Below are 57,671 nucleotides of genomic sequence, written 5' to 3' on the forward strand. Positions count from 1 at the left end.
CAATTCAGCAGGTATTCCAATTGCAGCCATCGGCTTATTAGCACCTTGGGTAGCTGGAGCAGCAATGGCATTTAGCTCAGTATCAGTTGTGACAAACTCACTTCGTTTGAAGAGAGTAAAAATATAATGATGTTCAAAACGAGACTTTTTGAACATCACTAAAATATTATACTAGGAGTGGATATATATGGTTAAAACAACATTACAAGTATCTGGTATGACATGTGGTCATTGTGAAAAGGCAGTAAAGGGAGCATTATCAGAAGTTAAAGGTGTAGATAATGTGACGGTATTTCTTCAAGACGGTAAAGTTGACGTTGAATATGATGATGCTCAAGTGAAAGTAGCAGCATTGAAAGAAGCAGTTGAAGATCAAGGATACGACGTAGAATAAAGAGATTTATCTTTTGTAATATTTGATGAAAGCATGTTTTTGTATTAATATATACAATTATGAAAGGAGGGTATCATGTTCATTATATGAGCATTTTATCCTCCTTCTTTACTTATATTACTCAACATCTGCACAAAATCTCCTTATTTTCTATTTATAATAAGAAAAGGCTTTTCGCGTACTATTGGTTGTTTAATTATAAAGGCTGTTTTTTTGCATTAATTGTTGCTTTCCGTAATAAGAGAGCTAAACACGTTGGGGTGTTTTTATTCAAAAGACTTTGAATGTCATATAAAACACATCAGTTACTATAACGTAAGTGAAAAAAGACAAAGTTCACGAAAAGACCATTTATAACATGGTGACATACCTTCATCAATTGTGCAACATAACATTTACCTTGTTAATTTTTGTAACGATGGCTGCGAAGTTTCCGATAGGGACCAAGAGAAAATATTGTATTTATAGGAGTGACAATGTATATGAAAAGGAAACTACAAACAATAGCACTGTTAACAGTTACTTCATTATTATTTGGGTGTGGACAGAATGAGAATGAAGCACTACCTAATGACTCAGCACAAAATAATACTGAAATTGCAACAGATAATGATTCGACTGAAGAGAACGAGAAAGATCAGCAAACTGACAAAGCTGAAACATCAAAAAACAAAATAACAGATAACAATTTTTTCGAGCCGTTTAACGGAACATTAGAGCATGTTCACGGTTTAGGATATGCTGGGAATCAAAATGCGATCTATTTTGCAGCACATGATGGGTTGAAAGTGTATGAAGATGGCCAATGGTATAAAACAGTAGCTGAAAATCATGATTATATGGGCTTTAACGCAGTAGATGGAGGTTTTTTCGCTAGTGGACATCCAGCTGGAAATTCAAATCTTGTTAATCCTTTTGGTATTAAGCGTAGCTTAGATAATGGTCAAACATTAGAAACATTAGCTTTAGAAGGAGTTGTTGATTTTCATGTGATGGGTGTAGGATACGAAAGTCAAACAATTTTTGTTGCTAACCCAAAAGCAAACGATTTATTAGAAGAAGCTGGTGAGTTATATGTAAGCGATGACCTAACGGAAAACTGGGAGAAGATAGACGCAGAAGGTTTAAGTAAAGATATTATAAATATTGCTGTCCATCCAACCGATTCAAATAAAGTGGCTATAGCAGCTAAAGAAGGAATCTACCTCTCAACGAATAAAGGTCAGTCATTTGAATTAATTTCAGATAATATGCAAGGTACATCCATCTACATGTCGAAGAAAGCGTTATGGTATGGTGGATATAATGGTGAGCCTCATCTTATTAAGAAATCTTACGATAATGATACGGAAGAAATTATTACGTTGCCTTCCATGGATGAGGATGCAGTCATGTATTTTACTACCAACCCTCAAAATGACAACGAGTTAGCCTTTATAACCTACAACGGGAATGTATTTTATTCCAACGATGGGGCAGAGAATTGGGAGATGTTAGTAAATGAAGGGAAGATTCAATAGCTAATTAATCGGATGAATTGTAACTTTACATACGTGGGCATAAACAGCTTGGCATCTTTTCTTCTGTAACACGATGACAACTGTATATATTTGATTATTGTGGTTCTAGTTTGGTAACAATAGCAACAAAGTTTTGACAAGAGCCAAAATAAAACAGACTGTTATAAGTTCTATGTAAATTTTGTGACGATGCTGAACATTTTACAACGAAATCGTATAAGGGTATTCTATGTTGCGAATGAACTCAAAAATAACAGTCTGTTTCTATTTTCCTGTAAAGGAGCTGGTTTCATCAATAAATTAGCTATAAAATTAGGAGCTCTTTTTTTTATTTTTATATTACTTATAGAGTCTATGATTTTTTTCTTACTATATTTCGGTATAGTGAATGAGCGAATTCAGAGTGAGACAGATGATTTATTTCGCAGAGGTATAAGTCATAGAGATGTGTTAGAAAAAAATATGGATGAGTTAACGATAAAACATGTTGCATTAATGGAGTCGGAGGCTGTTAGTGCAGTAGTCATCACAAATGCTCAGTTTCAAATCTTAGAGCAGTCTGACACAATTAACCCTAAACTAGAAGAGTTGATAAAAAAAAGTAAAGAGCAAATAGTACCTGACGATGGTGAGTTGCTAGAAGAAAAGTGGAAAACAGAAGAGTATCTAGCAACGATTCATCCAGTAGTATTTGACGGACAACGTCAAGGGTATGTATTTATGTTTTCACCTACACAGCCTATAAGGAGTATGATTAACGGTTTAACTTATCAATTTCTCTTTATTGGTATGTTGTCTTTGTTATTATCCATTGCTACAATCTTTTTTCTGTCACGTTTTATAACGAAACCACTAATAGATATGAAGGAAGTGACTGAAAAGATTAGTACTGGACAAAATAACGTATTTTTAAAAACGAATCGAGATGATGAACTAGGTGAATTAGCTAAAGCAATACATGTTCTGTCTAATAGGCTAGAGCGTTTAAAAAAAGAACGAAATGAATTTCTATCAAGTATTTCACATGAACTAAGGACTCCGTTAGCCTATCTTAAAGGCTATGCTGATATTTTACAGCGAACTAATCTCACTTCAAAAGAGCGAAATGATTATTTGAAAATTATTGAGGAGGAAGCCACGCATGTGGTTAGCTTAGTAAAAGATTTATTCGACTTAGCACAAATTGATGAAAATGTATTTAAGATTCAACAACAAGCTGTTCACATTCATCAATTTTTATTGTCTATCGTAGAGAAGTTTAGGCCGGCATACAGTGAAAAAGAAATTCATTTAAAACTTGTTTGCCCAGAAAAAATTACTAATAGCATTGATCCAAACAGATTTGATCAAGTGATAAGCAATTTATTAGATAATGCTTTAAAGCATTCGGCATCTCACTCTACTGTAGAAATTAATGCTAAAAAACAAGACGGCAAACTTACTATTATAGTAAAGGATGAAGGTGAAGGTATACCAGCGAATGAACTGCCTTTCATTTGGGATCGGCTGTATCGAGTAGAGAAATCTAGATCTAGATCAACTGGTGGTACAGGTTTAGGATTGTCGATAGTCAAAGGTATTGTCAATAGTCACGGTGGAGAAATAGACGTACAGAGCAAGATAGGTGAGGGGACTATATTTAAGATTGTGTTATAAGGAGGATGTTTTGACTAATGCCTGTCATTTTACTAGTAGATGATGAACCGAGAATGTTACAGCTACTTAAGTTATACTTGGAGCCAACTGGTTATAGCTGTAAAACCGTTCGCTCAGGCGAAGATGCGATCAACTATTTGGTGCAGCAAAAAGTAGATTTAGTTATCTTAGATATTATGATGCCAGAAATGAATGGGTGGGAAACTGCTGAAGAGATTCGAAGCTTTTCTGATGTGCCTATTATTATGCTCACAGCAAAGGAGCAAAGCTCTGATATTGTAAAAGGGTTAAGAATTGGAGCAGATGACTATATAACAAAGCCATTCGAGGAAACGGTTTTGCTAGCAAGGATCGAAGCCATTTTGCGTAGAACCAGTCCTAATAGCAAGATTGAAGTTGATGGCCTTACATGGGACAAAAGTAATCATCAGTTGACATACGGTAATGAGAGTATTGTGCTTACACCGAAAGAGTTTGATCTGGTTGGGATATTGTTAGTTAACAAAAATGCAGTATTAACACGAGAAAGCCTTTTAGAGCAAGTATGGGAATTTGATTCTGAGACTGAAGATAGGACAGTTGATTCACACATTAGAAACATTAGAGAAAAATGCAAAAAAGCTGGCTTTCCAATCAATGATCATTTACAAACAGTCTGGGGAATCGGCTATAAATGGATGTAAGCTTCACCTTTTTGGTTGCCTCTTTTAATTCATGACTGTTTTCACATTAATGATTATTTTAATACTAATACTTCGCGGTATCTATTCTTCTATATTATGATGCTAATCATATAAGACTTCTTTTTACAGTCGTAATTTCGTAAAAACATTTACAAAGTTTATTTGAAGGACCTAATTCAATGATGTTTACTGCAATTGATAAAAAAATCAAGTGCAGATGATAAATTTGTAACAATAATAGTTAATTTATAAAGTTCATGTTTTCTTCGTGTTGTTAGGAACGATTATTATTTCTTAAGAAATCCTTCATATTTATCTAATCAAAAAGTTAAGATTTGGGTTGTATAGTATGAATCAGAAGAATTATTGTACTTAATGATTCCTTTGAACAAATAATGCTATAAACTATGGAGGAGTAAAACATGAATACATCATCATTGTCTAAGATGTCTTTAATACTTCTAGCAACACTATTATTATGGATTAAAACGTATATTGTCTATAAAACTAGTTTTGATATAAAAATTGAATCCTGGTTACAAGAATTTATTCTTTTTATTAACCCATTAAGCTTTTTACTCGTTCTGTTTGGGATTGCTATGTTTATTAAAGAAAAACATCGTAATAGGTACCTGATCATAACGAGTCTCTTAGTTTCTTTTATTTTATTTGCAAATGTGTTGTATTATCGAGAGTTTACCGATTTTATTACAATACCTTTACTTTTTCAAACTAATAATTTAGCAGATTTAGATAATAGTATTTTTGAGCTACTACATTTTACAGATATATTGATGTTTGTTGATATTGTTGTATTGTATTTCATGATGCGAAATCGTCATAAACTTTCATCACGAACAACTTTTACAAACAGAGAACGTAGAGGCTATTTTTTAGTTGTCACGGTAGTGGTATTTTTTAACTTAGGACTTGCAGAGTCAGAACGTCCGCAGTTGTTAACTCGTACATTTGATCGTGAAATGCTTGTGAAAAATATAGGGTCATACAATTACCACTTATATGATCTTGTGTTAACGTCTAAAACATCAGCCCAAAGAGCACTTGCGGATAGTAGTGAATTTGTTGAAATAGAGAATTTTCTAAATGCGAATTACACAATGCCGGATGAAGACCTTTTCGGTATTGCAAAGAATCGTAATGTCATTATGGTTTCAATGGAATCTTTGCAAAGCTTTGTGATTGATGAAACGATTAATGGGGAAGAAATTACACCGTTTTTGAATGACATCATTGGAGAAAGTTATTATTTTAATAATTTTTATCATCAAACAGGTCAAGGAAAAACATCTGATTCTGAATTTGTAGTTGAAAACTCGTTATACCCTTTAGGTAGAGGTGCTGTGTTTTTCACAAATGCGGAAAATGAGTACCGTGCTACCCCAGAAATCTTAAAAGAAAAAGATTATTATTCTGCAGTGTTTCATGCAAATAATAAGAGCTTTTGGAATCGTGATGTCATGTATCCTAATCTTGGATATGACCGTTACTTTTCATTGGTAGATTACGATGTGAACGAAGATAATTCAATTGGTTGGGGATTAAAAGATATTGAGTTTTTTGATCAATCTGTTGAGAAGCTAAAATCATTACCTCAACCGTTTTATACAAAATTTATTACGTTAACAAATCATTTCCCATTTGAGCTAGATGAAGAAGATAAAATGGTAGATGAATTTACGTCAAACAGTCGCACTCTTAATCGTTATTTCCCAACGGTAAGATATATGGATGAAGCATTGAAAGGCTTTGTAGACCAATTAAAACAAGAAGGTTTATATGATAATTCAATTCTCGTGTTTTATGGTGACCACTATGGTATTTCAGAAAATCATAATAAAGCGATGGGAGAATTTTTACAGGAAGATATCACACCTTTTGATGTCGTACAATTACAAAAGGTTCCATTCATTATTCATATACCAGGTGTGACTGACAACAATCCAGAAGTCATTTCTAAAGTATCAGGTCAACTAGATGTGAAGCCGACACTTCTACATTTATTAGGTGTTGATACGAAGGATGATGTGCACTTCGGATCTGATATTTTCTCAGAAGATAAACTAGATTTTATTGTGCTTAGAGATGGAAGCTTTATCACTGAAGATTATGTATATACAAAATCTACATGCTATGATAAAGAGACAGGGGAAGAGACGGACAGCTCTAAGTGTGAGCCTTATGAAGAAAAAGCAAGGCAGGAGCTAGAGTACTCTGATAACATTGTCTACGGGGATTTATTACGGTTTTATGAAGGAACATCATTAACAAATGGTTTAACTGAGCAAGAGTGAATCAGTTTTATATAAGTTACTACCTATCAGAAATAATTTGTTAAGGACGTGTGCACATTAATTGTTGCTTTTCGAAATATAAGCTAACACGAATATAACTATCGTTCACGGTGTCTTTTCTTCTCTATAGACTATGAAAGTCATATTAAACATATCTGATACTCTAATATAAGTGAAAATAAAGTTTTACGAAAAGAGCCTTAGTTTAAGTCACGCCCTAATTCGACAATTTTTTTAAAAATCCTATCAATCGACCATATTTACAAGTATAATGAAACAGACGTAAAAATGTTGGGAAGTGAAGTTGATGAGAAAAATAAAAATAGTGACTGATTCCACAATTGATGTTTCAGATGAGGTTTTACAAAAGTATGGCATTGAAATGGTACCGTTAATGATCACAATAGAGGGGAAATCTTTTCTTGACAGAATTGACATTTCACCTAGTGAATTTCTAAATAAAATGAAACAAGCTGTCCATCTACCGAAAAGCTCACAGCCATCTACAGGACAATTTGTTGAATTATATGACAGATTAGATGAAGAAGGGTATGATGTGATTTCTATCCATATGACAGGTGGTATGAGTGGTACTGTTGCATCTGCAGAAACTGCTGCAGAAATATCAAAAGCCAATGTGACTGTCGTCGATTCGAGGTTCCTTTCTAAAGCTTTAAGTTTTCAAGTGTTAGAAGCTGCAAAGATGGCTTTAGACGGTAAAAGTGTAGATGATATTGTGAATAGGTTAGCAGAGATTCGTAACAATAGTTTTTTATATCTTACTGTTGATACACTTGAAAATTTAGTAAAGGGTGGCAGAATTGGCAAAGGGAAAGCGTTTATTGGCTCTTTACTGAACATAAAGCCGATATCTTCACTTGAAGGTGGAAGTATTACACCGGTAGGTAAAGTTAGGAGTCAATCGCAAATAGTGAAGTATTTAACTAAACAATTTGTTAAGGATGTTGAGGGCAAAGTCATAAAAGCAGTAGGTATAGCACATGCAGATGCACGTGATCTAGCAGGAAAATTAAAAGAAGCTATTAGTCATGCCTCCGGGTATGAAGAAATTGAAATTGTAGATACAACCCCTGTTATTTCACTCCACACTGGAGCAGGTGCTATGAGTATTATGTATTTTGCTGAGTAAATTAAATGCGTTGATGTAAAAAATTTAAACATTGATAATTCAACAGAGAAATATATTACGTTTTATTCATTGAGTGAATGACTAACAAAACATTGGAAAGACAAATGTGTTAGTACAATTAAGAGAAGTTTACATGAAATTTTATTTAGTTTTGAAATAACTGGGTAATATTTTTAAATAGATTAAACTAATAAGAGGATATGCTGTTCATTATTCGAGCAAATACCCTCTTTTTTTATGCATTTTAGAGCTATTAATCAGACGTTGTTAGTTCTTTTTTTATGTATATATTGGGCATAATGCCCACTATCCTCCAAGCACATAAGCAAATTTTCCGTCGAATGTGAAAGCAATAATAGAAGGGTTGTCTCCAACGAGAATCGTTGCAATGACACTATGGGTTTTCACATCAATGACTGAAATAGTGTTACCACCACCATCAACACCTGAGTTAGTCACATAGGCATGTTTTCCATCGGGTGTAAAAGCAATATTAGATGGCGAACAAATCAAGAATACATAAAATGTAATACACTGTGGCATGATGACATGGAAACGCCCCACTCTTTTGAATAGAGTAGGGCATTTCTTATGTTTGTTTACCCTTTTTGAAATGTAGTTACGTTGATGCATCTGCAATTGAAAGCAAGCGTTACTCCTTGTTGGAGTGGACTACTTGGGATGACATTTAATCTGTACTTATGGCATCCTGTTCCTGGCTCATCACAGACTGTATTATTAGGAGTTAATGTATATTGCTGATTAGCCCTATCATCAGTGACGTTATATATACAAAGAGTTTTTGTAGTACTTTCAGTAATACGTTCTACTATATAAAATAAGTTGGTAGGATTTGGTATATCCTCAACCACATCAACGAGTATATCAACCATTGAATCAACCTTTGCAATCCAATTCTTCTCACTGACCAATATAGTATCTGTTGTTAAAGTTACAAATGTGTAGGTACAGGTATTCCCACCCCATCACCACTAAAAGAGATAGATGTATTTTCACAACGACAAAATAATTCATTGTTTCCTTTTCCTTTACATGGACAATCAGACATCACTAAGTCATTCCTTTCATTAAACTTATTTAGTTTCTCTTATATTTCGTGAATGCTTGATGTCTTAATTGTGCAACTGCCAGTTGTCTACATCTTATCTACATCTTATTTTGGTAATATCAATCTTTATTTTTTATAGTGTCTTTCGGTTTAAGTATTGGTAATTATATTAATTAGGTAGTTTTTTTGTAAATAATAGTATGAAAAAGAGGAATTTATGAGGCAGAAGTTGAAAAAAACTCTATACAATAACTTGTAAAGGATGTCCTGATGATACATAAATTCCATCGATTGAGTTTTTTTAAAAAAACACTAATCTTTTCATCAGTTTTTGTCATTTTTTTAGGGATCGCAACAGCGGTAATCAGCTACCAAATACAGAAAAACGCAACGATACAATTGTTGTCTGAAAGTGCAATAAATTTAACTAATTTATGGAAGGAAATATTGGTACTAGAGGATGTTACTACAATTAAGAGTAACCAAGAGTTAAATTCCCCTTCAAGAACTCACATTATTGACCTCTTAAATCATATTCATGAAAACTATTCCATGTATTCAAGAGCTTATCTGTTAGATTTTGATCGTAACAATAACAATAGCTATCATGTCATTGTAGATTCAGAACATAATATACAGGGTGAACGAGAGCTCGAACATCATATACATAATAATAAGGAATATACGAATGCATTTACCTCAGCAATAGTCGAAAATAAAAGTGCTGCAACAGGCTTATATAAAGATCAAATGGGGTTATGGATCACTGCTTTTACACCAATTGTCGACGATGAGGGGAATATAATTGCTGTGTTAGCTATAGATATAGACGCTACAGAGATTCGAGAGGACTTGAGGAATTTACTTATATCTTTATTTATCAGTTTTGTTATTTTATTTAGTATCATCTTAAAGATTCAGCAGTGGGGTTTTTCAAAGATGATGGATCCTTTAAAACAGCTGTTTGAAGGGGTTTACCAAGTTAGTAGAGGTAATTTTGATGTGAAACTATCATATGTAGATACTTCTGAATTAGGATATTTAAAAGATGAATTTAATAGCATGGTTGGTTATTTACGAACTATATTTGAACGTGTTCAAGTAACAGCAGAGCATTTTGGGAAAAGAAATTATGCTAATCGACAGTTGCATGGGTTTGAAAAAGCGATAGGAGAAATTGATGAAATTATTCATCAAACGAAGCTCCAGAAGGAACTACAAAGAGCTGAAAAAATGAATGCAATTGGTCAAATGGCTGCATCAGTCGCTCATGAAATTAGAAACCCGATGACGGTAGTAAAAGGTTTTCTTCAGATTTTCCTCGCCAATGAAAATATTAAGAGTCAAGAAAGAGAGTTTATCCATTTAATGATAAATGAGTTAAACAGGGCAGAAACGATTATTAATGACTATTTGTCTCTTGCTAAACCAGATGTAGGTGAATGTGAAGAAGTGAATTGTAGTGACATTGTTAAAAATGTTACTGATATTGTGAACTCATATGCTCTAATGAAAAATAATATCTCGATTATAGAACATGTAGAAGAAGGGCTTTACGTAAAAGGAAATAAAGGAGAGCTGAAACAAGTGTTGCTAAATATTATGAAAAATGGCATCGAAGCAATGAAAGCAGAGGGAGAGTTATCAGTCACGTGTGTAAAAGATACTTCATATGTACGGATTGAGATTACCGACTCTGGCATTGGGATGACTCAGGATGAGCTTGATCGCTTAGGCACACCTTTTTATTCGTTGAAAGAAAAGGGCACAGGTATTGGTCTAATGGTATGTTATCAAATTATTGAACAAATGAAAGGGAAAATTATAGTGGAAAGTGTAAAGAATAAAGGGACTACGTTTAGCTTATTTTTACCGATTGTAAACTAATATCGAAAAGTGTAAAAGAATTGCTTCACATAAAAAAATAAAATGAAAGTTACTAGAGTTTATCGGTACGGTAATTTAGCAAACCCCGTCTTGCAATATAGAATGGGGTTATTTGCTGTAATAACAAGGGGTTAATAATACGTATGATTGCATGATGTAAATTATCCCGAATTTGTCTCAGAATGAAACCTCCATCATTTAAAATATATCTTCATAAATTCTTCATTTTTATGTAATCAAAAACTTAAGAATTACCTAGTAACATTAAACACGAAAATATGGAAAAACAGTGGTAGCTATTATATTTATTATGTAACTTTTTGTGCATAGATGTCGTTTAATATTTTGTAGGATTGAAAAAACTTTAGCTATGTACTTCACAAAGATAATGATATTAGATATAATATCACTGTACTATGAGTAGTAATACAGAAAATACAAAAAGAGAACTTAGATTTTGTTAAGGAGAGGGAAGCATTGAAGATGAAGCGATATATATTAGTATTACTATTATTGCTAGTAGGCAGTATCTTATTTACAGAAACAGCTTTAGCCGCTAACAATTTAAAGGTAGATGTTTCTTATGGTTTTGACAAGAAAATTCAAAGGGGACGAGGCTTTCCTGTAACCATTACGTTATCAAACGAAAATGATAAAACCATAAGCGGAGATTTAGTAATCGTATCAGGAACAAACCGTAAAGTCGGTAATACTGTTATCCATGTAGAGCTTGCGAAAGGTGAAACAAAAAAAATTCAAACTTCAGTTTCAGGACTTGAGGAAAATTTAGTACGTATGCAAACCTCAAATAAAGAATCATTAATTAAGTTTTATGAGGGAAGCTGGGAAGATAACAAAGAAATTGAGTTAATTGGTAATAAAAATCTTTCACCGATCAATTTAAATGAAAGTCGTTTAGTTTTAGGTGTGTTATCTGACTCTCCGGACTCACTGAATTTTTTAAAGCTTACAAAGTATAATGGTGAAGTTGTAGAGGTACTGAATATACAACAAGATGAACTACCTAATGAAGCGCTAGGCTTACAAGTGTTTGATGTACTCGTTATTAATGATTATCAAGTGACGTCTTTATCAACACAAAGGCAACAGGCTATAAAAGATTGGGTGAATAGTGGGGGACATTTAATTATTGGGAGTGGACCGAATATAGCCACCCAGCTAGGGGAAGTAGGTAATTTATTACCACTTCAAGTTACGAATGAACAATTTATTGATCAGTTTGCTTTTTTACAGCAATATAGTGGAGATGATTTGCCGACATTAACGAATATTCCTATTATGACTGGAGATTTAGTAGATAAAACGAAGGTAGTATTTTCTGATAACTCGTTACCTATCACTTTAAATAAAGATGTTGGTAGTGGTGAAATAACTCAATTTACTTTTAACATAGGAGCAGAAAGTTTAAGTAATTGGAGTGGATATGCAAATTGGTGGGATGATGTTTTTGCAAAGCTTGTAGAAAAGAATTATGATAAAAACTATTTCCATTATGATTTATCAGAAATTGCAGAAATATTCCATTCATCAGTTATACCGTTAAATCTATTGATACTTACTTTTGCAATCTACTTATTAGTAATCATCCCTGTTCTATATATTATTCTACGAAAAGTTGATCAACGGGAAAAAGCTTGGATTATCATTCCAACAATTTCTATTCTAGTGACTGTGTCAATATTTTTCGTCGGAGCGAAGGATCGTTTAGGTAGTGTAAAAGCAAATGAGGTAAGTATATTAGCTATCGATGAACAAGGTGTTGGTAATGGATTAGGAGTTGTTACATTCTTATCCAACAATGGTGGTGATTATACCCTTACTTCAAAGTCTGAATCGTATCAACCTATTCCAATATTAAACCGTTATTCTGACTCAATTGATGTAATTGAAAATTTTGCTATGGTTGAAAGTAGTCAAGGTAAGACAGCACTTACTTATAATGACGTTGAATATTGGTCTTTACGCTCAGCGACGGGAAATATCACAAATGAGCCTATAGGCAAAATTGATGTGAAGCTTCAAGTAGAAAATGGGAAATTAGTAGGGTCATTAAACAACCAATTAGATTTGGATTTGCAGGAAGTGTATTTAGTCGCTGGTAGCCATGCTTATGATCTAGGAAATATTAAGCGAGGTACCACAACGGATATATCACTGGATATAAAATCAAATAATTTGGCTAACATAGTAGCTGGTCCAACACATTCTGCTGCATTGTCTGCCTTTCCAGGAATGGACGTTTGGGGTGGGCAAATAGAAAAGAATGATTTAGAAAATTGGAGAAAATATCGTTTATTATCAACAGCCATAAGTGATAGATACTCTTTAGGAAAACATAATCAGCCTCTTCTAGTCGCTTTTACAAACGATTCAATTACTGATATATCAATAAAGGATAAAAAAACAGTTAATAATGCATTGAACCTATTAATGCAAAATGTAGAAATAAATACTGTAGGTGTAGGAGAATTTTTGCTACCTGAAGGAACTATTATACCAAGTGTCTCAGTTGAGGAGGGACAAAATGGTCGAGTAGTTGACAATGGCTTGGAGTACGGTGAAGACTGGATTTATATGGAGAAAGGTAAATATTTGATATCTTATCAAATTCCTTCATCCATAACAGCAAAAGATTCATCACTTTCCAATTTGAAAATTAGCTTAAATCGTGAAGCAGCTGGATCATATAGCTTATTGAATAACGTTACGGGTGAATCGGTTGAATTGTCGGGTAAACAGCTCTTTAACTTTAAAGAAAATGTCAATGAGTTTGTTAATGAAAATGGCATAATTACTATAAAATTAGAAGTATCGGACCATCAAGATATTCGTGTGCCTACTATTTCAGTTGAGGGGGAAATCAAATGATAGAAACAATTAACTTAACGAAAAGATATGGTTCCTTTACCGCACTTGATTCATTAAACCTCAATGTAAAAGAAGGTAGTGTGTTTGGCTTTGTAGGCCACAACGGTGCTGGTAAATCAACTACTTTTTCGATTTTGGCAACATTAATGGCACCAACGTCTGGAACAGCATATGTAAACGGTTATGACGTGACGAAGGAGCCAAAAAATGTTAGAAAGTCAATAGGGTATATGCCAGACTTTTTTGGGGTCTATGATCAATTCAAAACAATCGAATATTTACATTTTTATGGTGTTAGTTATGGTATTCCAGAACGTGAAAGAAACGTGCTCATACCACAGCTATTAGAACTGGTCAATTTATCACATAAAAAGGATTCGTATGTGGATGTGCTATCAAGAGGGATGAAACAAAGGCTTTGCCTCGCCCGAGCTTTAATTCATGATCCTAAATTGCTAATTTTGGATGAACCTGCATCAGGGTTAGACCCCCGTGCAAGAATTGAAATGCGTGAGATTTTAAAAGAGCTAAAGAACATGGGTAAAACGATTATTATTTCTTCTCACATTTTACCAGAGCTTGCTGAGATGTGTGATGAAATTGGAGTAATTGACAGTGGGAAGCTTGTAGCGACAGGGTCAGTGGCTGAAATACAAAAACAATTACAAGCAAATAAAGTAATCAATGTAAAATTAGTTGATGATATGGCAAAAGCTTATACGTTTTTTGAAGACCAACAGTTTGTTACAAATCTTCATAGGAACGAAAGGTTTGAAAATGTGTTATCATTTGCCTTTTCAGGGGATGATCAGGAACAAACGAACTTATTAAAAAAAGCGTTGTCTGAGAACCTTCTTATTCTTTCATTTAGTGAAGAAGATTCGAACCTGGAAGATATATTCCTAGAAATTACGAGAGAGGTAGAGTGACAATGAGAAGCCTATTAATCAATCCAGTGTTAAATAAGGAAATTAAACTCCGTTTCCGCTCATTTAAAAGCTTCCTTGGCATTTTATTCTATCTGTTAGTTTTAGGAGGGATTGCTCTAGGATATATTTATTTAGATAGTTCAAACTCTCCAGGCGGAATTGTTAAACCGAATGAAAGTCAAGAAATGTTTATGATCATCTCAGTTCTACAATTGGGGCTCATATTATTTATGACCCCCGGGTTAACGGCAGGTACCATTAGTGGTGAACGTGAAAGACAAACATTAAACATTCTGTTAACGACACAGCAATCTTCAACAAGCATTATCGTTAGTAAGCTAGTTTCTTCATTAGCATACTTGTTCTTAATCATATTTTCATCACTGCCATTATATAGTATCGTGTTCCTATTTGGTGGGGTGTCACCGAACACGTTACTATCAGTATTTGTCATTTATTTACTAACGATAGTAACTGTAGGGAGTATAGGTATTTTATGTTCTACACTTATTCGCAAAACAATCGTATCAATGATTGTTACGTATGGTGTTATGTTATTTCTTACAGCTGGTACAGCAGCGATTATGTTATTTTCTTTTCAAATGACTGGATATTCATATAATGCCAATCCTCAACCAACAAATGTTGTTGCATATATATGTGGAATGTTTAACCCATTTGCGGTGATCCTTGCTGAACTTGAACCGAACGCAGCGAATGAATTTGCTGATATGACAAATATTGATTTTTCATTATTTTTTAGTTTTACATTTTCCTATTTAATCATTACTGTTATATGTTTACTAATCAGCATTAAGAAGCTTCGCCCAAAAATGAAACCGAAGAGAGGGTGATAAAGTGGAAGAAAAACAGAAGTTCTTTTCTTTTCTCAAAGTTCTTAAAAAGAAATTGCTCAAGGAACATGTGAGTACCAACCTTCATTATATGTTTGTCGCGGTAGCTAGTATATTCTTTTTCCTAGCTATCGCATCGAGGTTTATCATAATACTTCACCCTATAATGATCGCTTTGGCCATAAGTGTTGTTGCTATCATAACATCAGTTATATTAACTGTTAAAAACAGACCTAAAGATCAAGTTGCAGCAGAACTTTATGATGAATATGTCGGTGAAGATCGTGTGCAAACAGCCTTGTCGTATATAAATGATGAATCGATTATTAGTCAATTGCAACGACGTGATACTTTATCACATATGAAAAAGGAACATCAACAAGTAGAAACGAGGAAACTGTCTTTATTTCATGGCAAGAAGATTGTTATTTCGGTAATGTTGGCGGTATGTACTACATTATCACTCATGTTTCCTAATGATGTCATGGAGAGTGCAAAGCTTGAACAGATCGATAAGCAAATAACTAAAGAAACAAAAAAAGAGATTGAAAAAATCAACAAGCCAGATGATAAAAAGTTAGCAAAAGACGTTGATGATCTAAAAAAACAACTGTCAACTCCGAAAGATAGTAAGGAATTGCTAGCTGATTTACAGGCCCAGGAAGCAAAGCTAGCGAATAAGAAAGAAAAAGCCTTAAAGCAACAGCAGTTATTACAAAAGATTCAACAAAATATAAATCAATCTAGCTTGAACCAATTGTCTGCTGCTATTTCTGAGCAAAATCAACAAAAATTACAAGAAGCGCTTGAAAAGTTAAAGAAGGACCTTAACGGGTTACCTAAAAATGATAGAGAAGCAATAGAATCTGTGCTTGCAGAAACTAGTGGGCAACAGCCAGACTTGGAACAGCTTTCGGCAGAACAACTAAATGAATTATTGGCAAACCTTGAACAGCAATTAAATGATGCATTTGCTGAAGCTAACTCACTGCAAGAGCTTGATGAGCTACAACAACACCTACAACAGACGTCAGCATCACTACAACAGCAAATGGCTAATGCTGGTTTAGGGACACCTTCACAACTGGCCTTACAACAAAATAACAGTGCTTCAACGACAGCAACAAATAGCCAAAGTGGAACGAACAGTAGCAACCAATCACAATCAGGTAATAATCAAGGGAACGGCTCGGGATCAGGTTCAGGCTCAGGCTCAGGTTCAGGCTCAGGTTCAGGCTCAGGTTCAGGCTCAGGTTCAGGCTCAGGCTCAGGTTCGGGATCAGGTTCAGGCTCAGGTTCAGGTTCAGGCTCAGGTGGAACAGGCTCAGGTGCAGGTGGATCTGGAGCTGGATTTGGTCAAGGATCTCGTGAACTAACAATACCTGAGTATTTGAACAGTACTAATACGATTGAGAATGACTTTAGCGAATTAGGTAAAGGTAGTAGTGAACAGTCTGAGGGTCAGGGCCCAATTTTAAATGGTACGTTACGTCCGTATGAGGAAGTGTATGGAGAATATGCACAAGCATATAGAGAGAGTATTGATCGCTCAGATTTACCATCGTATTTAGAAGAAGTTGTGAAGGATTATTTCACAGAAATAGATCCAGGGGGGGAGTAAAATCGTGGTAGAATTAGCACAAAAAGAGCAACAATTACAAGCAGTTGCAGATAAGATATCAAAATCTAAACTAGAGATTTCTAAATTTATAGTAGGGCAAGAGGACGTGGTTGACCAAGTATTATGGACGATTTTTGCGGGTGGACACGCATTGTTAGAGGGGTTACCCGGACTTGGAAAAACGATGCTTATTCGAACAATTTCTGAGGTGATGAACTTGGATTTTTCAAGAATACAGTTCACTCCAGATTTAATGCCTTCTGACATTACTGGGACAATGATGTTAGAGCCTAACGAGCAAGGAAAGCAAAACTTTGTTTTTCACGAAGGTCCAGTCTTTGCGAATATTGTCTTAGCTGATGAAATTAACCGTGCAACACCTAAGACTCAAAGCTCTCTGCTTGAGGCCATGGCTGAAAAAACAGTAACTGTTATGGGTGATACGAAAAAATTAGCAGAGCCCTTTTTTGTTCTTGCGACCCAAAACCCGTTGGATACTGAAGGTACGTATCCATTACCAGAAGCTCAAATGGATCGATTTTTATTGAAAATTAACGTCGATTACCCTACGAAAGAACAACTGAAGGAAATTATCAAAAAGACAACAACAACGACAACACCATCATTACAAAAAGTGATCAACCGTGATGATATAGTTGAAATCCAAAATCTTGCTAAAGAGATACTCGTTAGTGACGATGTGTTAGAATTCGCAACCAATATCATCGTTGCAAGCCATCCTACGAATGAATCTTCACCAGAGATGATAAGAAAGTTTGTTCGTTATGGCTCAGGGCCTCGTGGGTTACAAAGTATGATACAAATCGGCAAAGTGCATGCGTTAAGTAATAGTAGAGTTCATCTTTCAAAAGGAGATATTAAAAAGTGTGCGAAAGCTGTTTTACGGCATCGGTTATTTTTAAATTTTGAAGGTGAAGCTGCCGGCATTAGTACAGATACCATCATTGAAGAATTAATTACAACTGTTGAGCAAAGCGTGAATAAAAAATGACCAAAATTTTAGACAGTGCTTTATTAATTCGTCTTAATAAGTATCGAATTCAGTCAAAACGACAAAAGCGTGGCTTCCAACAAGGAGCAAGAAGATCAATGAAACAAGGGCAATCATTGGACTTTTCGGATTATCGTCAATATCAGCCAGGTGATGACTTGCGACAAATTGATTGGAATATATATGCACGTACAAACAAGCATTATATTAAGAGATTTTTAGATGAACAAGAATTAGTTATTTCTTTATATTTAGATTGTTCAAAATCAATGAATCTAATTGACGAAAAATGGCTTTTGGCTAAAAGGTTAGCAGCTACACTTGGATATATGTCATTAAGTCATGATGATAGAGTTGGGATTTTTCCAGTATGTTCTACGGACTCTCCGTTTTTTTATAAAAAAGGGAGAGCATATGCTAACAAGGCTGCTTTTTATATAAGTGAGTTAACAAATAGTGTATCAGAACAAACTACATTTTCGCAAAGTATTGCTAATAACATCGTTCCTAAATCAGGTGTGAGCATCATCATAAGTGACTTTTTAGAGCCACTAGATGATATAACGGCTGCTCTTAAAAAAATTCAGGCGAATAGACAGGAATTATATGTAATTCAATTATTAACGGAAGAAGAAACTAATCCAAACTATCAAGGTGATTTAAAATTAATAGATAGTGAGATGAATCTACAAATGAATGTTTCAATGTTACCTTCAATTAAAAGAAATTATGTGGACCGTGTAAACCAACATACTGAGGATCTAGAGCAATTTTGCTTTGATCGTGGAATTGGTTTTATAAGATGTTCTACAAACGAAACAATTGAAGAAATTATTTTTGAATCGTTGATGCCAAAAGGTTGGATTGTGTGAGGTGAGTAGATGGGATTAATAGCGCCAACATATTTGTTGTTAAGTATCTTTTTATTAGTAGTTATCGCTTTTTATTTATTTAGAAAAAAATATCAACAGCAAGTGATTCCATCGACACTGTTATGGCAACAAGTGATGCAAGAGTGGGAAGCATCTAAATGGTGGAGGAGGTTGCAGCGTCACATCCTGCTATACTTACAACTGCTAATCCTTTCCATGATTATTATCGCTTTAGCCCAACCGTATTTTAATGATTCAGCAATTGAAGGGGATCACATTGTTATCGTGGTAGACACATCAGCATCAATGAGTGCTAAAGAAAAAGAAGAAAGACGTATTGATATAGCAAAAAATGAGATTGCAAAAATGATAGATAAATTACAAGCTCAAAAAGTCACAATTATTGGGTCGGGTAAGAAGCCGGAAATATTATTATCACAAGATCCGAATAAGCAAAACATCCGTAAAGTGATCAGTGATTTACAATTGTCTTATGAGAATGCTAACATTGCTGAAGCAATTCAATATGGAGCTGCGTTATTAGCAGATGATACAGGTGAAATCCAAGTTTTTTCTGATTCGGTTATGGAGGAAGACATAGCTACAATGTTTGTTGACGAGAGGATTGTCGTAAATAACATCGGTACTTCAACAAATAATATTTCTTTAAGATCCTTCGGTGTCGGTGAAATTGGTGATGAGATAAGGGCAGTTGCGTCTGTAGCAAATGATTCAGCGAGCAAGGTAATATTTACAATAAATATTGAGTCGAATGGTAAGCAATTGCATACATCAAAGGAAGAAATTGAGCCTAAAACAATACGTGATATTCAAATTCCTCAACTGCCTGAATACGATTATTACAAAGCAACAATTCATGTAAATGATGATTATCAGCTCGATAATAGCAGTGTTGCTTTTATGAATATAAATGATGACCCAACCGTCAATCTAATAGGTAATGTGAGTCCATTTATATCTAAAGCACTCGTCAATATGAGTAAAGAAGTAGTTCAAGCAGACAGTGTTGATGACCTCACAGACAGTGACGAAGGAGTTTATATCGTAAGTAATTTACCTGAAGACAAATGGCCCGATGGTCCGTTAATGATTCTGTCACCTACCTTAGGTGGTTCTTATGAAGTAAAAGAAAAAGTACAACTTGAACAAGCAATTGAAGTGAAGAGTAATGATCCGTTATTTCAATTTGTTAACATGAATAATATTTACGTTCAAAATGCGTACCCACTTGAAGGTTTAGAACTATCTACAATTGCATCTAGTGGTAAAACGGATCTTATTAGTAAGGGCACATATGAAGGACATCCTATAATTTTCTTGTCCATGGATATCGAAGATTCAGATTGGCCTCTACATGCAAGTTTTCCGATCTTTTTATATAATGCGGTCACTTATTTAACTGAGCAGAATTCTCAACTAGGTTATTTTTCTCCTGGTGAGGTAAGAGACGTTTCTTTATCGACGGATGCGTCAAGTCGTTCTATTCTTAATGAAGATTATGAAGTAGTGAAGGAAATGACTATGGATGATGGGGTTTTAGCAGTTCCAAATGAACCTGGAATTTATAGGTTTATTGAACGCGGTGAAGATGGACAGAAGGAAAAGTTATTTGCAGTCATCTTAGAGGAAAGTGAAAAGAAGATGGTGTCTTCAGAAAGTTTTGTCTTAGCTGAATCTGACTCTAAAGCTGAAAACAATACAAGCAAACGGCATAATGTCGCTTCATACTGGTTTATATTAATTGCCACTATGATATTAATTGTGGAATGGGAGGTGTACCGACGTGGGATTAGAGCTTAAGTATCCTCTCCTGCTCTTACTATTTATACCTGCAATTATGACGATTGTGTTCTTTGCGAAAGACAAAACACAGCTAGGTAAGATTGAAAAAGTGTCTGTTATCACGCTTAGATCGATCATATATACATTATTAATCCTTGCATTGACGGTACCAACTATATTATACCCAATTAATGGAGTGACGACTGTATTTGTCGTCGACCGTTCGGCAAGTGTCGGCCAACAAGAAATCAAGATGGTTGGGGCTGTGGAAGATGCGGTAGATAAGAAGGAAGTAGAGGACCGCTATGGTATCGTATCTGTTGCTGATAATGCATCTGTAGTTCGTTCCATATCACCAAAACCGCTGAATACGACGCAGTTGCCTGTTATGGAAAAGACAAATTATACAAATCTAGCAGAAGGTATTCAACTCGCTTCGTCTATGCTGTCGAATGCAGGAGGTAGAGTTGTAGTATTAACAGATGGGAATGAAAACGTAGGTGATGCTTTGCAGGCTACAAAATTTGCAGCACAACAAGGTATAGAAATTGATGTAATGCCATTTGCACCTACAACTAAAACTGATGTAGCGATAGAAAGCCTTGAAGTACCATCTACATTATATGTAGGGGAACAAGCCAAGCTTAGTATAGATATTGAAAGTAATCAAGATATGAACGCTACTCTTCAAATCACAAAAAATAATGAACAAATTATTAGTGAAAAGATTGATGTAAAGCAAGGAAGAAACAGTTATTCCTTTTCTCATATTGTAGATTCTACTACATTACATTCATATAAAGCAGAAATCATTGCAGAAGGTGATGAAGTACAACAAAATAATGCTGCCCATGCTGTTGCTACAGTAAAAGGGACACCAACTATTTTGATCGTTGAAGGCAACGAAGGTGATGGGGATAATTTAGCAAACGCGATTAATTCAGCGAGCTTGAATATAGAAAAAATTAAACCAGAGTTATTGCCTACCAATATTGCTGCTCTGCTACAATATGACTCAATCGTCTTTGCTAATGTTTCAGCTACAAAGGTCAGCCAATCACAAATGGAAATGATTAAAACGGCTGTAAATGATTTCGGTGTAGGTTTCATCATGACAGGTGGTATGGAAAGCTTCGGTCTTGGTGGATATTTTAAAACACCGATTGAGGATATTCTTCCTGTGGATATGGAGCTTAAAGGTAAACAAGAAATGCCGTCCTTAGGAATGGTCATTGTGTTAGATCGTTCAGGAAGTATGGCAGGTTATAAAATGGACCTTGCTAAAGAAGCTGCTGCACGTACGGTTGAATTATTAAGAGATAAAGATACTCTTGGTTTTATCGCTTTTGACGACAAACCATGGCAAATTGTTGAAACTGCACCTCTAGATGATAAACAAGAGGTAGTAGATAGTATTCGTTCAATTCAGGAAGGTGGAGGGACAGCTATTTTTCCCGCTTTACAGCAAGCGTATGAACAATTAACTCCTCTAGAGTTAAAACGAAAACACATCATTTTATTAACAGACGGTCAATCTGCAACGAATGCTGACTATAACTCATTAATATCTGATGGATTAAATGACAATATTACGATTTCGACTGTTGCAATTGGCTCAGATGCAGACCGAAGATTACTTGAATCTCTAGCAATGGAAGGAAATGGGCGTTTCTACGATGTTGCTGATGCCTCAACAATTCCTAGTATATTGTCTAGAGAAACGGCTTTGACTACTAGAACATACATTGAAGATAATCCTTTTTATCCTACACCAATTGCAGGTACAAGTGTATCGCAATTGTTTGGCGAGGGCATTCCGAAAATGAATGCTTATATTGCGACGACAGAAAAGGGAAGGGCTGAAACAGTTCTTACATCTGAAAAGGGTGACCCAGTGCTAACTCGTTGGAAATCCGGTTTAGGTAAAACAATAGCTTGGACGTCTGATCTAAAAGGTGAATGGGCAGGAGCTTGGCCAGCATGGAATGAGTGGCCTGTTATGTGGAATGATCTAATTACGTGGACGTTACCTACATTTCAACAGGATGCGTATGATGTTGTTCAAACTACAAATGGCAAAGAAGTAGTACTAACGATTGAATCAGCCGACACAGATTTAATGCCATTAGAGAGCAAGCTTGTGGACGACCGTGGTTCAGAGGTTGATGCAGAGTTACGGAGTATAGCTCCAGGAAAGTATGAAATGAGCTTTGCTGCTGAACCTGGAATTCATTATTTGCAATTAATGAAGCGTGAAGGAGAAGAAATTAAGAGTACTTTTAACAAAGCTATAGTAGTTCCATATTCAAAAGAGTTTGAAGTAAAAAAAGAAAATGATCCATTACTTCAAGACATTGTAACGGTTGGGAATGGTAAGCTATTAGAGAGTCCTGAACAAGCATTTCGAGAGTTAACTAATAAAAATGTGAAAAAGCAAACAATTGAAGAACTATTACTGTTACTAGCCTTCTTCCTTTTTATATTAGAAATTGCTATAAGAAGATTTGGGATACAGCCGTTTATTGCCAAAGTAGCTACCATGCGCTCAAAACAACAACATGAAGCTGCTGTCCAAAATGAAAAAATAGAAAAAACGTTCGGAAGATTACAAGAAAAGAAAAAGGTATCTACACAACGTAGCCATCGAGTAGCGAATAAGAATATGACTAAAGATGGAACAGTAACAAAGAATGTTAGTAACAAGCCTATTTCTGCTGTTAAGCAAAAGGAAAATAAGATTCTCAAAAATAATGGTGATATTAAGTCGAACAGTAAAGTTGATCAAACCGATGATCATGAGGCTCGGCTAGAGCGATTATTAAAAGCAAAAAATAAACGACGACGTTAATTGTGACAATTTAATGTCTGTGACATTTCTTTCTTTACGATGAATAGTGCAATATACTATCTTTAATGTTGGAGTGTGGTGTATTTTTCTATTATAATCATTAATGGTTGAAAAAATTGACTGTATAAGATGGGTATCTTTGACAGTTAATGCGAAGAAAGGAATCGATCGTATGACAAAAAAATATCTTGTTTTTATCACAATGTCTTTATTATTTATCCTAGCTGGATGCGGAAATACTGAATCAGATAAGGCTGCAATTCCGAATCAGGTGCAATATCCTGTTGAAGACTTTACTTTTACTGACCAAAACAGTGAGCCATTTGGGCTTAACGACTTAGAAGGAAAAGTATGGGTAGCCGATTTTATTTTTACTAATTGTACGACAGTATGTTCTCCGATGACTGCAAATATGGCAAGATTACAACGTATGTTAGAAGAGGAAGGAATAGAAGGCATTGAATTCGTATCCTTTAGCGTAGACCCTGAAGTGGATGCCCCAGAAATACTAGAGGAATATGGGACGAAGTTTGATGCGAATTTTGACAACTGGCATTTTTTAACTGGATATGAGCAAGGTTTTATCGAGGAGTTTGCAACAAGTAACTTTAAGACAATTGTCCAAAAGCCGAAAAATGAAGATCAAGTTATACATGGTACCGACTTTTATTTAGTTGATCAAACCGGTACAATTATTAAGTATTATTCAGGAGTAACAGATACACCATATGACGAAATCGTTTCGCATATTAAATTGCTGCAATAGATTAATGGTGATTTAGTAAATATTAACACAACGTCGGTGGTTCATTTTATGAGTCATCGACGTTTTTGATTAACATACAATATAGGGATGAAAAATTTAGGTTATATTTAGAAAAAGAAGGAATTTATCTTGTCTATGTCAAAATAATTAAGACCTCACTGTGTTCCTAAATTACCAATAATTTTTCATATGAATGCTACATGTTACAAATTACAAGTCACAAACTAATGATACTTAACCTATATCGTAAAGCTTGAGGGTGTTGTCATGAAAATCAGGTTTTGGATAGTATGTATTAGTTGCTGCATCTTATTGGTAAATCATCATGCCTATGCAGAGATGAGTGAAGCAGATGTAATAAAACATGAAGCAAAACGAGTAAAAGACGCGTCAAGTGGCGTTGTTTCTCTCGTTGCACTTGGGGATTCTATAACAAAAGGTGTTGGAGATAGCTCTGGAATGGGTGGGTATCCTGGCTTTTTGAAGGAGTTATTGATAAAGGAAAGTTATGTACATAAAGTTACAATGAATAATTTCGGTAAACGAGGTTTGCGTAGTTCGCAATTATTAGAGCTCGTTAAACAAAATGAAATTATTCACTCCTTAAAGAATGCAGATATAGTCGTAGCTACGATAGGTGGCAATGATATTATGAAGGTGGTTCGTGATAACTATTTCGAGCTAACAATTCCAATGTTCGATAAGCAACAACAAAACTATGAAAAAAATATAGGCGAAATATTAGCAGCTATAAGAAGTGAAAACCCCTTTTGCATTATCGTTATCATTGGATTGTATAATCCATTTAGTGTTTGGTTTGATAATTTGGAAGAAATAAATATAATTATGCGAAAATGGGATGAAGTAAGCAAACAAATTGCTTTGAGCCACAAACAGACCCTTTTTGTGGAAATTGGAGATTTATTTGAAAAGAATACGAAAGCGTTACTAAATAACGATTATTTTCATCCCAATACATTGGGTTATCAACTAATTGCAGAAAGAGTGTATGATAGCTTGAAACAACGCTACCAACAATTTCAAAGGAGTTTTTAAGCTAAAATTTAATTAAGTAGGGATTATGATGAAAGAACAATATTGGAAGTGGCTTTTTTTAGGACTATTGACAATAAATATAATTGTTGTTTTTTATGTTAGTTATTTAATCATGCAGTCGGATGATCATGTCCGATTAGAAGAACGATCTACAACAGATAATGAATATTCAGAATTTTTGATAAGAACGAACAAACAAGAACTTAATGAATTAATCAATTATAATATTAAAAAACAATCGAAAGATCAACCAATTGAATACGAAGTGATTCTAGGAGAAACTGTTGAGCTTATAGGAACAGTTTCAATGTTTGGGAATAAAATAAATATGGTAATGGACTTTATTCCTGATCTGCAGGAAGATGGTACGATTGTTTTACAACAACAATCGATGTCAGTTGGGAACCTTCAAATACCAGTATCTGCTATATTAAAATATATTAGTAATCATTATCCTATACCAGATTGGATTACCATTCAGCCTTCACAGAAGCTTATAAATGTTAACTTTAACGAATTACAGATAGATGATGATGGAATGAAAATGAAATTTAATAAATTTGACTTAGCAAATGATCATATTGAGATGGTTTTATTATTTCCAGCTTTAAACTAAGTGTAGTATCGAGATTTACTGAACACACGTTACTAAAGGTTGTTTTCAAATTAGTACTATAAAAAGTGTTTTATATTGTTAGAAAAGACTACACGAAATTTAGTTGTGTAAGTGTATACCTCTTAATACTAATAACAACAATTAATGCGAAAGCAGACTTATTAAAGATTTCTTGGTGCTACCCCCACAAACTGCAAAATATTAGTCGAATCATATGTTAAACGGTAAATCGACCATATTTTTTTTGGAGGGAGCATGGAAGATGCAAGTAAAAGGACAATTCCACAATTATATGCAAGGGACGTTTAATGACATCATAGCAGAAATAGATAAGTTAGCGAATTTTGCGAAAAATCCCAATGTACTTAATGAGATAGAAATTGAAAAGTTAGAACTGAGCTTAAAGCAAAATGTGAAAGCGATTGAATATTTAACGACCGAACAACAATGAAATCTTTCTTCATATTCATGATTAAGAATAACAATAGGTGGGGAATTTACCCCACCTATATATAAAAGAACAATTATTTTGTTATCTTCATTTATAAAAGCCAAGAGGTTTTTGCTATTGTTGTATCGTTCTCTAAAAGTTAGTTTTCCGATCATAAACATAGAAAGAACGAGTGACACAAGAACCATTAGACAAATAGATTAAAAAAACTTAATTTAAAACCCCGTACATGTCCGTTCATTTCTTCCTTTACTTCTTCTATATGAGTATGAGAGTATGCCCAAACAAACTTGAAATATATATGTTAATTGTTTGAATCTTTTAAACGCCTTACTTCATCTTCCAATTGGTTTATCCGCCTATTTATACGATAAAAAATTGGAGCATATACAATAGCAATAAAGATAACAATACCCCAAGACAAGTATCATCACACCTTTGTTAATTTTTTTGTATAATTATAGCATTACTACCGAACAATTCCAATATGTGAAACTGCTAAGCAATCTTTAGCGTTATACTATATAGTTTTTAAGACTAACAATAATCATATATAATTTTATGATTCATCATAAGGGATTTTATGGTATATTAGTAAACCGCTATTTTCTAATAATACTTATATAAATTTTATTAACGTAGTAGTTATTGAATTGGCATGAGGAAAAGTGGCAATTTAACTAACCCAATTTTTTCTATGTCAATAAATATATAATTTAAGCTATCAATACTATCAGTAATAGCATCAGCGCAATTGTTATATTATGATGCAATTATCGTCGATGAGCTTGGTTTAGGGGGATATGAAATATCTTTTTATATGTTCTTTATAATATTAATATTTGGGTTTATTAACCCAATCATCTTTCTTGCAGGAGACAGTAAACAAATTGACAACTAATATAGCAATGAGCCATGCTTTCGGAACGTCTTAAAATAAAATAAGCTGATTTTTGAGTTATTGATAAATACCAAATAATAGTTAGTAACTATGATAAGAACTTCTAAGTTTGTTAGTTCAATCACTACATTAATTATATATTATTCAAATTCACCATGATTTAATGCATCAGGATAAACATCTGTTTTGAATATTTTTCCTGTGGAATCGTTTTTAATGAATACTAGAACCTTATTATCTTCTAATTTCACACTATTAAAGAGTTGATAATACATAGCTGCCCTCCCTATGTCTATTGAAGCAAAGCTATCATTACTGTTCTCATACTGTTCGCGGTCAACTAATAAAGTGAATTCAGAAAATGACTGATTATGGATGACGTCTTTTATCGATACAAAATTGCCAAATTTATTATGTTCAATCCATTCAATCGTCTCTAATAGACTATTGTACATTTCCTGCTTCATTTCCTTAAATTTTGATGTAGTCATAGTGCACGTAACAGAACCGTCACTGTTATAATTTACTTCAGTAATTCCATCAGAAGCTACCAACTCAATATCATTTCCTACGAATAATGCAATTGGTAATGTTATTTTTACATCTAGTGGTTCTTTGTTGAGATCAACCGGTTCCTTTTCAGCTCCTGTAATGACCACTTCAGTTTCATTGTATTTTTCAGGCTGTGATACATCAAATTGACTACTACAAGAAGATAAATAAATGGTAATTATAGCAAGATATAAAAGCTGTTTTCTCATGATTTTAAACACCTCCTTATAATTATTGTCTAAGAATTTTTATGGCATAGGTTGTAGTGTTATTTTTTCTATGAAAAACAACTATCAATGAGAAAACAGCTAATTAAATATACAAAACTGGGAAAATAATAATCCAGAACAGCGCTAAAAAAATTATTGACTTTTAGCTAATAACGATAAGTTACGCCACATTCTTGTGCAATCATTTAATTATCGTGGAGCTCGATATTCGCATAATTGTATTATAAGCTCAATCTTTTGCATTTTCTTATAAAAAAAATGTATCATCAATTACATACAATTGAAAGGTGTGTTTAGATGAGAAATAATGAATTAGCTACTTTTGCTGGGGGCTGTTTTTGGTGTATGGTTAAACCTTTTGACGAGCAACCAGGCATTAACAAATTAATATCTGGTTATACTGGTGGACATAAAGAAAATCCAACATACAAAGAAGTATGTTCTGAAACAACAGGTCATTACGAAGCTGTTCAAATCTCGTTTAATCCAGAGGTTTTTCCGTACGAGAAATTATTAGAATTATATTGGATGCAAATTGATCCGACAGATGCTGGTGGACAATTTCATGACAGAGGGGATTCATATAGAACGGCAATCTTCTATTATACAGAAGAACAAAAGAAATTAGCTGAACGATCGAAAGAAGATCTCGAAAGAAGTGGAAAGTTTAAACAACCTATTGTAACAAAAATTTTACCTGCAATGAGATTTTATCCAGCTGAAGAATATCATCAAGATTATTACAAAAAAAATCCGTTTCGCTATAAAATGTATCGACAAGGCTCAGGGAGAGATACATTTTTGAAAAAACATTGGCGAGACACAAAAAAAGATGAACAATTAAAGCAAAGGTTAACTCCAATTCAATATGAAGTTACACAAAACAATGGTACAGAACCACCATTTAAAAATGAGTATTGGGATAATAGGCAAGAAGGAATTTATGTGGATATTGTGTCAGGTGAACCGTTATTTAGCTCTCTCGAACAATTTGATTCAGGCTGTGGTTGGCCTAGCTTCACTAAACCAATATATGAAACAGGTGTCAAAGAAGAAATGGATGTAAGTCATAATATGGTAAGAACTGAAGTGAGAAGCAAACAAGCAGACTCTCATTTAGGTCATGTTTTTGAGGATGGTCCAGGGCCAAACGGTTTACGCTATTGCATTAATTCAGCTGCACTAAAATTTATTCCTAAGGATAAGCTAGAAGAACAGGGCTATGGTGATTTTAAAAGACTATTCAAAAAATAAAGTCTTTTGTTAACAATTCAGATTGCTTTTTTACTAAAATTTAGATTGTTTTCATCAATATATAATAAAAAAGACAAGATGACATGAATGCTAGCTGTCCAAGTGATAATTTTATTATTTCGTATAGTAACAAGCTATGCATTTACAGAGAATAAAAATATACCATCGCTTAACGGATAAAACCCCCTCTAAAAGATAGGGACTTATCCGTTAAGTTCATTTATATGAACTTTAACATAAGCTCTACATATCATTTTAATTTTTGTTAATAATGAAGATGACCGCAATAATTGCTTTACTCATCTTGACTATTGTGAGGTAAATACTATGACGATCGTTCGACTTGGATATGTTGCAATGAGCATGGAACTGGCAAATTCCTCTCCATCAAAAACAATGACCTTCTCACAATTTCAGAAAATACAGGACCGAGAGGCAGCATTGCATAAATTGGAACAAATATCACAGTTAAATTTAAACAACACTTTCAAGCATTTAAAACATAATGTCGCTTCTGATGTTCATTTTTATCGTTTCTCTTCACGACTAATTCCATTAGCAACCCACGAGGAGCTTGTTGATTGGAATTTTTTAAAGCCATTAAAATTGTTACTGCGTGATATTGGTAGTTTTGTCAACAAGCATCGAATGAGGATCGACTTTCACCCTGACCACTTTGTCATCATAAATTCTCCAAAAAAACACGTCTTACAAAACTCATTAAAAACTTTAAAGCTTCACTATATACTATTAAAGGCAATGGGAATTGATATAACCCACCGTTGTGTCATGCATGTTGGAGGTAACTATAAGGAAACAGAAAAATCACTTGAGCGATTTGTAGATAATTGGATGGTTGTACCAAGAGCAATTCAAAAAATGATCATGCTTGAAAATGATGATACTTCTTTTACAGTTGACGATACACTATATTTATGTGAAAAACTAAATATTCCACTCGTCTTCGATTATCACCATCATCTCGCACATCATCAGCAAGAAAATTGGCAAATGAACTGGCAACGTATTGTGAATACTTGGGAAACTTCTCCACTCCCAATTAAAATGCATATTTCAAGTCCGAAAAGCGAAAAAGCTTTTCGTCATCATGCAGATTATATTGACCTCCCTATGTTCATGCGTTTTTTGAGTGAGATAAAAGGTAGCATTTCACAAATTGATTGTATGATTGAAGCGAAAAGAAAGGACGAAGCATTGTTTACAATTATGGAACAGTTAAAGATGGTAGAACATATTGAAATAATTGATGGCTCTACATTTTACATGAAATAACAAAGCTCTTTCTTACACTTTGTTGTCTTTCTTACGTAAATTTGAATAATGGATGTGGATGATATAAATCTTTATAATCATTTCAGATGAAAAGATTACCCCGAAAGTTACCTATATGCGTATCTGGATCTTATTATGAAAAGCATCAATTAATTTTGAAATGAGCTAATAACAAATAGCTACAGCACTAGACCTACTGGATGTAATGATAGAGGTCCTTTTTTTACTTACAACTATTGAACAGATCCCTGCTAATTTAGAAAAGAAAATTAACAACTGTTATACTATACGATAAAAACATTATGTAAACAAGAGGTTAACCATCTTTATCCAAAAAATGATACATTGACGAACGATGGTAGCTTTGTATGTATTTCGGCGTATTTACTTCGTTATTCCCATATTGTGTAAAAACTCGTACGAAATTGTTTTCACTTTGAGTTTTTTTGTACTTTGAATAACGAGCAGCTATTGCAACATAGTTGAAAAATTGAAATAATGCGTAATCAGTGTCCAAACTAGGCTAGTGCATATCGAAACAGCTTTTCGGTCATGATAAGTATGGTAGGAGTTTGGTTTGTTTGGAGGTATATTTATGCTTAACAATGATTATGAAATAAAATTAATTTATGAAGCAAATGATGCAGAAATCGACAAAAGAAATAAAAGAGTTATTGAAAGTAAGAAACAAGTGCCTTTTAAATCGAGAAAGAACAACCGTCGACAGGTTTAAGACAGCTTGCTTTCAAACAAATAATTTGACTCAGATGAAGAAATGAAACATCTGAGTCCGTTTTTACTGTTTATTATTGATCTAAAAGGTTAGTTGTAATGATAAATAACTAAAAAAAATATTGTGAAGGGTGTGGAGAATGGTGGAAAATGATTGTCTCATTATTGGAGGAGGAATAGCAGGACTACAAGCAGCAATCCAACTAGGGAGATATAACCATCGTATTTTAGTCATTGACAATAACCAAGGGCGGTCTTCAATATGCCGTTGCTACCATAATATATTGGGCTGGCCTCATGGTGTAAGTGGAGAGAAGCTTCGTCAATTAGGAAGAGAGCATGCGATAGGCTTAGGAGTGTGTTTTATCAAAGACAAAATAGTAGATGTAAAGAAACAGGATGAGCTATTTGTGCTAATAGGAGAAAAGGGGGATACATATAAAGCAAAAAGAGTGTTGTTTGCAACAGGTATTGTTGAACGTTTCCCCAACATTCCTAAACTTGTACCATGCTTAGGGTTAACGGTTTATGTGTGTCCGGATTGTGATGGATACGAAGTGACTAATAAAAAGGTTATAGTCATAGGTTCGGGAGATGTTGGTGCATCTCTTGCGATAACACTTACATATTGGTCGGAAAATATTGTCTATGTAAACCATGGTAAAGAAACTATCAAACAATCACTATTGAACAAGCTTAGTGAGCATCATATCACATTAGCTAATGAAAGTATTACAGAGATTATAGTACAAGGGGAAGGTCAGTTTACAGGAGTCCTATTTGGTAACGGAGAAGTCATTAAGGCTGATCGAGGCTTTATTGGCTTTGGAGGCAATAAAGTAAACAGTGAATTAGCATACAAGCTAGGAGTAGAACGAATGGAGAATCATCATATTGTCACAAATCATCGAACAAAAGAAACAAGTGTAAAAAATATATGGGCTGCTGGTGACATCACTATACATTCAGAGCAAGTAACGCTAGCGATGGGGGAGGGTGCCCAAGCAGCTATTTGGATCCATAAACGTATTCTTGAAGAAAGGTGAATTTGATCTTATTCAAACATCATTTAATATAAGTTACTAAACTTCGAACATATCCCATCAAGTGTTATTTTAGCTTTTTATAAAACAAAATTTAGGATGATACTATAACTTGGTGGTCATCTCGTGTTAATTCAACAATAATTTCCTCATCTTATCAATTTAATTTATAGCAATCAATAGTAAAGACTCATTATATATTCAACTATCCTCATATGTCACAAAACTTCTCTCGAACAAAAAAAGTAAGGAGCCAGAAACAATAATACAACATTTCCTGTTACCTACCATACTAAAACCACTAATTATTGTACCTTATATGTTGAATAATAAATAAATTTTTCTGAGGTAGAAAAAAGTGAATCTTTCTTACATATGATGTGTAAAGAGGATAAGTCGATATCCTAACTGTAAAAAATTAACTAGGAAATTTATAATCACATATTCTCATCTAGCAACGCCACAAGTGAAAGCTAAGCCTTGTTTACGATCCATTATTTATTAAGCGAAGTTACGAAACAATAGTTGCATACTTGGTTAATCCCTAGTAGGTAAATCAACAATCATTGTAATGTTCTTTTCGTAAACAATGTTGTTATTTTTACAAAAAAAGGACAGTATGTAGTGTTTTATGAGAGCTCAATACATTTAACAGTAAATAAAATACCAAAAACGCAGCGATAGACGTGCTTATGTCTAAAAACGTAAAGCAATAATCGATGCGAAAACAACCTTGCAAAAACAGCCTTTGTTAATGAAAGGAGGTTATAGTTTGGAGGAAACTCATTTAATTAAACCAACATTAGACAAAGAATACCCTATTATTAGTCATGGTAAAGGTATTTATTTGTACGATACGAAAGGGAAAAGATATTTAGATGGATCATCTGGAGCGATTACTGCAAGTATTGGACATGGGGTTCAAGAAATTATTGACGTGATGGCAGAACAAGCGAAAAAAGTTTCCTTTGTTTATCGTTCACAATTTACAAATGAACCTGCTGAACAACTAGCTAAAAAAATGAGTGAGCTAGCTTCAGGTGATTTTCATTGGTCATTTTTTGTAAATAGTGGTTCAGAAGCAACCGAAACAGCAATGAAAATTGCCATTCAATATTGGCAGGAGCGCAATATGAAAGGAAAAAATAAAATTCTATCTAGATGGATGAGTTACCACGGCATAACTATAGGTGCATTATCTATGTCTGGTCACTTAAAACGGAGGGCTCGATTTATTTCTTTACTTGACGATTTACCTATTATTCCACCTCCTTATTGTTATCGCTGTCCATATCATTCAACTTACCCTTCGTGCGAGTTAATGTGTGCGACAGAGCTTGAAAGAGTGATAAAACGTATCGGCGCTGAGAACATAGCAGCCTTTATTGCAGAACCGATTATTGGAGCTGCTGCTGGTGCACTTATTCCTCCTTCAAATTATTATCAAACAATTAAAGATATTTGTGAAAGAAATAATATTTTATTTATCGCAGATGAAGTAATGACAGGATTAGGGCGTACTGGAAAAATGTTTGCAATCAACCATTGGGATGTTGAACCTGACATTATCACCTTAGGGAAAGGGTTAAGTGGGGGCTATACACCAATAGCATCAACTTTAGTAAGCGATCATGTTATGCAGCCATTTATTAAAGGATCAAAAACAATCATGAGTGGACATACGTTTAGTGCGAATCCACAATCAGCAGCAGTAGCATTAGCAGTAATTAACTATGTTGAAAAACATAATTTAGTAGTATCAGCTGAAAAAAAGGGACATAGCTTGATGGAGAAATTGGATAAACTACGACAAAACAATCCAATTATCGGTGATGTTAGAGGGAAAGGTCTGCTAATTGGTGTTGAGTTTGTATCGGACATATTTAGTAAACTACCGTTTAAAGAAGAGGTAAATGTGACTGATATTGTTGTGCACAAAGCACAGGAGAGAGGTTTGCTTGTTTATCCGGCCAACGCTGGAACTGAAGGGGTTGGTGGTGATGCTGTATTAATAGCTCCCCCCTTGACTATTTCTAATGAAGAAATTGATGAACTAGTTAAGCTTTTTGAAATATCATTACAAGAAGTGCAAAAAGAATTGCAAATTATAGGGATGTAAGATTACTAGTATCGAGAGGTGAAATAGTGGTGTCTCGTATCGAAAACTCATTTAATAAAATTATTACCGCATATGATGCTGTAAAACAAATAACAGATAATAGCACGCTAATGTTCGGTGGTTTCGGAGGAGTTGGTAGTCCCCCAACGTTAATTGATGAAATTTTAACGAAAAGACCGAATAATTTGACGTTAATTGGTAATGATGCTGGATTTCCGGAAATAGGTATCGGGAAAATTGTGTGTGAAGGATTAGCTAGCAAACTTATTGCATCACATATAGGTTCAAATCCAGTTGCAGGAAAGTTAATGTCAGACAATAGCTTAACAGTTGAGTTTTCACCACAAGGAACTTTAGTTGAAAGAATCCGAGCTGGTGGAGTCGGTCTTGGAGGAATATTAGTAGATATTGGTATAGATAATGAAACTGTTAACCATGAAAAAGAAAGAATAACAGTTGATGGTATAGATTATTTACTAGAATCGGCATTAACTGCAGATGTGGCTATTATATATGCTAAGAAAAGTGACCCGTTCGGGAATCTAATTTATGACAAAACGGCTCAAAATACCAACCCTCTCGTTGCGATGGCAGGAAATTATACGATTGCAGAGGTTGAAGAAATTGTACCGTTAGGTCAAATTCAACCTGAAGAAATCGTTACGCCTGGTATTTTCGTCAATAGCATTGTTCAAAGCAAAGGAGTGAACTGGTCATGGGTATGGGAATAGATGTACGTAATCGAATAGCCAAAAGAGCTGCAGAAGAAATAAAGAATGGGATGATTGTGAATTTAGGAATTGGTATACCATCTTTAGTTCCGAATCACCTTCCACATGACATTCATGTCATGTTTCATGCAGAAAACGGAGTGCTTGGAATTGGTCCAAGCCCAAAAAAAGGAAATGAAGATGAGAATCTTTGCAATGCAGCAGGATATCCAGTCACGGTTGTAAACGGTGCTTCTTATTGCGACAGCGCTATTTCCTTTGGAATGATTAGACGCGGTTATGTAGATTTAACGATTTTAGGTTCGTTACAAGTGAGTCAAAACGGAGATTTAGCGAATTGGATTATACCAGGTAAAAAGGTACCAGGTATGGGTGGGGCGATGGAGCTGGCACAAAAAGCGCAAAAAGTTATTGTCGTAATGAGTCATGCAGATAAAATGGGACAATCAAAAATACTTGAAAAATGTTCATTACCGCTCACTTCAAAAAACTGTGTTCACATGATCATTACAGATATGGCAGTGATCCATGTAACGAAAGATGGTTTGCTATTATCCGAGTTAATGGCACCGTTCTTAGTTCAAGATGTTATTGATAAAACAGGTGCACTGCTACATTTAAGTGACAATCTACAAGTAATTCCATAATTGACAAGAAAGGAGCTTCTAATAAATGCATCATCACAAAGAGAGCATACATGAATGGATTAGTAATAATCAAACAAAAGCAACACAGTTGTTACAAAAAGTAGTTCAAGAGGAAAGTACTCAAGGAAATGAAGGGTCAGCTCAAGCTGTAATTATTGAAAAATGCCGGGAATTAGGTTTACAGATCGATATATGGGAACCTTCTATAAGTGAATTAACGACTAGTGCATATTTTGTATCAACACGGAAGAACTTCATTAATAGCCCTAACGTTGTTGCTGTATTGAAAGGATGCGGTGATGGTCGATCGATTATTTTGAACGGACATATAGATGTTGTTCCAGAAGGTGATCATAACCAATGGGATGTTGACCCCTACAGTGGGGAAGTAAAAAATGGACGATTATATGGTCGAGGGTCTACTGATATGAAAGGTGGAAATATTGCTTTATTATTAGCCATAGATGCCATTAAGGGATTAGGTATTAAATTAAAAGGTGATGTGATCTTTCAAAGTGTCATTGAGGAAGAGAGTGGCGGTGCTGGGACGTTAGCTACATTATTAAGAGGGTATAAAGCAGATGCTGCAATTATACCAGAACCTACAAATATGAAAATATTTCCTAAACAACAAGGGTCTATGTGGTTTAGATTAATGGTAAAAGGTAGGGCCGCTCATGGTGGTACTAGGTATGAAGGTGTTAGTGCGATTGAAAAAAGCATGTCTGTTATTACCCATATTGAACAACTTGAAAAAAAACGCAACGAAAATATAAATGATCCTCTATATGCAAATATCCCAATCCCAATCCCAATAAATATCGGTAAAATTTCAGGAGGAACTTGGCCATCATCAGTGGCTGATACGGTGATTATAGAAGGAAGAATGGGTGTTGCGCCGAATGAATCATTACAAGCAGCACAAGCTGAAATGGAAAAATGGTTAACAACCCTTTCTTTAGAAGATAGTTGGTTTGAACATAACCCAGTTGAATTGGAATGGTTTGGTGCTAGGTGGGTACCTGGAACGCTAAACTTAGACCATGAGTTAATCAATGTATTAAGCTCTAAATATCGTTTAATTATGAATGAACAGGCTATAGTAGAAGCCTCACCTTGGGGAACAGATGGTGGGTTGCTTTCACAAGTTGGCGATATACCTACAGTTGTGTTTGGACCAGGAGTTACAGAGGTTGCTCATTATCCAAACGAGTTTGTTGAATTAGACAAAATATTTCAAACAGCTGAGATTATCGCTTTGACAGTTTTGGAATGGTGTGGTGTGATTGAAGAAAATATTGAATAGATATAGTAGCAAATAGGGGGGAGTATGATGAAAAAACACCTGCTTATTAACGGAGATTGGATAAAAGCGAGCGAATATAGAGATCTATATGCCCCGTACAACGGTGATAAGTTAGCTGAGGTAGCGTTTGCAAATGCACGAGAAATAAATCTCGCGATTGATGCAGCTGATCGTGCGATTAAATCAATGGCACAGCTAACAGCTTTTCAACGTGCAGAAATTTTGATGAAACTAGTTGAATTATTAAAGGGTCGCCGTCATGAATGTGCTACGATTATCGCTACAGAATCAGCAAAGCCTATTAAGGCAGCTATTGTTGAAGTTGACAGGACGATAATGACATATACATTTGCAGCTGAAGAGGCAAAACGGATTAATGGAGAAACAGTACCAATGGATGCCGCTCCAGGGGGAGAGAATCGAATTGCTTACACGTTGCGTCAACCACTTGGAATTATTGCTGCAATCACCCCTTTTAACTTCCCAATGAATTTAGTAGCTCATAAAATCGGTCCAGCAATTGCAGCTGGAAATACAATTATATTAAAACCGGCTAGCCAAACACCACTGTCTTCTATTTACTTAGGTGAACTGTTAATGGAATGTGGGCTACCACCTGGTGCACTCAATATAGTGACAGGAAGTGGGGCAAAAATCGGAGAAAAATTAGTGATCGACAATAGAATTAAAGCGATTACTTTTACTGGAAGCCCGCAGATAGGAAAAAAAATAAAAAACCAAGCTGGCTTAAAGCGGGTGACTTTGGAGCTTGGCTCGAACTCCGCATTATTAATCGATAAGAATGTTAATTTAACTGACTTCATTGGGAGATGTGTTAATGGCTCTTTCTCCTTTGCTGGTCAAGTATGTATTTCATTACAACGTATTTATGTTCATGAAGAAATATATGATCAATTTGTTACGAGTTTTCTAGAAGAAACGAAGAAATTAAAAATTGGTAATCCGTTAGATCATACTACGGACATCTCTTCATTAATTTCAGAGCAAGATGTTGAGCGCTCTCTTAAATGGATAAATGAAGCGGTTATTGCTGGTGCTGAGCTAGTGATTGGGGGCCAGAGAAGAGCTAATAATACGCTTGAACCGTCTGTATTGCTAAATGTTCCTTCAACTGAAAAAATTTCTTGTCAGGAAGTCTTTGCACCTGTTGTGATGATTAATAAAATATCTTCAATGGAAGAAGGGATAACAGAAATAAACGAATCTAAGTATGGTTTGCAAGCAGGGATTTTTACGAATGATCTTCAACTTGCCCTTAAGGCAGCTGAACGACTAGAGGTTGGAGGTGTTATGATAAACGACATCCCAACGTTTCGTGTTGATCATATGCCTTATGGTGGGGTTAAAGAGAGTGGAATCGGGAAAGAAGGAATCAAGTATGCAATTGATGAAATGTTAGAAACAAAATTGGTATGCTTTAGAAAAATATAAACTATTTAAAAGTAAAAAAATACAGTTGTTATTTTTTGAACAGTCAGCTTCAAAGGACTATAAGGTATTGTTAAAGACTAGCTTTTCACACCCGCTACGGTCATCTGAAAAATATAACAATAATACTACGATTCTTAAAAAATGTGCTAAAAAATTAGGCTTTTCAATAAAATAAATCTTCTATTGTTGAATATGATAAGCATAACAATGAAAAGAAGATTGGTGGGTTACGAATGGTCAGTCGAGGTCAGCAACTTGAAGTTATAGGTGCTTGGTTACAAGTAGCAGGTACAATTATTGCTGCGATTGGCCAATCTGAACAAATTCCAGAGGAAGCTGGAATAGCCGAGGAGTTAATTAGTATAGGAAATGGCTTAGAAGCGGTGGGTAATTCATTACAGGCTGTAGGGAGAGAACAAGACTTACCAGCAAGTGGAGCTGAAGAGGCTGAGACGTTATTGATAATTGGTAGCTGGCTGCAAGCAGGTGGGAATGTAACAAATGTAGTAGGTAATGAGATAGATATATTAGGTGAAGAAGAGGAAGGTTTTCAGGTCTACTTGCTTGGTAATATAGTACAATCAATAGGAGCGGCGTTTGAAGCAATAGGTGCTAGTATGGAGGAGTCAGAGTATCAAAGTTTTGGTGTTATTGGCAATGGTCTTCAGACTCTTGGAACTGCATTAGATGCTATTGGGATTGTTTACATTTTACAAGGGCAAGAGGACCTAGGTGAACAAATTGCTAGAGTTGGAAGCTGGCTACAAGTAATTGGAGCTTCATTAGCGGCTATAGGGTTGACGAAAGAAACAAAGATCTTAAATGATTAATAATGGTGCCATTCGTAAGCTTTGTATTGTTATTATTACTAAAAAAATGACATTTACCAGTGTATGCTCATGGACGAGACATCAAAAACGTCTGTTTTATAATCTTCGTTCAAAATTAACATAAATCGTCAATATATGTTTATAAGTAGGCCAGCTTACTTTCGTAAACTTTGTTGCCATAGCAAGAACATAAAGTTGTCTTGCTACTCAAAAGTCATCGTTTTATAGAAGACAAGATGACATTTAATTTAGTCGAAATCGTGTTTATTTATTATTATGACGATAAACATGAAAACAGCCTTCAGTAAAACAAAATCTGACAAACAACGTCAGACTTTGTATGTGGTAGTATGAAGTCTTTAAGAATTTGTTGGAGGCGAATGGCTATGGTCATTTTGAAAATGTTCTGCCATTTTTATGAATCGCTGCTCGTCTTCGATTAATCCACAGCTTGCGCATTGAAGCTTTCTTGCTGGCCCGTTATATTGCAGATGAAACGGCTCGAGGTTGTTTAGCTCTTCTACTTCTCCATTCTCTAAGTTGATTTTTACAGGCGTAACAACTTGATCTATCATATTGAAACGGCTTCTAGCTTGACATGATGGACAGCTATAGCTTGGCATATATGAAACCTCCTATTGTTAGTTATTGACGTATAGTTTTTTTCCCATCTTAATTAGTTCTTTTACCATCGTCCCACCTATTTGACCACCAATTTTACCTGCATCAGTAGATGTTATGTGACCATTGTAATCATGAGATAGGGGTATATTTTTGTCTTTTGCTATTTCATATTTAAGACTGTTAGCATCATTTGTCAATGTTCGATAACCTTGCTGTTCCATTACTTTAAGTTTAAAATGTGTAACGGCCTCCCTAGCTTCAGGAACGAGGAGCTTTTTCCGGGAACGTGACATATTTTATCCCTCCTTATGGTATATATTGACCACAAATGTAAAACTCATTCAGTAAAATCTTAATTTTTTCTCCAGTTATAATAATTGTAAACCTTTTCAGATTGGACTTAGTTGTTCCGACATTGTTCCTAATAGTTTAAACTCTAGCTTGTAACAATCACAACAAAAACTGCCCAAAAAGAGCATATAGGTACAAAGTATGTTAATACAATAAATGGTGAAAAAAAATGGTAAATTTGTTACCATTTATTATAAAAGGGGGAGAAGCCTTGGCTGTTAAAAAGTACTTCGATCATATTCAACTAAAGGAAAGGACTTTCACTGCAGAAGTAACATTAGATTATTTCAATAAACGACTAAAGATTGATGACTACCGAGGGGATGTTGGGTCATTACTTGTAGCCATTAATGAATTTATACAAACACATTCTTTTACCAAAGGTATTGTAAAGGTAAGAAATGAGCATATACATACTTTTTTGCAGCATGGATTTATGGTAGAGGCAGTTTTTCAAAAATTGTTTAATGGTAGTGATGCGTATTGTATGTGTAAGTATTATGATGATTCCCGATATACAAGTAATAATTGGATAGAAGAAGATAAAATACTTACAGCAGTTCAAAAACTAGAGGATAGTGATCTTCGAGCGCAACTACCAGACGGTTATATAGTGAGAAAAGCAACTCATGCTGATGCTAATCATTTAGCAAAGCTTTATGCCACTGTCTTCGAAATATATCCTACGCCATTAAACGATCCGAAATACATAACTAAGATCATAAATAACGGAACAATTTTCTTCGTGGTTGAGCATCAAGCTGAAATCGTGAGCGCGGCCTCAGCGGAAATCAATCAAGAGTACAATAATGCAGAATTAACTGACTGCGCAACTTTGACACAGCATCGTAAATTTGGTTTGATGAAAATCCTCCTATTACAATTAGAACAGGAACTAATAAATCACAATATTTATTGTGCTTATTCAATCGCTCGTGCACTTTCATACGGTATGAATGCTGTGCTAAAGCAATTAGGCTACTCGTATACAGGAAGGCTTAAAAATAATTGTTATATATTTGATAAGCTTGAAGATATGAATGTGTGGGTGAAAGATTTATCAAGTAATTAACAATATTAATAATGCCAATATTCTGGCACTTATTGCCGATATTTAAGCATCATTTTAGAAGGGGGCTACCATTTGTTTATCGAACAGGTAAACACAGAGGAAATGGTTAAAGCAATATTAGGAAGTATAGATGAAGCAATTCATGTAGTAGACAATAATGGAGTGACCATTTTCTATAATAATATAGCAGCCAAGCATGACGGAGTGTCGATAGAGGAAGTTTTAGGGAAACACTTACTTCATGCATTCCCATCACTTACAGCAAAAACAAGTACTTTGTTGAAGGTCATAGCATCAAAAAAACCTATTTTTCATTTACCACAAACGTATAAAAACATTCGAGGGGAGTTAATCGATACAGTCAACACAACGATACCGATTATTGTAAATGATAACATAGTTGGAGCGGTAGAAATCGCTAAAGATTATTCGAAAATGAAATTACTTTCACAGAAGCTCATGGATCTACAGTCTAAGTTGAATATTACTACAAAAAAACCTAAGAAAATAAATGGGGCAAAATACACGTTTGAAGATATTTTAACAGTAAATAAAGCTGTTGAGCATGTGAAGGAGCAAGCAAAAAAAATAGCTAAGAACGCTTCTACTGTTCTCGTATACGGAGAGACTGGTAGCGGAAAGGAATTGCTTGTTCATGCTATTCACAATGAATCTACACGTAAATCAGGGGCTTTTATCGTGCAAAACTGTGCAGCTTTACCAGAAAATTTACTAGAAGGGTTGTTATTTGGGACAGTAAAAGGAAGCTACACAGGTGCTGTTGATCGTCCTGGTTTATTCGAAATCGCACATGGAGGTACGCTTTTCTTAGATGAAATAAATTCAATGCCACTAGAACTTCAAGCTAAGCTTTTACGTGTATTAGAGGATGGCCTAGTTAGAAGAGTAGGGAGTGAGTATGCATATCAAGTAGATGTGAGGGTTATCGTAGCATTGAATGAAACTCCTGCTAATTGTTTAAAAAACAACCAACTTAGACCTGACTTGTACTATCGCTTAAACGTCTTATCTCTAGAAATACCTCCCTTGAGAGCAAGGAAAGATGATATAACTTTTTTGCTTAAGTATTTTGTAGCTAGTTATAATCAATCTTCTGCAATGGAGGCAATACATATTAACGAAGAGGTTTATGATTATATTAACAATTATTCATGGCCTGGTAACATAAGGGAATTAAAGCATAGCGTTGAGTATGCGATGACCTTACTTGAAGGTAGAGAATTAACATTAGAGCATATTCCACATAACATCATATCCAGCGTGAACAAGAACAATGAAGTTCTAATTGATCGACATCACACAATTAAGCCGCTAAGAGAAGTGCTAAGTCAAACTGAAAAAACGATGATTAAATCAGCAATACAAACAGCCCAAGGTAATATTCAACAAGCAGCGAAGATGCTACAAATCCCTAGGCAAACGCTTCAATATAAAATGAAAAAGTTTAACCTATAGGAAAACTGCCAAATTATTGGCAGTTTTTTGTTTGTCAATAAACAATAAATGCTATATCAAATTATTATGAATTTTTTTCATCCATCGGCAAAATGGGAAGAAATGAAGGATGAAACGTATCGGTTGCACGTCTTATTTGTATCGTTACGATACTAATAAGTATTGATTGGCATGAAAGTTGCAAGTTAAAAGTAAAAATGCGAAAAGAGGAGATTTTAAATGTTTGATTTATATAAACCTTCTAGACATTGGAAAGATATAGAACTATGGAAGGATACATCTGAGGAGGAATGGAACGACTGGATTTGGCAGCTTACGAATACCATTCGAACGTTAGATGATTTAAGGAAAGTTATTAATCTCACCCCTGAAGAAGAAGAAGGAGTTAAAATATCGACTAAAACTATTCCGTTAAATATAACGCCATACTATGCTTCATTAATGAATCCTGATGATCCGCGTTGCCCAATAAGAATGCAATCTGTTCCAGTTGCAAACGAAATTTATAAAACGCAATACGACCTAGAAGACCCATTGTATGAAGATGAAGATTCACCTGTACCAGGCTTAACACACCGATATCCTGACCGCGTATTATTTCTCGTAACAAATCAATGCTCAATGTATTGTAGATATTGCACAAGACGTCGTTTCTCAGGTCAAATTGGTATGGGCGTACCGAAAAAACAGCTTGATGATGCAATCGCATATATTAGGGATACAAAAGAAGTTCGTGATGTTTTAATATCAGGAGGAGATGGGCTTTTAATTAATGACAATATTTTGGAATATATTTTAAAAAACTTGAGAGCCATCCCACATGTAGAAATTATTCGTATAGGAACAAGAGCGCCTGTGGTGTTTCCACAAAGGATTACTGAAAATCTGTGCAATATCTTAAAAAAATACCATCCAATTTGGTTAAATACTCATTTTAATACATCAATAGAGATTACAGAAGAATCAAAAAGGGCATGTGAAATGCTTGCAAATGCTGGTGTTCCTTTAGGGAATCAATCAGTAATCTTAGCTGGTATTAATGATAGTGTTCCGATTATGAAGAAGCTCATGCATGATTTAGTAAAAATACGTGTTCGACCTTACTATATTTATCAGTGTGATCTCTCAGAAGGAATAAGCCATTTTAGGGCACCTGTTTCAAAAGGTATTGAAATTATAGAAGGGTTACGAGGGCACACATCAGGATATGCAGTACCGACTTTCGTAGTTGATGCACCTGGTGGAGGAGGTAAAATTGCTGTTCAACCTAATTATTTGATCTCCCAAAGTGCAGACAAAGTTGTTTTGCGTAATTTTGAAGGTGTTATTACGACATATCCTGAGCCGGAAAACTATGTAGCGGGTAGAGCTGATGGGTATTTTAAAGAAATTTATCCATCTATGGATGAGAAGAAATCATCAATTGGGATAGCGGGTTTAATGAATGAGGAACAATTTAACCTTATTCCTGAAGGGGTATCAAGACTAAACCGACGTCAAGACTATGACCAAAATCCTGATCATAGTTCATTAAAAGATAAAAGAGAAAAACGAGATGCATTAAAAGAAAAAAAATATCAATCACAAATACAAAAATTAGAAAAAAATAACGAATCAACAAAAGAGGCTTGATACAAATGGCTAATCAAATCAGTTGTCAATGGTGTGAATCGGATAAAATAAATCACGAACAAAATACTGTTTATTGGGAACTACCAGATGGTACGAAGGCTATACAGATTAAAGCTGTACCATGCATTACATGTTTAACGTGTGGTATCGAATATCAAGAAGAAGCAATAGTAGATACAATAGAAGAGCAACTGTTGTTAATAAATACTGAGCAAATTCAACAGTCAATTACTTATGAGGAACTGTTAGCAATACCACGTTTATTAAAGAAGAATTACTTCAAGTTTTAATTAAACTTGTTATAAACATGCTTGCTATAAGTAGCAAGTAATAACATTGATATATCAGTATGCCCAAATAACGACGTCATTGAATGTTTGAAAAATCTCTGCTACTTACTATATTAGAAGCAGAGTTTTTTTATTTTTTCAAAAATTTATATAGCGTTCGAAAATTGTTACTGTAGATGGTTTCCTTTTTCGTAAAAGTGTCAAGAACATTTTTTAATAATATAAATTCAAATCTTATAAAGAAAAATGAATGAACTCATTAATTACAGCAGCTCTACTGCATTCTGTATTTATAAAAATGAGCATTGTTAGGCAGTATAGTTTTTCTAAAAGAATAGCATCTTTCCCGTAATTTCAAACACTATATAATCCAATAAAGCCAAAAAAGAAGCTGCAAAAACAAATGCAATTATTGATAATACTATCCTATTCTTTAATTGAATAGCATTGAATAGTTTATAAGACCTATCAATTAACATAGCTATTAGTATAAAGAGCGGTAAGCTTATACTTATAGCTAATAAATCAATGCGAGTAAAGGGTTTACTTAAATATTTATCGGTATAAAAATTAATGACTATAAGTGTAATAAATAAGCTCAATTGATAAACAAAAAATTTTAAGAGGTACATGAATGGTTTACTCCAGATTATAAGTCGTCATTAATATAATACCTATACTTTGATGATTTAATTTGAAAAATTGTTCATAAAGTAGCCTTTTTCATTTCACTTATTCAATCCAGAAGGATCGTTTGTTTCTCACAGTACTAATGCGGGCAAGTATTAACAATATTTAACTTTGATATGTTACAACAACTTTAGCCATAATGGAATAGAAAAAATGTGTTAAAAGACAAGTATGATGGAGAAAAGAAATGTTTATATTGTATACAGGTTTATGGGTTGGATTGGCATTACCTATTAGTTTATCTATAGCTTTTTCGTTACTTAAGCCAATTGTGATAAAAGACACTACTGGGGTTAGTATGTTAGTGATTGCTATTATAGTAGGACTTGTAAATACATATTTAGGTATAAAGGTAATTGAAAAATATATTCAGCCTAGTTTAGAAAACAGAAAGGAAAAAAGGCATTTTCCTTAACACCCCAGCAAATCTAGGGATAGTGGGCTGTTTGTCATCGTAAAAAGTTTTTGTTACAAGTATATTAATGACTAGTGGTGAATTTTACATAAAAGGATTCATTAAATAGGTAATTTAAACTGGATTATTATTAATTTTACACCTCTAAATACCATTAAATTCTGAGTTTTTTATGGGGGAGTATAAACTTTGTGGCTTTTTCGATTAATGAATTACTCTTGGATTATCGGATTATTACTTTTTTTACAACAGCTATCTTACCAGAGGCTATATCATTTAAATCAATGAACATTGAGTTTCCAAAATGGTCGTTTGTTATCTTAACGTCACTTTTTTTAATAGTAATTAAAGATAGATGCTGAATACAAACATTATCAGTATTATTTAGTCTACTTGTATCAATTGCACGAATTGTTTTATTTATACCTTAAATTTAATTAATATTCGATAAGTCTAAATGGATTGTATTACTTATAGTTTGGAGGCATAAGAATGAAGCAACATTGCTGTGAAACAATGACACACTACGTTATTTTCAAATGTAAACAACATCCTAATATTTTTGATTGTCCTGATAGTCTAATACACTATACAGAGAACCTAGATGAGTATGGGTTAATCATTCATGATGGAGGTACTTCTGATTTAATAATTTATTACTGTCCATGGTGTGGGAACAAACTTTCGGAATCGAAAAGGGATTTATGGTTTGAAACACTTTATAAATTGGGATTTGATGACCCAACAGAACAGAGGATTCCTGATGAGTTCATGACAGACAAATGGTATAAAGGCAAAGATTAAGAATTTTAAATATATTGATAATACCTTACTTTAACAACTGGTCAATTAGTACACGGTCATAATCCACTATCTACTTATGAAAATTTTCATAATGTGGGCGTAAAGCTTCATGATTAGCTGCAATAATGTTATAAGCTTCGTCATCATAATAATAAAGCAAAGTAGGATGAGACAATAAATTTAACAGAGGTGTTTTTAGTCGTGTTAAATACTTATTTGTTTACAGCTATCTATATTCCAGAGACACCCTTTGTCAATGGTTTACTAAAGCCGAAAAGGGCGAAAAAATCTAAATTTAAAATATGTAAAACAGAAAAAATAGCAGAAACCTTATATCATTATTTGTATAAAAAAGAAGAAATGCTAATTCACTGCTATTATTTCATCGGAGATTTAGATGATAAGTCAGAAAGGTATCTATTTGTTGAAAATAATGCTTTATATGATGAGTTTATTTCTCAATTTAGGGTGGTGGACAAAGGTATTGGGAATGGGGCATGGACACCTATCTAGAAGTTACCAAGCCAAAAGAAATTCTCCATCAGCTTGAAAAGGTTTATAACAATCTTTTTTATGAGGAGGATGAATCTATGCCTACTTGTCATATATACGGGCAGCAATCGTGGCATGGAAATGCATTTTTAATTGCTAATCGTGCTGCTTTAACCGAACTACGAGAGGCAATCGATACTGCGTTAAATTACGAAGAGGCAAGATTAACTTTAGCTCCTTCCGATGATGAAGGGTATGATTTTTTTATAAAATGTACAGAAGAAGATTTCAAATGGGAAATGTTAGAGATGCCATATCATGATAGGGTATGCTACCAACCTGATGAAACGGTCAACCTTCCACCATATAAAACTTTTAAGAAATATAAACGTTTTTTTAGTAGAGGTAAGTAAATAGGTTAGCTATTTAAAATAAATGATCATAATCTTTCTAACAAATTCCATTAGCATAATGTAATTTGGTTTATATAAGGATTAAAAACTTATATTATATTTGAGTTGGGATACAATTCTATGATGTTATGTATCCCGTTAACAATATATAATATAAGTTTTCATTAACATGACGTCCTTGTTTTTAAGAGTGCTTACATATTACAAGTTACTAACCAATTTCTATCTAACTGTACTAAATTCTCGTTCATTTGGCTTATATGTTCCTTTATTGTTAATTTTTCATTGAATTTGGGTAATAAGTTTTTTATGTATGTGTGATCCACTTCTTTATTATTCCATAATGAAGCTATTAAATATGAATAATGATTATTACTAAACATCCATCCTAGCATATCTTTATATTCATTCATTTTTATATCACATAATGAATTTTGACTCTGTTCAAAATGGTTTTGCTTCTCTTTTGTACAGGGGTCTTTTTCGACGTGTAAAAATGTTGCTTTTTGTAAAACCTCACTTATATTAAAGTTCAATACGTTTAAATTGTTTTCAAAAATTTCAACTTTAATACTATCATACTCGTTCATTTGGTCATTACCTTCTATTATTGCATCATGCTTATTCTTCATGAATAACTTATATGAGGAATGATTCTTCCAAAAAGCGATTATACATGCTTTAGTAGGTGTATTTATATCCCATCCTCCAATTTGACCTAGAAAACCATCTATATTTTGGAGTGATCTCCATTGTTCTTGTGCAATTGAAAACTGTCTTTTCTTATGTAATGGTACATTACAAACGATCCATTTAATTAACATCCTATCACCTCATTACAGATTTTAAAAAATTTACAAGGACTGTACACTCCTTCAATCTTGTACTACTTTTACAATAATTACATCAATAGGATGAAGTAATTTATATACGACTTTTGATGTAGGTCCTTGAGTATAGCAATAGTAGCTCTTATTATGCATATTAGAGCAGGGTTGAAAAATATTTGCTGTAAAAAATAGTTATCTAGTTGGTTCGTGTGAGTTTCTGATTTTTTGGGTGCTAGTTTCTCTAAAATAATGGTTTTAAAATGTCTAATTATTGTTAACTTAAACAATGGTTGAAATAATAACAAAATATGTAAATGTTATGTTTTTGGCTAAATAAGTGTCTACGGACAAAGCTAGGTTTTTTTAATTCGCTAGTGAGGTAATAGAAAGGAGGAAAGAAATGAAATTACTTCAAAGTTTAATAGACCAAGCTAAAAACCCAAGAGGGAGGTTAGGTTCTTATATGCTGAAGATAATGAACGTTGCCCATCTTGGCATAAACAAATGGGCACTGGAGAACATACAAATGGTAGAAGAAGCTGTTATATTAGACATAGGCTGCGGTTGTGGTAAAACAGTGCAATTATTATTTAATATGAATGCAAACGGAACAGTTTATGACATAGATTGTGCCGAACAGGCAGTAAAAGAATCGATTTAAGCTAACAATGGAGATGTTGCTAAGGAGAAAGTGTGCATATATCATGCAACTGTAAATGACTTGTCACTTTCACATAAACACTCATTACTTTTGGTCTGATATAGAGATTAGAGTGAAGGAAGTTTTTAGGGTGTTGAAGTCGGGTGGGATCTTCTTAATCGTTGCAGAGAAATACAAAATCAACTATCACATGCAATTCTATAATACTAAAGAGAATATGGAACAATTACTAATATCAACAGGTTTTAGTTCGGTTACTTTTTATGAAAACACAGCAAGGGGCTGGCTTTGTATTGAGGGCAGGAAATTTACTTAAGTATGTATTTAAGTACTTAAATCATTGAGCTTCGGAGGGCCTGCAGAACTCTGTTCCTTACATAATTATCATGTTAGTAAAACAAAGTACCATGGGACAAGTAAGGTGAAAATAATTGACCAATAGTTATATAAAAAGTTAATATAAACACAATGAACACAATTAATTTCACGTATATAAGATTGAGAGGTAGTAGCTTTGAAATCATTTTATCATTATCTTATGACTTATAGGGAGCCTAAAGCTAAGACTGATATCGGGCGCTTTGCTAACAATGCTTATGAAGATCATGGATTTCCTAAAAATTCTTTTGAATATAATGAAATTAGTACGTATTTAGAAATGAATGGATCTTACTTAGCCAGTATGTCAATATTTGATACAGCTTGGGAGCTATATAGAGCTCATGAGGAACATTAGAAATAAAACTTAGAAATATCCTGTCATGAAGTTAAATTGATTTATCCCTCTTCTGATCTAGCTGCATATAATAATGTATTAGAATGTAGCTTACAGCAAGGGGGCTAATACATTTGAAGAATGAAAAAAACCCACAATTTAAAGTCGGTGATGTAGTTGTCATTTCAAAATATGGTACTGTTGGGATGATTACAAATGTCACTATGATAGATGGATTAATTTTATATGAAGTGAATTACAGTGATCAGTTATATGTTCAAAATGCGATTCAATTATTAGCTGATTATGAAAATAATGTTGAAATTGAAAAAATGGAAATTGATTATAAATTTTACTTTGGTGATATTGTGAAAGTGTTGGAATATGGAAACACCTTATTTAAAGTAATAGGTATTAGAACAGAAATATGGCATTATCAAGCTGAGGTTGCTGTAGATATCATTTATGAACTCGTAAGCATTAATGAGGGCGAGTGGCTTGAAGTCAGTGAAGAAGAGCTAGTTTTATTATCTGATAAAGATAGTAGTGAAGTATTAACAAAAAAGCATGTAACGTTAAAATATTTAAAACATCAGGAATTAGATCATTTTTCACCTTCCTATGTAGAAGAATCTGATCAAAGTAGGACGTATATTAAAAAAAAATATTTACAACTGATTGACTACTATTTAGATATTTATAACGACTACAAACGTCTATATGAAACATTCCAGGATGAGGAATATAAAAAAATAATGGATATTATTTTCTATCATTTAGAAAAACTATCACTTTATTTAAGTAGATAATAACTTTACAATTGAAAAAAATTAATTAAGATGTAGATCAAGTATGGCAAACCAACGTATTTTATGCATGTAAACATCCCATTTGTCACCTTTTCTAATAAACTGTCAAAAGCTTGTCCACTAACAACATTCATCTCCTCACTTTCCGCATGAGGCTTTACATAAGTTATTTGCTTTGCATACATACATAACCCTCCTAAAAAGCTTAACTTTTATTACACGATATGTAATGTCTTAACATAATATACATGATTTACAAAGATTCTTTTCATTTACTGTTCCACTCACATTTGAATAACTGATGTGTAGGATATGAATTTTATAGTGTTTAGAGAAGAAGATATGCCCCGAACATTAGGAATATCTTAATTAGCTCAAATTACAAGGCTCTTTTCGTAAGCTATATTCCTTTAGTTCCAAAAGTAGAAGATAAAGATGTTGTTTTAATCAACAGTCATCGTTTTATAGAAGAAAGATGCCAAGTCTTTTTAGTACGAAACCATCCTATTTTAAAAACCAACAATTAATGCGAATAAACCGTTTGCAAAAAATAATGTTTGTGTCATGATGTAAATCTTTTGGTATATCGTAAAAATATTACACATAAACCTGTAAAAAAGGAGGCGGTAAATGTAATGAGTGAAATCAATGTAGTGATTGATACAGAAGAAATTGCTGAGTTTTTCTTTAATGAATTACTAAAGAGAGGACATATTCCACAAGCAGAAGATCTCTTAGATATAGCAGATATCACTTTTGAATATTTACTGAAGAAGAACATCATTGACGAGGAATTTGATGCCGATTAAGACTCTAAAAAATTTATTGAAAATACTTCCTATTTGAACATGCTGTTTATAGTATAATATGATTAGTCAATGTATTTGCGAAAATGGGAGGATATGAATATGTCATTTTTTAATAAAATGTTTGCAAGTATTGGAATTGGATCGACGACAGTTGATACAAAACTGTATAATGACCGATTAGTAGCTGGTGAAGAAGTAAAAGGTGTTGTTGAACTAACTGGTGGTAATGTTGATCAGGACATCGATTCAATCTATTTGTCTGTCAAAACAACTTATATTAAAGAAGTTAATGATACAAAGGTTAATAGACAAGTTGATATTGGAAAGTTTAAAATTAATGAACCTTTTACAATAAAGGCTGGAGAAGCAAAAGAAATCCCGTTTTCATTTGAGCTACCTATTGACACTCCTGTAACAATGGGTAAAACAAAAGTATGGATTCAAACAGGATTAGACATTAAAAATGCTGTTGATCCTAGTGACAAGGATTACATTCAAGTAGAGCCGATGCCTTTAACAACTGCTATATTTAAATCAATTAACGAACTTGGTTTTCGTCTGCGCGAAGTTGAAAGTGAACAAGCTCCGTATAGTATGAAAGGGCGTTTACCATTTATTCAAGAGTTTGAGTTTTTTCCAACGAGTGGACCATTTCGAGGTAAGTTAGATGAGTTGGAGTTAGTATTCTTCCCTCAATCACATGACAGTGTTGAAGTACTTATGGAAGTAGACCGTAGAGCGAGAGGTTTAGGTGGCTTTTTAGCAGAAGCATTGGAAATGGACGAATCCAACATCCGTTTTACAGTTACAACTAATGATATGAATTATCTTACACAAAAGATGAAAGAACTAATCGAGAGATACTGCTAAATAGAATGGTAAGAAAGTCAAAAGGTTGATTTAAAGCTCAACCTTTTGACTTTTCTTCGTGTGAATTAAACTGTTCACTTGAGCTCCCTGATGGCATAACGCAAAAATTTTCGTATAGTATTAATTGTTTATTTGCCATATCATTCTTAGTCATTAGTCTATTACTAATGATTCCGTCAATCGGTTCGTTTATAGCAAGCCTGTTTGCAGTTTCAGAACGATCAATCGTCCAAGCAAAAATGCTGACATCAATAGAATGGGCTGTTTTTATTAGTACGTCTGTTACAAAATACTTATGAACTGATATGAAATCAAATATACCTGAATATTGTAGGATTTGATAAGGTGAGGTTGATTTATTTATAATGATTCCGGAAGAAATAGAAGGGAGCAGTGAATGGAATTTCACGATAGAGGCTTCGTTAAATGATTGTACTTTAATATGCTGGAGCATGTTTTGTTCGTTTTGGTATTGTTGAAGTAGTTGCACTATTTTTTCTTCTATACCTGGATAATGTGAAGGGTTTTTAATTTCAATCATAATGCCAATATATCGGCTATATTGTTCTATAACATCTGACAATATAGGTATTTGTTGATTTGCATATTTTGTATGAAACCAACTACCTGCATCCAACTGCTGTAATTCTGTTAGTGTTAAGTTTTTTACATAACCAGTTCCATTTGTCGTTCTGTCAACCGTTAGATCGTGAATAATGACTAAATGCGAGTCTTTTGTCATTTGCACATCAACTTCTATATAATCAGCATCCATTTTAACTGCCTTATCGAATGCTGCAAAAGTATTTTCTGGTGCATAAGCAGATGCACCACGGTGGGCTATAAATATGATAGAGTCATTTATTAACATTTGCCCATAGACAAATGCCGAGGAAAGAAAAAAATAAATACTGAACAACATTAACATTAGCTTATACATCGCGTCCTCCTTCCCTTATTAAAATTACATTATTATATGCAAGCTTAAACGAACATGTAAACATGCTTAGGAATATTTTTACTTAATAAGTTTGATGTTTTGTGCCCGCTATTCCGATGAACTTAATAATTCTTTTTATAAATCACGTTAGTTCAGATCCGTGCTACGCATAAGTCTAAAATGGAGCAGTACATAGAGCTAAAGGAGATAATAAACCTGGAAAGCACAATAATTGTTGAGTAAATCCATTAGTTTCAGTTCTTCAGATGAATAATTGGAACTTTTATTATGTTAAATAGACAAGCTAGATGAGACCAACATACGATAATATGGGCAACTATGGTATAATTGGAATACAATAGTTCGGTAGCTAAAGGTTGGTCGGCTTCATACTCCTTGCGAAGGGAGGTGATGCCTATGTTGACTACATTTGAAGGGATAATGCTCATGATTGCTTTTGCAACATTAATCGTAGCGATTCTTTCATTTCAACATAAAAAATAGACCGCCCTTAACGGAATAGGGTTGCGGTCTATCTTTTTAGATATATCAGCCGATCCTCTGAAGAATCGTCTATTGTAGGACCGTTAGTGTTGCGAGCACTTGCGGTCTTTCTTATTGTATGCAGTTACTGCTAGTCTATGATTAGAATATCATAATTGTTGGAAAATGTACAACCTAGGAAACTTCCTAACCCAAAAAGGGATATCCTTTTTTGAAGGGTATTCATCTTCATAACGTTTATTATTAGCTAAAAAATCTAATCCTTCCTCTGTAAGTTTTGCTCCACCTAAAAATATATCGGTAAAAGTAATAATTTCTCCCTTAATGTAATTATGCTCTTTAATGTAGTGAATTACTTTTCTAAATTCATAATATTTCATATTGTAGTCTTGTGCCTTAGGTAAATTTGATTGATGTATTTCCCTTAAAATACTTTAAATTAGATGCATTAATATCCCTCCCAAAATAAATATAGTAAAGTTTGAGTGAAGTTATTATATGTATACATTATTCAAGGCTAGTATATTTTATAGTGGTTATTGGAAAATATGGAGTATAAACATAGACTTAAGTACATTTTTGTTACTTTATTATGATAGTCCAGCCTTCTACAGCAAATATCCATACAAATAAAATAAATACTATTATAGAAGGTGAAAATTTCTAATGAATGATAAAAATTGTACATGTAGAGTAGTTCCACCACCACCACAAGGTCCACAAGGACAACCTGGGAAACAGGGTCCACAAGGACCAATGGGTAACCCAGGAACACCTGGTAGTGCACTAGGTATTTGCGGTCTTTTTAACACATCCGCTACGCCTGTTTCAGTAAATAATATAACACAAACAGTGCTGCTTACTGATTCAAATCAACCATGTACGGGTGGCTTTATAAATAATGATGCTAATAATCCCAACGCAATCATTCTTCCTGCTAATGGCTTTTATCAAATCACATACGGCATGATTTGTCTAGTAGAAGGCGGTAATCCTGATATTGGGAGAGATGGGCAACTACTTGGATTTAAAATCTATAATGGAACAAGCGTGTTTGATGAATCTAGTACAATTATAGACAATACACCTGACAACGCCTCTGATCTAGGTATACCTATATCGAAAACTTTTCTTTATCATGGGATGATGGGAGAACCCATTACTATACAGGTATCCAATCTTATCAATGAAATTCCTAATTTAACACCAACTTACTTTAGACCATATCTAACGATAATCAGGTACACATAAGTAACATAAAGGGCACTCTCCAATTACCAGAGTGTCTTTTTGTATGTATGATTTTCATTGAAGAACTGTATATGATGTTTAAATCTAGTTTGCATAATAGAAGCAAGAGGAACTTGTGGATAGCATAGACAATCGTACATTTTTGACAAATTATAGACGATCTGTTTTTGCAATAACCATTTTCATCAATCTCAATGATAATGATGATAACAATTGTCCTTTTCTACACAGGTAATGTTACAACCTGGTGCGTCTGATGAATTTGTCACCCGACAATATGGTACACCAACTCCCAAAATCAGAAAGTCAAGTTTCTATTTAGCTGAAGAATTAATACAATGATATTGTGCTCACCCCTTTATGGATGGGCTCCTTCTTTGACGATGTTTGTATATAAAAAAATATGGTATGCAAATCTAATTATCTTAATAGGAGTTATGCCATTTCTTTATTTCCCGAATTTCTTACATATTTGTTGTATATAAATCTTCTAATATAAATAGTAGGAAAATCACCTTTCTTGTCGAATTGGGATTGTATATCCAATAATGAAAGGTGATGTCTTTTATAATGAAGAAACAAGCTATTGAAGAAATGAAGTATATAAAAGGGGTTTTGCCATAGGATAAAATAACTGAGATACAAAATTTTTCTATACTGAATTATGGACAACCGATCATCTTTCAAAGATCAAAGCGAAAAATGGGGTTACTACTGTCCGATCGACTATCATATATATCAGATGTATGTGCAGTTGGAATATTGTAAGGAATCTAAACTACAACAACTATTCGTTACATTTTTATTGGAGATTTATTACATCAATAAACTTCAGGAGGTGAAATATATGAAGTACCATTCAAGCTCAAGAGGAGAAGTAAAAAAAGTTCATCATAGAGGAAGTATTAACAACGTTTGAAGATATCAAGAATCTTCGAGTCGCAATACAAGGAATGGGTAAACTTATCAGATCTGGTAGGCTGACTCAAATTGACTGGAGATAGCTTGATTTTATGTGTTGAAGCTAGTTTTTATTCTGTTAAATGATGGCTTATAGTAGATTGGAAAAGTAAAAATATAGTAGAAAAGATAGTAAACTTAATAGGGAGAGATTACATGAAGTATGATAGAAAAGACTTTTTAGTGTTAGCGGGATTTTTCTTTTTTCCATTACTTTTGTTAATAGTAGTGAGAAGAACAAACGTTATTAATATTGGAATTGGAAACCTAAATGTCAACCAGCCTGAAATAGATACAAACAAAGAGCGAACATCCAGAAAATTAGCAGCCCTCCCGTATGGTATGAATGAACCTACCAAGGAGGGGGAAAGTGATAATAAAGGGTGACTTTATGTTATGTAAGCACTTAATTTAGGCCTGTATTAATGTGATGGGTCTTATAAATCATTTTTTAAGACTCAAAAATTAGTGAATTGATTAGCCCAGTTCTTCATAAATGAAAAATTGGAACTTTGGTAATTATACATAACTTGCAAGGTGGGACCAACTTACGATAACATGGGCAACTATAGTATAATTGGAATACAATAGCGAATTTCTAAGGGTGGTCAGCTTCATTCCCTGAAAGGGGGTGAGGCGTATGACGGTATTTGAAGCGTTGATGTTGGCAATTGCATTTTGCGGGCTGATCATTTCAGTACTGTCTTTCAATAAAAACGGCAAAAAATAGACCACCCTTAACTCTTTAGCCGGAGCGATTGGTGGTCTATTTTGACTATTCAAGCCGACTCCTGAAGGAATCGTCTATTGTTAGACCGTTGGTGTTACAGCACCTTCGGTCTTTCTTATTGTATGCAGTTAATGCTTGTCTATGATTAGAATATCATAATTGTTGGAAAATGTACAATTAACTTAGGTTTTAGTCTAATTTAGTTACGTTATATATGATAGTCCAACCATCAATAGCAAGTAACTATAAATATAAAGTAAAAAACATTATAGAAGGTGAAACTAGTATATAAAGGTTGTAAACATAGAGTTGTCCCAACACCAGGTCAAAGCACAAAAGGGGCCACCAGGGATCATTCTGTATAATTGAAACATCAACCGTTGTTTCAATTAGAACCAGTTCTCGTTCACCTGTAAGTAAGTCTATTGAAGTACCTACATTTACATAACACACTTCCTCATCTGTGACAAATGTATAGCAACAATATAGATCGTTTAGGTGAAGGGTTTTTATTATAATGCAAAATTAATCAAGTGTATTCAATAATTAATTCGGTTTCACCGTGATTGTATAAGGGAGGTTTGAATGTTTGAAATGTTGGAACCTCTCACCAAGTATAGTAATTTCTAGTGGATGGATCGTTGCTGGACGCTCAGTTGGATACCAATGTCTACCTTCATTTACTAATACAAAAACACCAAATTCATCACCGTAAAATGCAAAATTATCACCATTTCCATGCATTTTGTCGTTAACATAAGGAGTCAATACTTCTTGCATTTGTCTAACTGAACTGGAAGGCATGCCGATTTCTCCAACGTCAAACCAGCCGAATGGTTCTTCTTCATCATCATT

At 34.0% G+C, this 57,671-nt stretch carries 55 protein-coding genes and 1 pseudogene (1 of these 56 running past the window's edge); 46 read left to right on the plus strand and 10 right to left on the minus strand.

Annotated features, from left to right (window positions below; genetic code table 11):
* The first annotated feature begins 187 nt into the window (after positions 1-187).
* The 6 genes from copZ to SLH52_RS13605 all read left to right on the plus strand — a co-directional run bounded on the left by copZ (position 188) and on the right by SLH52_RS13605 (position 7,715).
* Positions 188-394, plus strand: coding sequence for a copper chaperone CopZ (gene copZ / locus SLH52_RS13580; RefSeq protein ID WP_214484237.1), 207 nt, complete (start codon positions 188-190; stop codon positions 392-394).
* Between the two features lie 482 nt (positions 395-876).
* Positions 877-1,914 carry a F510_1955 family glycosylhydrolase gene (locus tag SLH52_RS13585; protein ID WP_320209821.1) on the plus strand — a complete coding sequence of 346 codons (1,038 nt, stop codon included), beginning with the start codon at positions 877-879 and terminating at the stop codon, positions 1,912-1,914.
* A 354-nt stretch (positions 1,915-2,268) separates the two neighbouring features.
* A complete protein-coding gene (locus tag SLH52_RS13590) occupies positions 2,269-3,570 on the plus strand; it encodes a HAMP domain-containing sensor histidine kinase (RefSeq protein WP_320209822.1) in 1,302 nt (433 codons plus the stop codon).
* 17 nt (positions 3,571-3,587) lie between these two features.
* Entirely contained in the window at positions 3,588-4,253 is a 666-nt protein-coding gene (locus tag SLH52_RS13595) for a response regulator transcription factor (protein ID WP_320209823.1), read from the plus strand.
* Positions 4,254-4,675: 422 nt separating this feature from the next.
* Complete coding sequence (locus SLH52_RS13600; RefSeq protein WP_320209824.1) at positions 4,676-6,565, plus strand: LTA synthase family protein; 1,890 nt, start codon at positions 4,676-4,678, stop codon at positions 6,563-6,565.
* Between the two features lie 307 nt (positions 6,566-6,872).
* Positions 6,873-7,715: a DegV family protein gene (locus SLH52_RS13605; RefSeq protein ID WP_320209825.1), complete on the plus strand. Its 843-nt coding sequence runs from the start codon at positions 6,873-6,875 to the stop codon at positions 7,713-7,715.
* 306 nt (positions 7,716-8,021) lie between these two features.
* Here the strand turns inward: SLH52_RS13605 and SLH52_RS13610 are convergent, their stop codons facing one another.
* Together SLH52_RS13610 and SLH52_RS13615 are read right to left on the minus strand one after the other, a co-directional pair.
* The gene (locus tag SLH52_RS13610; RefSeq protein ID WP_320209826.1) at positions 8,022-8,258 is read right to left on the minus strand and encodes a hypothetical protein; all 237 of its coding nucleotides are present in this window, start codon (positions 8,256-8,258) and stop codon (positions 8,022-8,024) included.
* 56 nt (positions 8,259-8,314) lie between these two features.
* Positions 8,315-8,647, minus strand: coding sequence for a hypothetical protein (locus SLH52_RS13615; RefSeq protein WP_320209827.1), 333 nt, complete (start codon positions 8,645-8,647; stop codon positions 8,315-8,317).
* A gap of 407 nt (positions 8,648-9,054) precedes the next feature.
* On the opposite strand from SLH52_RS13615, the gene SLH52_RS13620 reads away from it, so the two are divergent.
* The 13 genes from SLH52_RS13620 to SLH52_RS13680 all read left to right on the plus strand — a co-directional run bounded on the left by SLH52_RS13620 (position 9,055) and on the right by SLH52_RS13680 (position 26,388).
* Positions 9,055-10,671: an ATP-binding protein gene (locus tag SLH52_RS13620; protein ID WP_320209828.1), complete on the plus strand. Its 1,617-nt coding sequence runs from the start codon at positions 9,055-9,057 to the stop codon at positions 10,669-10,671.
* 477 nt (positions 10,672-11,148) lie between these two features.
* Positions 11,149-13,560: a hypothetical protein gene (locus SLH52_RS13625; protein ID WP_320209829.1), complete on the plus strand. Its 2,412-nt coding sequence runs from the start codon at positions 11,149-11,151 to the stop codon at positions 13,558-13,560.
* A complete protein-coding gene (locus tag SLH52_RS13630; protein ID WP_320209830.1) occupies positions 13,557-14,489 on the plus strand; it encodes an ABC transporter ATP-binding protein in 933 nt (310 codons plus the stop codon). Before SLH52_RS13625 ends, SLH52_RS13630 begins: the two co-directional genes overlap by 4 nt.
* 2 nt (positions 14,490-14,491) lie before the next feature.
* The gene (locus SLH52_RS13635; protein ID WP_320209831.1) at positions 14,492-15,343 is read left to right on the plus strand and encodes an ABC transporter permease; all 852 of its coding nucleotides are present in this window, start codon (positions 14,492-14,494) and stop codon (positions 15,341-15,343) included.
* A gap of 4 nt (positions 15,344-15,347) precedes the next feature.
* On the plus strand, positions 15,348-16,964 hold the full coding sequence (locus tag SLH52_RS13640; RefSeq protein ID WP_320209832.1) for a hypothetical protein: 1,617 nt from the start codon (positions 15,348-15,350) through the stop codon (positions 16,962-16,964).
* 4 nt (positions 16,965-16,968) lie between these two features.
* On the plus strand, positions 16,969-17,976 hold the full coding sequence (locus SLH52_RS13645) for an AAA family ATPase (RefSeq protein WP_320209833.1): 1,008 nt from the start codon (positions 16,969-16,971) through the stop codon (positions 17,974-17,976).
* A complete protein-coding gene (locus tag SLH52_RS13650; RefSeq protein WP_320209834.1) occupies positions 17,973-18,848 on the plus strand; it encodes a DUF58 domain-containing protein in 876 nt (291 codons plus the stop codon). The genes SLH52_RS13645 and SLH52_RS13650 overlap by 4 nt, the downstream gene beginning before the upstream one ends.
* 9 nt (positions 18,849-18,857) lie before the next feature.
* Positions 18,858-20,669: a BatA and WFA domain-containing protein gene (locus SLH52_RS13655; RefSeq protein ID WP_320209835.1), complete on the plus strand. Its 1,812-nt coding sequence runs from the start codon at positions 18,858-18,860 to the stop codon at positions 20,667-20,669.
* The gene (locus tag SLH52_RS13660) at positions 20,653-23,499 is read left to right on the plus strand and encodes a VWA domain-containing protein (RefSeq protein WP_320209836.1); all 2,847 of its coding nucleotides are present in this window, start codon (positions 20,653-20,655) and stop codon (positions 23,497-23,499) included. The genes SLH52_RS13655 and SLH52_RS13660 overlap by 17 nt, the downstream gene beginning before the upstream one ends.
* A 172-nt stretch (positions 23,500-23,671) precedes the next feature.
* A complete protein-coding gene (locus SLH52_RS13665; RefSeq protein ID WP_413785531.1) occupies positions 23,672-24,265 on the plus strand; it encodes an SCO family protein in 594 nt (197 codons plus the stop codon).
* A 267-nt stretch (positions 24,266-24,532) separates the two neighbouring features.
* Entirely contained in the window at positions 24,533-25,321 is a 789-nt protein-coding gene (locus tag SLH52_RS13670) for an SGNH/GDSL hydrolase family protein (RefSeq protein ID WP_320209837.1), read from the plus strand.
* Between the two features lie 28 nt (positions 25,322-25,349).
* Entirely contained in the window at positions 25,350-25,937 is a 588-nt protein-coding gene (locus SLH52_RS13675) for a YpmS family protein (protein WP_320209838.1), read from the plus strand.
* A gap of 262 nt (positions 25,938-26,199) precedes the next feature.
* Positions 26,200-26,388, plus strand: coding sequence for a hypothetical protein (locus SLH52_RS13680; RefSeq protein ID WP_214484256.1), 189 nt, complete (start codon positions 26,200-26,202; stop codon positions 26,386-26,388).
* A gap of 1,041 nt (positions 26,389-27,429) precedes the next feature.
* On the opposite strand, the gene SLH52_RS13685 is transcribed toward SLH52_RS13680, so the two are convergent.
* Positions 27,430-28,050: a hypothetical protein gene (locus SLH52_RS13685; protein WP_320209839.1), complete on the minus strand. Its 621-nt coding sequence runs from the start codon at positions 28,048-28,050 to the stop codon at positions 27,430-27,432.
* 318 nt (positions 28,051-28,368) lie between these two features.
* Here SLH52_RS13685 and msrB point away from each other — a divergent pair, with 318 nt between their 5' ends.
* The 10 genes from msrB (at position 28,369) to SLH52_RS13735 (ending at position 39,478) form a co-directional block, all read left to right on the plus strand.
* Entirely contained in the window at positions 28,369-29,325 is a 957-nt protein-coding gene (gene msrB, locus SLH52_RS13690; RefSeq protein WP_320209840.1) for a peptide-methionine (R)-S-oxide reductase MsrB, read from the plus strand.
* A gap of 327 nt (positions 29,326-29,652) precedes the next feature.
* Positions 29,653-30,618, plus strand: coding sequence for a UV DNA damage repair endonuclease UvsE (uvsE, locus tag SLH52_RS13695; protein ID WP_320209841.1), 966 nt, complete (start codon positions 29,653-29,655; stop codon positions 30,616-30,618).
* A gap of 595 nt (positions 30,619-31,213) precedes the next feature.
* Positions 31,214-31,351: a hypothetical protein gene (locus tag SLH52_RS13700; RefSeq protein ID WP_320209842.1), complete on the plus strand. Its 138-nt coding sequence runs from the start codon at positions 31,214-31,216 to the stop codon at positions 31,349-31,351.
* A 139-nt stretch (positions 31,352-31,490) separates the two neighbouring features.
* Positions 31,491-32,396, plus strand: coding sequence for an NAD(P)/FAD-dependent oxidoreductase (locus SLH52_RS13705; protein ID WP_320209843.1), 906 nt, complete (start codon positions 31,491-31,493; stop codon positions 32,394-32,396).
* A 769-nt stretch (positions 32,397-33,165) separates the two neighbouring features.
* Positions 33,166-34,512 carry an aspartate aminotransferase family protein gene (locus tag SLH52_RS13710; RefSeq protein WP_320209844.1) on the plus strand — a complete coding sequence of 449 codons (1,347 nt, stop codon included), beginning with the start codon at positions 33,166-33,168 and terminating at the stop codon, positions 34,510-34,512.
* 38 nt (positions 34,513-34,550) lie between these two features.
* Positions 34,551-35,243 carry a CoA transferase subunit A gene (locus tag SLH52_RS13715; protein WP_413785536.1) on the plus strand — a complete coding sequence of 231 codons (693 nt, stop codon included), beginning with the start codon at positions 34,551-34,553 and terminating at the stop codon, positions 35,241-35,243.
* A complete protein-coding gene (locus tag SLH52_RS13720; protein WP_320209846.1) occupies positions 35,228-35,890 on the plus strand; it encodes a 3-oxoacid CoA-transferase subunit B in 663 nt (220 codons plus the stop codon). The genes SLH52_RS13715 and SLH52_RS13720 overlap by 16 nt, the downstream gene beginning before the upstream one ends.
* Before the next feature lie 25 nt (positions 35,891-35,915).
* Entirely contained in the window at positions 35,916-37,196 is a 1,281-nt protein-coding gene (locus SLH52_RS13725) for a peptidase (RefSeq protein WP_320209847.1), read from the plus strand.
* Positions 37,197-37,223: 27 nt separating this feature from the next.
* Positions 37,224-38,648: an aldehyde dehydrogenase family protein gene (locus SLH52_RS13730; protein WP_320209848.1), complete on the plus strand. Its 1,425-nt coding sequence runs from the start codon at positions 37,224-37,226 to the stop codon at positions 38,646-38,648.
* Positions 38,649-38,881: 233 nt separating this feature from the next.
* Positions 38,882-39,478 (plus strand): DUF6944 family repetitive protein, encoded by a 597-nt coding sequence (locus SLH52_RS13735; RefSeq protein WP_320209849.1) that lies wholly within the window; start codon positions 38,882-38,884, stop codon positions 39,476-39,478.
* Between the two features lie 359 nt (positions 39,479-39,837).
* On the opposite strand, the gene SLH52_RS13740 is transcribed toward SLH52_RS13735, so the two are convergent.
* Together SLH52_RS13740 and SLH52_RS13745 are read right to left on the minus strand one after the other, a co-directional pair.
* A complete protein-coding gene (locus SLH52_RS13740; RefSeq protein ID WP_320209850.1) occupies positions 39,838-40,101 on the minus strand; it encodes a DNA alkylation repair protein in 264 nt (87 codons plus the stop codon).
* 18 nt (positions 40,102-40,119) lie between these two features.
* Entirely contained in the window at positions 40,120-40,395 is a 276-nt protein-coding gene (locus SLH52_RS13745) for an alpha/beta-type small acid-soluble spore protein (protein ID WP_320209851.1), read from the minus strand.
* 227 nt (positions 40,396-40,622) lie between these two features.
* On the opposite strand from SLH52_RS13745, the gene ablB reads away from it, so the two are divergent.
* The 8 genes from ablB (at position 40,623) to SLH52_RS13785 (ending at position 47,737) form a co-directional block, all read left to right on the plus strand.
* Entirely contained in the window at positions 40,623-41,525 is a 903-nt protein-coding gene (gene ablB / locus SLH52_RS13750) for a putative beta-lysine N-acetyltransferase (RefSeq protein WP_413785532.1), read from the plus strand.
* Between the two features lie 78 nt (positions 41,526-41,603).
* Entirely contained in the window at positions 41,604-43,001 is a 1,398-nt protein-coding gene (locus SLH52_RS13755) for a sigma-54 interaction domain-containing protein (RefSeq protein ID WP_320209979.1), read from the plus strand.
* 219 nt (positions 43,002-43,220) lie between these two features.
* Entirely contained in the window at positions 43,221-44,633 is a 1,413-nt protein-coding gene (ablA, locus tag SLH52_RS13760; RefSeq protein ID WP_320209853.1) for a lysine 2,3-aminomutase, read from the plus strand.
* A gap of 17 nt (positions 44,634-44,650) precedes the next feature.
* Complete coding sequence (locus tag SLH52_RS13765; protein ID WP_320209980.1) at positions 44,651-44,923, plus strand: YokU family protein; 273 nt, start codon at positions 44,651-44,653, stop codon at positions 44,921-44,923.
* A gap of 877 nt (positions 44,924-45,800) precedes the next feature.
* A complete protein-coding gene (locus tag SLH52_RS13770) occupies positions 45,801-46,028 on the plus strand; it encodes a hypothetical protein (RefSeq protein ID WP_320209854.1) in 228 nt (75 codons plus the stop codon).
* A gap of 492 nt (positions 46,029-46,520) precedes the next feature.
* Positions 46,521-46,832 carry a DUF6980 family protein gene (locus SLH52_RS13775; RefSeq protein ID WP_320209855.1) on the plus strand — a complete coding sequence of 104 codons (312 nt, stop codon included), beginning with the start codon at positions 46,521-46,523 and terminating at the stop codon, positions 46,830-46,832.
* A 201-nt stretch (positions 46,833-47,033) separates the two neighbouring features.
* Entirely contained in the window at positions 47,034-47,345 is a 312-nt protein-coding gene (locus tag SLH52_RS13780; RefSeq protein ID WP_320209856.1) for a hypothetical protein, read from the plus strand.
* A gap of 77 nt (positions 47,346-47,422) precedes the next feature.
* Entirely contained in the window at positions 47,423-47,737 is a 315-nt protein-coding gene (locus SLH52_RS13785; protein ID WP_320209857.1) for a hypothetical protein, read from the plus strand.
* Between the two features lie 194 nt (positions 47,738-47,931).
* Here SLH52_RS13785 and SLH52_RS13790 read toward each other — a convergent pair whose 3' ends face one another.
* The gene (locus tag SLH52_RS13790) at positions 47,932-48,561 is read right to left on the minus strand and encodes a YdbC family protein (RefSeq protein WP_320209858.1); all 630 of its coding nucleotides are present in this window, start codon (positions 48,559-48,561) and stop codon (positions 47,932-47,934) included.
* A gap of 406 nt (positions 48,562-48,967) precedes the next feature.
* On the opposite strand from SLH52_RS13790, the pseudogene SLH52_RS13795 reads away from it, so the two are divergent.
* From SLH52_RS13795 to SLH52_RS13805, 3 genes and pseudogenes are all read left to right on the plus strand, one after another.
* Positions 48,968-49,544, plus strand: a pseudogene (locus SLH52_RS13795) (methyltransferase domain-containing protein).
* 198 nt (positions 49,545-49,742) lie between these two features.
* Positions 49,743-49,964, plus strand: coding sequence for a YozE family protein (locus SLH52_RS13800; protein ID WP_320209859.1), 222 nt, complete (start codon positions 49,743-49,745; stop codon positions 49,962-49,964).
* A gap of 113 nt (positions 49,965-50,077) precedes the next feature.
* Positions 50,078-50,752: a hypothetical protein gene (locus tag SLH52_RS13805; RefSeq protein ID WP_320209860.1), complete on the plus strand. Its 675-nt coding sequence runs from the start codon at positions 50,078-50,080 to the stop codon at positions 50,750-50,752.
* Positions 50,753-50,757: 5 nt separating this feature from the next.
* Here the strand turns inward: SLH52_RS13805 and SLH52_RS13810 are convergent, their stop codons facing one another.
* Positions 50,758-50,937: a hypothetical protein gene (locus SLH52_RS13810; RefSeq protein WP_320209861.1), complete on the minus strand. Its 180-nt coding sequence runs from the start codon at positions 50,935-50,937 to the stop codon at positions 50,758-50,760.
* A 450-nt stretch (positions 50,938-51,387) separates the two neighbouring features.
* Between SLH52_RS13810 and SLH52_RS13815 the strand changes: the two genes are divergently transcribed.
* Together SLH52_RS13815 and SLH52_RS13820 are read left to right on the plus strand one after the other, a co-directional pair.
* Positions 51,388-51,561, plus strand: a complete 174-nt coding sequence (locus SLH52_RS13815; RefSeq protein WP_320209862.1) for a YozD family protein — start codon at positions 51,388-51,390, stop codon at positions 51,559-51,561.
* 99 nt (positions 51,562-51,660) lie between these two features.
* Entirely contained in the window at positions 51,661-52,431 is a 771-nt protein-coding gene (locus tag SLH52_RS13820; RefSeq protein WP_320209863.1) for a sporulation protein, read from the plus strand.
* Between the two features lie 37 nt (positions 52,432-52,468).
* Here SLH52_RS13820 and SLH52_RS13825 read toward each other — a convergent pair whose 3' ends face one another.
* The gene (locus SLH52_RS13825; RefSeq protein ID WP_320209864.1) at positions 52,469-53,371 is read right to left on the minus strand and encodes a glycerophosphodiester phosphodiesterase; all 903 of its coding nucleotides are present in this window, start codon (positions 53,369-53,371) and stop codon (positions 52,469-52,471) included.
* A 417-nt stretch (positions 53,372-53,788) separates the two neighbouring features.
* Here SLH52_RS13825 and SLH52_RS23405 point away from each other — a divergent pair, with 417 nt between their 5' ends.
* A complete protein-coding gene (locus SLH52_RS23405; protein ID WP_413785537.1) occupies positions 53,789-53,875 on the plus strand; it encodes a putative holin-like toxin in 87 nt (28 codons plus the stop codon).
* Positions 53,876-54,024: 149 nt separating this feature from the next.
* On the opposite strand, the gene SLH52_RS13830 is transcribed toward SLH52_RS23405, so the two are convergent.
* Entirely contained in the window at positions 54,025-54,306 is a 282-nt protein-coding gene (locus SLH52_RS13830; RefSeq protein WP_413785538.1) for a YjcQ family protein, read from the minus strand.
* Positions 54,307-54,541: 235 nt separating this feature from the next.
* Here SLH52_RS13830 and SLH52_RS13835 point away from each other — a divergent pair, with 235 nt between their 5' ends.
* From SLH52_RS13835 to SLH52_RS13845, 3 genes are all read left to right on the plus strand, one after another.
* Positions 54,542-55,126 carry a hypothetical protein gene (locus tag SLH52_RS13835; RefSeq protein WP_320209866.1) on the plus strand — a complete coding sequence of 195 codons (585 nt, stop codon included), beginning with the start codon at positions 54,542-54,544 and terminating at the stop codon, positions 55,124-55,126.
* 1,116 nt (positions 55,127-56,242) lie between these two features.
* Positions 56,243-56,473 (plus strand): hypothetical protein, encoded by a 231-nt coding sequence (locus SLH52_RS13840; RefSeq protein WP_320209867.1) that lies wholly within the window; start codon positions 56,243-56,245, stop codon positions 56,471-56,473.
* 253 nt (positions 56,474-56,726) lie between these two features.
* On the plus strand, positions 56,727-56,816 hold the full coding sequence (locus tag SLH52_RS13845; protein WP_320209868.1) for a putative holin-like toxin: 90 nt from the start codon (positions 56,727-56,729) through the stop codon (positions 56,814-56,816).
* A 546-nt stretch (positions 56,817-57,362) separates the two neighbouring features.
* Here SLH52_RS13845 and SLH52_RS13850 read toward each other — a convergent pair.
* Positions 57,363-57,671: the 3' portion of a VOC family protein gene (locus tag SLH52_RS13850; RefSeq protein ID WP_320209869.1), read on the minus strand. Its footprint extends 342 nt past the window's final position; only the last 309 of its 651 coding nucleotides appear in the window; the start codon falls outside the window, past its right edge; its stop codon occupies positions 57,363-57,365.

Origin of the sequence: Cytobacillus sp. IB215665, assembly GCF_033963835.1 — a bacterium.
In the GTDB taxonomy this organism is placed as follows: domain Bacteria; phylum Bacillota; class Bacilli; order Bacillales; family SM2101; genus Nanhaiella.

Excerpts from the sequence above, each read along its gene's own strand:
- SLH52_RS13745 (WP_320209851.1), bottom strand. The coding sequence starts at position 40,395 with ATGTCACGTTCCCGGAAAAAGCTCCTCGTTCCTGAAGCTAGGGAGGCC.
- SLH52_RS13700 (WP_320209842.1), top strand. The coding sequence starts at position 31,214 with ATGCTTAACAATGATTATGAAATAAAATTAATTTATGAAGCAAATGAT.
- SLH52_RS13610 (WP_320209826.1), bottom strand. The coding sequence starts at position 8,258 with ATGCCACAGTGTATTACATTTTATGTATTCTTGATTTGTTCGCCATCT.
- SLH52_RS13770 (WP_320209854.1), top strand. The coding sequence starts at position 45,801 with ATGTTTATATTGTATACAGGTTTATGGGTTGGATTGGCATTACCTATT.
- SLH52_RS13590 (WP_320209822.1), top strand. The coding sequence starts at position 2,269 with ATGATTTTTTTCTTACTATATTTCGGTATAGTGAATGAGCGAATTCAG.
- SLH52_RS13720 (WP_320209846.1), top strand. The coding sequence starts at position 35,228 with ATGGGTATGGGAATAGATGTACGTAATCGAATAGCCAAAAGAGCTGCA.
- SLH52_RS13650 (WP_320209834.1), top strand. The coding sequence starts at position 17,973 with ATGACCAAAATTTTAGACAGTGCTTTATTAATTCGTCTTAATAAGTAT.
- ablA (WP_320209853.1), top strand. The coding sequence starts at position 43,221 with ATGTTTGATTTATATAAACCTTCTAGACATTGGAAAGATATAGAACTA.
- SLH52_RS13735 (WP_320209849.1), top strand. The coding sequence starts at position 38,882 with ATGGTCAGTCGAGGTCAGCAACTTGAAGTTATAGGTGCTTGGTTACAA.
- SLH52_RS23405 (WP_413785537.1), top strand. The coding sequence starts at position 53,789 with ATGTTGACTACATTTGAAGGGATAATGCTCATGATTGCTTTTGCAACA.
- SLH52_RS13725 (WP_320209847.1), top strand. The coding sequence starts at position 35,916 with ATGCATCATCACAAAGAGAGCATACATGAATGGATTAGTAATAATCAA.
- msrB (WP_320209840.1), top strand. The coding sequence starts at position 28,369 with ATGAGAAATAATGAATTAGCTACTTTTGCTGGGGGCTGTTTTTGGTGT.
- SLH52_RS13605 (WP_320209825.1), top strand. The coding sequence starts at position 6,873 with ATGAGAAAAATAAAAATAGTGACTGATTCCACAATTGATGTTTCAGAT.
- ablB (WP_413785532.1), top strand. The coding sequence starts at position 40,623 with ATGGTAAATTTGTTACCATTTATTATAAAAGGGGGAGAAGCCTTGGCT.
- SLH52_RS13815 (WP_320209862.1), top strand. The coding sequence starts at position 51,388 with ATGAGTGAAATCAATGTAGTGATTGATACAGAAGAAATTGCTGAGTTT.
- SLH52_RS13785 (WP_320209857.1), top strand. The coding sequence starts at position 47,423 with ATGCCTACTTGTCATATATACGGGCAGCAATCGTGGCATGGAAATGCA.
- SLH52_RS13810 (WP_320209861.1), bottom strand. The coding sequence starts at position 50,937 with ATGTATGCAAAGCAAATAACTTATGTAAAGCCTCATGCGGAAAGTGAG.
- SLH52_RS13790 (WP_320209858.1), bottom strand. The coding sequence starts at position 48,561 with ATGTTAATTAAATGGATCGTTTGTAATGTACCATTACATAAGAAAAGA.
- SLH52_RS13825 (WP_320209864.1), bottom strand. The coding sequence starts at position 53,371 with ATGTATAAGCTAATGTTAATGTTGTTCAGTATTTATTTTTTTCTTTCC.
- SLH52_RS13595 (WP_320209823.1), top strand. The coding sequence starts at position 3,588 with ATGCCTGTCATTTTACTAGTAGATGATGAACCGAGAATGTTACAGCTA.
- SLH52_RS13635 (WP_320209831.1), top strand. The coding sequence starts at position 14,492 with ATGAGAAGCCTATTAATCAATCCAGTGTTAAATAAGGAAATTAAACTC.
- SLH52_RS13740 (WP_320209850.1), bottom strand. The coding sequence starts at position 40,101 with ATGCCAAGCTATAGCTGTCCATCATGTCAAGCTAGAAGCCGTTTCAAT.
- SLH52_RS13655 (WP_320209835.1), top strand. The coding sequence starts at position 18,858 with ATGGGATTAATAGCGCCAACATATTTGTTGTTAAGTATCTTTTTATTA.
- SLH52_RS13620 (WP_320209828.1), top strand. The coding sequence starts at position 9,055 with ATGATACATAAATTCCATCGATTGAGTTTTTTTAAAAAAACACTAATC.
- SLH52_RS13840 (WP_320209867.1), top strand. The coding sequence starts at position 56,243 with ATGAAGTATGATAGAAAAGACTTTTTAGTGTTAGCGGGATTTTTCTTT.
- SLH52_RS13665 (WP_413785531.1), top strand. The coding sequence starts at position 23,672 with ATGACAAAAAAATATCTTGTTTTTATCACAATGTCTTTATTATTTATC.
- SLH52_RS13600 (WP_320209824.1), top strand. The coding sequence starts at position 4,676 with ATGAATACATCATCATTGTCTAAGATGTCTTTAATACTTCTAGCAACA.
- SLH52_RS13820 (WP_320209863.1), top strand. The coding sequence starts at position 51,661 with ATGTCATTTTTTAATAAAATGTTTGCAAGTATTGGAATTGGATCGACG.
- copZ (WP_214484237.1), top strand. The coding sequence starts at position 188 with ATGGTTAAAACAACATTACAAGTATCTGGTATGACATGTGGTCATTGT.
- uvsE (WP_320209841.1), top strand. The coding sequence starts at position 29,653 with ATGACGATCGTTCGACTTGGATATGTTGCAATGAGCATGGAACTGGCA.
- SLH52_RS13705 (WP_320209843.1), top strand. The coding sequence starts at position 31,491 with ATGGTGGAAAATGATTGTCTCATTATTGGAGGAGGAATAGCAGGACTA.
- SLH52_RS13630 (WP_320209830.1), top strand. The coding sequence starts at position 13,557 with ATGATAGAAACAATTAACTTAACGAAAAGATATGGTTCCTTTACCGCA.
- SLH52_RS13775 (WP_320209855.1), top strand. The coding sequence starts at position 46,521 with ATGAAGCAACATTGCTGTGAAACAATGACACACTACGTTATTTTCAAA.
- SLH52_RS13730 (WP_320209848.1), top strand. The coding sequence starts at position 37,224 with ATGAAAAAACACCTGCTTATTAACGGAGATTGGATAAAAGCGAGCGAA.
- SLH52_RS13585 (WP_320209821.1), top strand. The coding sequence starts at position 877 with ATGAAAAGGAAACTACAAACAATAGCACTGTTAACAGTTACTTCATTA.
- SLH52_RS13845 (WP_320209868.1), top strand. The coding sequence starts at position 56,727 with ATGACGGTATTTGAAGCGTTGATGTTGGCAATTGCATTTTGCGGGCTG.
- SLH52_RS13835 (WP_320209866.1), top strand. The coding sequence starts at position 54,542 with ATGAATGATAAAAATTGTACATGTAGAGTAGTTCCACCACCACCACAA.
- SLH52_RS13685 (WP_320209839.1), bottom strand. The coding sequence starts at position 28,050 with ATGAGAAAACAGCTTTTATATCTTGCTATAATTACCATTTATTTATCT.
- SLH52_RS13680 (WP_214484256.1), top strand. The coding sequence starts at position 26,200 with ATGCAAGTAAAAGGACAATTCCACAATTATATGCAAGGGACGTTTAAT.
- SLH52_RS13670 (WP_320209837.1), top strand. The coding sequence starts at position 24,533 with ATGAAAATCAGGTTTTGGATAGTATGTATTAGTTGCTGCATCTTATTG.
- SLH52_RS13675 (WP_320209838.1), top strand. The coding sequence starts at position 25,350 with ATGAAAGAACAATATTGGAAGTGGCTTTTTTTAGGACTATTGACAATA.